The sequence below is a fragment of the Mesorhizobium sp. P2_F7 genome, from assembly GCF_056403695.1.
In genome coordinates this window covers 55,627-112,233 of record NZ_JBFUFA010000001.1, presented here as the reverse complement: position 1 = coordinate 112,233, position 56,607 = coordinate 55,627, and the positions used below count along the sequence as shown (strand labels likewise).

49 protein-coding genes and 1 tRNA gene (2 of these 50 cut by a window edge) are annotated in these 56,607 nt (G+C 63.9%); 28 read left to right on the top strand and 22 right to left on the bottom strand.

Going from position 1 to position 56,607, the window contains the following annotated elements; translation table 11 throughout:
• Nucleotides 1-1,751 carry the 5' portion of an AsmA family protein gene (locus tag AC1DZ8_RS00525; protein ID WP_477308849.1) on the bottom strand. 106 nt of this gene lie to the left of the window's left edge, so the window shows 1,751 of its 1,857 coding nt (coding positions 1-1,751); its start codon is at nt 1,749-1,751; its stop codon lies beyond the left edge, outside the window.
• A gap of 330 nt (nt 1,752-2,081) precedes the next feature.
• Between AC1DZ8_RS00525 and AC1DZ8_RS00520 the strand changes: the two genes are divergently transcribed.
• Nucleotides 2,082-4,040: an acetoacetate--CoA ligase gene (locus AC1DZ8_RS00520; RefSeq protein ID WP_477308851.1), complete on the top strand. Its 1,959-nt coding sequence runs from the start codon at nt 2,082-2,084 to the stop codon at nt 4,038-4,040.
• Nucleotides 4,041-4,299: 259 nt separating this feature from the next.
• Here the strand turns inward: AC1DZ8_RS00520 and AC1DZ8_RS00515 are convergent, their stop codons facing one another.
• The gene (locus tag AC1DZ8_RS00515) at nt 4,300-8,295 is read right to left on the bottom strand and encodes a PAS domain S-box protein (RefSeq protein WP_477308853.1); all 3,996 of its coding nucleotides are present in this window, start codon (nt 8,293-8,295) and stop codon (nt 4,300-4,302) included.
• 301 nt (nt 8,296-8,596) lie between these two features.
• Between AC1DZ8_RS00515 and AC1DZ8_RS00510 the strand changes: the two genes are divergently transcribed.
• From AC1DZ8_RS00510 to AC1DZ8_RS00500, 3 genes are all read left to right on the top strand, one after another.
• Nucleotides 8,597-9,055 carry a phasin gene (locus AC1DZ8_RS00510; protein WP_112561969.1) on the top strand — a complete coding sequence of 153 codons (459 nt, stop codon included), beginning with the start codon at nt 8,597-8,599 and terminating at the stop codon, nt 9,053-9,055.
• Nucleotides 9,056-9,402: 347 nt separating this feature from the next.
• Nucleotides 9,403-9,479: transfer RNA gene (locus tag AC1DZ8_RS00505), tRNA-His, on the top strand.
• 176 nt (nt 9,480-9,655) lie between these two features.
• A complete protein-coding gene (locus AC1DZ8_RS00500) occupies nt 9,656-9,910 on the top strand; it encodes a hypothetical protein (protein ID WP_477280030.1) in 255 nt (84 codons plus the stop codon).
• Between the two features lie 36 nt (nt 9,911-9,946).
• Here AC1DZ8_RS00500 and AC1DZ8_RS00495 read toward each other — a convergent pair whose 3' ends face one another.
• Together AC1DZ8_RS00495 and xseA are read right to left on the bottom strand one after the other, a co-directional pair.
• A complete protein-coding gene (locus tag AC1DZ8_RS00495; RefSeq protein ID WP_477308855.1) occupies nt 9,947-11,065 on the bottom strand; it encodes a DmpA family aminopeptidase in 1,119 nt (372 codons plus the stop codon).
• A gap of 69 nt (nt 11,066-11,134) precedes the next feature.
• Entirely contained in the window at nt 11,135-12,745 is a 1,611-nt protein-coding gene (gene xseA, locus AC1DZ8_RS00490; protein ID WP_477308857.1) for an exodeoxyribonuclease VII large subunit, read from the bottom strand.
• Nucleotides 12,746-12,866: 121 nt separating this feature from the next.
• Here xseA and AC1DZ8_RS00485 point away from each other — a divergent pair, with 121 nt between their 5' ends.
• Nucleotides 12,867-15,080 (top strand): bifunctional diguanylate cyclase/phosphodiesterase, encoded by a 2,214-nt coding sequence (locus AC1DZ8_RS00485; RefSeq protein WP_477308859.1) that lies wholly within the window; start codon nt 12,867-12,869, stop codon nt 15,078-15,080.
• Between the two features lie 5 nt (nt 15,081-15,085).
• On the opposite strand, the gene AC1DZ8_RS00480 is transcribed toward AC1DZ8_RS00485, so the two are convergent.
• Nucleotides 15,086-16,042, bottom strand: a complete 957-nt coding sequence (locus AC1DZ8_RS00480) for a LysR substrate-binding domain-containing protein (protein ID WP_477308861.1) — start codon at nt 16,040-16,042, stop codon at nt 15,086-15,088.
• Between the two features lie 235 nt (nt 16,043-16,277).
• Here AC1DZ8_RS00480 and AC1DZ8_RS00475 point away from each other — a divergent pair, with 235 nt between their 5' ends.
• Nucleotides 16,278-16,568: a DUF1127 domain-containing protein gene (locus tag AC1DZ8_RS00475; RefSeq protein ID WP_477308863.1), complete on the top strand. Its 291-nt coding sequence runs from the start codon at nt 16,278-16,280 to the stop codon at nt 16,566-16,568.
• 183 nt (nt 16,569-16,751) lie between these two features.
• Here the strand turns inward: AC1DZ8_RS00475 and AC1DZ8_RS00470 are convergent, their stop codons facing one another.
• The 5 genes from AC1DZ8_RS00470 to AC1DZ8_RS00450 all read right to left on the bottom strand — a co-directional run bounded on the left by AC1DZ8_RS00470 (nt 16,752) and on the right by AC1DZ8_RS00450 (nt 21,151).
• Nucleotides 16,752-17,045, bottom strand: a complete 294-nt coding sequence (locus AC1DZ8_RS00470; protein ID WP_477308865.1) for a hypothetical protein — start codon at nt 17,043-17,045, stop codon at nt 16,752-16,754.
• 49 nt (nt 17,046-17,094) lie between these two features.
• A complete protein-coding gene (locus AC1DZ8_RS00465; RefSeq protein ID WP_477308867.1) occupies nt 17,095-18,129 on the bottom strand; it encodes a DUF937 domain-containing protein in 1,035 nt (344 codons plus the stop codon).
• Nucleotides 18,130-18,219: 90 nt separating this feature from the next.
• The gene (locus tag AC1DZ8_RS00460; RefSeq protein WP_477308869.1) at nt 18,220-19,593 is read right to left on the bottom strand and encodes a glutamate--cysteine ligase; all 1,374 of its coding nucleotides are present in this window, start codon (nt 19,591-19,593) and stop codon (nt 18,220-18,222) included.
• Nucleotides 19,594-19,737: 144 nt separating this feature from the next.
• A complete protein-coding gene (locus AC1DZ8_RS00455) occupies nt 19,738-20,472 on the bottom strand; it encodes a 16S rRNA (uracil(1498)-N(3))-methyltransferase (protein WP_477308871.1) in 735 nt (244 codons plus the stop codon).
• Nucleotides 20,473-20,503: 31 nt separating this feature from the next.
• Nucleotides 20,504-21,151 (bottom strand): hypothetical protein, encoded by a 648-nt coding sequence (locus tag AC1DZ8_RS00450; protein WP_477308873.1) that lies wholly within the window; start codon nt 21,149-21,151, stop codon nt 20,504-20,506.
• A gap of 87 nt (nt 21,152-21,238) precedes the next feature.
• Here AC1DZ8_RS00450 and AC1DZ8_RS00445 point away from each other — a divergent pair, with 87 nt between their 5' ends.
• Both AC1DZ8_RS00445 and AC1DZ8_RS00440 read left to right on the top strand, forming a co-directional pair.
• Nucleotides 21,239-21,937 carry a type 1 glutamine amidotransferase gene (locus AC1DZ8_RS00445; protein WP_477308875.1) on the top strand — a complete coding sequence of 233 codons (699 nt, stop codon included), beginning with the start codon at nt 21,239-21,241 and terminating at the stop codon, nt 21,935-21,937.
• 275 nt (nt 21,938-22,212) lie between these two features.
• Complete coding sequence (locus tag AC1DZ8_RS00440) at nt 22,213-22,353, top strand: hypothetical protein (RefSeq protein WP_006206855.1); 141 nt, start codon at nt 22,213-22,215, stop codon at nt 22,351-22,353.
• Here the strand turns inward: AC1DZ8_RS00440 and AC1DZ8_RS00435 are convergent.
• The 3 genes from AC1DZ8_RS00435 to AC1DZ8_RS00425 are packed head-to-tail and all read right to left on the bottom strand — an operon-like array spanning nt 22,350 to nt 25,116.
• Nucleotides 22,350-23,117: a metallophosphoesterase gene (locus tag AC1DZ8_RS00435; protein WP_477308877.1), complete on the bottom strand. Its 768-nt coding sequence runs from the start codon at nt 23,115-23,117 to the stop codon at nt 22,350-22,352. The genes AC1DZ8_RS00440 and AC1DZ8_RS00435 overlap by 4 nt on opposite strands.
• 56 nt (nt 23,118-23,173) lie before the next feature.
• On the bottom strand, nt 23,174-24,310 hold the full coding sequence (locus AC1DZ8_RS00430; RefSeq protein WP_477308879.1) for an alpha-hydroxy acid oxidase: 1,137 nt from the start codon (nt 24,308-24,310) through the stop codon (nt 23,174-23,176).
• An 8-nt stretch (nt 24,311-24,318) separates the two neighbouring features.
• A complete protein-coding gene (locus AC1DZ8_RS00425; RefSeq protein WP_477308881.1) occupies nt 24,319-25,116 on the bottom strand; it encodes an FCD domain-containing protein in 798 nt (265 codons plus the stop codon).
• A 208-nt stretch (nt 25,117-25,324) separates the two neighbouring features.
• On the opposite strand from AC1DZ8_RS00425, the gene AC1DZ8_RS00420 reads away from it, so the two are divergent.
• From AC1DZ8_RS00420 to AC1DZ8_RS00390, 7 genes are all read left to right on the top strand, one after another.
• Nucleotides 25,325-26,647 (top strand): DUF3422 family protein, encoded by a 1,323-nt coding sequence (locus AC1DZ8_RS00420; RefSeq protein ID WP_477308883.1) that lies wholly within the window; start codon nt 25,325-25,327, stop codon nt 26,645-26,647.
• 282 nt (nt 26,648-26,929) lie between these two features.
• Nucleotides 26,930-28,426, top strand: a complete 1,497-nt coding sequence (locus AC1DZ8_RS00415; RefSeq protein ID WP_477308885.1) for an FAD-linked oxidase C-terminal domain-containing protein — start codon at nt 26,930-26,932, stop codon at nt 28,424-28,426.
• A gap of 50 nt (nt 28,427-28,476) precedes the next feature.
• Nucleotides 28,477-28,938: an endonuclease domain-containing protein gene (locus AC1DZ8_RS00410; protein ID WP_477400256.1), complete on the top strand. Its 462-nt coding sequence runs from the start codon at nt 28,477-28,479 to the stop codon at nt 28,936-28,938.
• A gap of 62 nt (nt 28,939-29,000) precedes the next feature.
• The gene (locus AC1DZ8_RS00405) at nt 29,001-29,585 is read left to right on the top strand and encodes an ASCH domain-containing protein (protein WP_477309855.1); all 585 of its coding nucleotides are present in this window, start codon (nt 29,001-29,003) and stop codon (nt 29,583-29,585) included.
• Complete coding sequence (locus AC1DZ8_RS00400; protein WP_477309856.1) at nt 29,582-30,790, top strand: FAD-binding protein; 1,209 nt, start codon at nt 29,582-29,584, stop codon at nt 30,788-30,790. Before AC1DZ8_RS00405 ends, AC1DZ8_RS00400 begins: the two co-directional genes overlap by 4 nt.
• 12 nt (nt 30,791-30,802) lie before the next feature.
• Complete coding sequence (gene glcF / locus AC1DZ8_RS00395; protein ID WP_477309857.1) at nt 30,803-32,101, top strand: glycolate oxidase subunit GlcF; 1,299 nt, start codon at nt 30,803-30,805, stop codon at nt 32,099-32,101.
• Nucleotides 32,102-32,132: 31 nt separating this feature from the next.
• Nucleotides 32,133-33,140: a hypothetical protein gene (locus AC1DZ8_RS00390; protein WP_477309858.1), complete on the top strand. Its 1,008-nt coding sequence runs from the start codon at nt 32,133-32,135 to the stop codon at nt 33,138-33,140.
• Between the two features lie 9 nt (nt 33,141-33,149).
• Here the strand turns inward: AC1DZ8_RS00390 and AC1DZ8_RS00385 are convergent, their stop codons facing one another.
• Nucleotides 33,150-34,070, bottom strand: coding sequence for a bifunctional 5,10-methylenetetrahydrofolate dehydrogenase/5,10-methenyltetrahydrofolate cyclohydrolase (locus AC1DZ8_RS00385; RefSeq protein ID WP_477309859.1), 921 nt, complete (start codon nt 34,068-34,070; stop codon nt 33,150-33,152).
• A 267-nt stretch (nt 34,071-34,337) separates the two neighbouring features.
• Nucleotides 34,338-35,081, bottom strand: coding sequence for a L,D-transpeptidase (locus tag AC1DZ8_RS00380; protein ID WP_477309860.1), 744 nt, complete (start codon nt 35,079-35,081; stop codon nt 34,338-34,340).
• 209 nt (nt 35,082-35,290) lie between these two features.
• On the opposite strand from AC1DZ8_RS00380, the gene AC1DZ8_RS00375 reads away from it, so the two are divergent.
• Nucleotides 35,291-35,929, top strand: coding sequence for a DNA-3-methyladenine glycosylase I (locus AC1DZ8_RS00375; protein ID WP_477309861.1), 639 nt, complete (start codon nt 35,291-35,293; stop codon nt 35,927-35,929).
• A 126-nt stretch (nt 35,930-36,055) separates the two neighbouring features.
• On the opposite strand, the gene AC1DZ8_RS00370 is transcribed toward AC1DZ8_RS00375, so the two are convergent.
• Nucleotides 36,056-36,298 carry a hypothetical protein gene (locus tag AC1DZ8_RS00370; protein ID WP_477309862.1) on the bottom strand — a complete coding sequence of 81 codons (243 nt, stop codon included), beginning with the start codon at nt 36,296-36,298 and terminating at the stop codon, nt 36,056-36,058.
• Between the two features lie 359 nt (nt 36,299-36,657).
• On the opposite strand from AC1DZ8_RS00370, the gene hisS reads away from it, so the two are divergent.
• The 4 genes from hisS (at nt 36,658) to AC1DZ8_RS00350 (ending at nt 42,058) form a co-directional block, all read left to right on the top strand.
• Nucleotides 36,658-38,160, top strand: a complete 1,503-nt coding sequence (hisS, locus tag AC1DZ8_RS00365) for a histidine--tRNA ligase (protein WP_477309863.1) — start codon at nt 36,658-36,660, stop codon at nt 38,158-38,160.
• A 172-nt stretch (nt 38,161-38,332) separates the two neighbouring features.
• A complete protein-coding gene (locus AC1DZ8_RS00360; RefSeq protein ID WP_477309864.1) occupies nt 38,333-39,451 on the top strand; it encodes an ATP phosphoribosyltransferase regulatory subunit in 1,119 nt (372 codons plus the stop codon).
• Entirely contained in the window at nt 39,448-40,146 is a 699-nt protein-coding gene (gene hisG, locus AC1DZ8_RS00355; RefSeq protein ID WP_477309865.1) for an ATP phosphoribosyltransferase, read from the top strand. The genes AC1DZ8_RS00360 and hisG overlap by 4 nt, the downstream gene beginning before the upstream one ends.
• Nucleotides 40,147-40,291: 145 nt before the next feature.
• On the top strand, nt 40,292-42,058 hold the full coding sequence (locus tag AC1DZ8_RS00350; protein ID WP_477309866.1) for an AMP-binding protein: 1,767 nt from the start codon (nt 40,292-40,294) through the stop codon (nt 42,056-42,058).
• An 86-nt stretch (nt 42,059-42,144) separates the two neighbouring features.
• On the opposite strand, the gene AC1DZ8_RS00345 is transcribed toward AC1DZ8_RS00350, so the two are convergent.
• The 3 genes from AC1DZ8_RS00345 to AC1DZ8_RS00335 form a co-directional block, all read right to left on the bottom strand.
• Entirely contained in the window at nt 42,145-42,627 is a 483-nt protein-coding gene (locus AC1DZ8_RS00345; RefSeq protein ID WP_477309867.1) for a DUF992 domain-containing protein, read from the bottom strand.
• Between the two features lie 87 nt (nt 42,628-42,714).
• Nucleotides 42,715-45,864 carry an efflux RND transporter permease subunit gene (locus tag AC1DZ8_RS00340; protein WP_477400255.1) on the bottom strand — a complete coding sequence of 1,050 codons (3,150 nt, stop codon included), beginning with the start codon at nt 45,862-45,864 and terminating at the stop codon, nt 42,715-42,717.
• Nucleotides 45,861-47,030, bottom strand: coding sequence for an efflux RND transporter periplasmic adaptor subunit (locus AC1DZ8_RS00335; RefSeq protein ID WP_477309869.1), 1,170 nt, complete (start codon nt 47,028-47,030; stop codon nt 45,861-45,863). The genes AC1DZ8_RS00340 and AC1DZ8_RS00335 overlap by 4 nt, the downstream gene beginning before the upstream one ends.
• A gap of 81 nt (nt 47,031-47,111) precedes the next feature.
• On the opposite strand from AC1DZ8_RS00335, the gene AC1DZ8_RS00330 reads away from it, so the two are divergent.
• The 3 genes from AC1DZ8_RS00330 to AC1DZ8_RS00320 all read left to right on the top strand — a co-directional run bounded on the left by AC1DZ8_RS00330 (nt 47,112) and on the right by AC1DZ8_RS00320 (nt 49,026).
• The gene (locus AC1DZ8_RS00330) at nt 47,112-47,333 is read left to right on the top strand and encodes a cysteine rich repeat-containing protein (RefSeq protein WP_477309870.1); all 222 of its coding nucleotides are present in this window, start codon (nt 47,112-47,114) and stop codon (nt 47,331-47,333) included.
• A 149-nt stretch (nt 47,334-47,482) separates the two neighbouring features.
• Nucleotides 47,483-48,640: a calcium:cation antiporter gene (locus tag AC1DZ8_RS00325; protein WP_477309871.1), complete on the top strand. Its 1,158-nt coding sequence runs from the start codon at nt 47,483-47,485 to the stop codon at nt 48,638-48,640.
• A gap of 122 nt (nt 48,641-48,762) precedes the next feature.
• A complete protein-coding gene (locus AC1DZ8_RS00320) occupies nt 48,763-49,026 on the top strand; it encodes a hypothetical protein (RefSeq protein ID WP_477309872.1) in 264 nt (87 codons plus the stop codon).
• A gap of 208 nt (nt 49,027-49,234) precedes the next feature.
• On the opposite strand, the gene AC1DZ8_RS00315 is transcribed toward AC1DZ8_RS00320, so the two are convergent.
• Nucleotides 49,235-49,390, bottom strand: a complete 156-nt coding sequence (locus tag AC1DZ8_RS00315; protein ID WP_477309873.1) for a hypothetical protein — start codon at nt 49,388-49,390, stop codon at nt 49,235-49,237.
• Between the two features lie 96 nt (nt 49,391-49,486).
• Complete coding sequence (locus tag AC1DZ8_RS00310; protein ID WP_477309874.1) at nt 49,487-50,395, bottom strand: hydrogen peroxide-inducible genes activator; 909 nt, start codon at nt 50,393-50,395, stop codon at nt 49,487-49,489.
• 140 nt (nt 50,396-50,535) lie between these two features.
• Here AC1DZ8_RS00310 and katG point away from each other — a divergent pair, with 140 nt between their 5' ends.
• Nucleotides 50,536-52,731 (top strand): catalase/peroxidase HPI, encoded by a 2,196-nt coding sequence (gene katG / locus AC1DZ8_RS00305; RefSeq protein WP_477309875.1) that lies wholly within the window; start codon nt 50,536-50,538, stop codon nt 52,729-52,731.
• 68 nt (nt 52,732-52,799) lie between these two features.
• Here the strand turns inward: katG and AC1DZ8_RS00300 are convergent, their stop codons facing one another.
• The gene (locus AC1DZ8_RS00300; protein ID WP_112562434.1) at nt 52,800-53,477 is read right to left on the bottom strand and encodes an MIP family channel protein; all 678 of its coding nucleotides are present in this window, start codon (nt 53,475-53,477) and stop codon (nt 52,800-52,802) included.
• A gap of 322 nt (nt 53,478-53,799) precedes the next feature.
• Between AC1DZ8_RS00300 and AC1DZ8_RS00295 the strand changes: the two genes are divergently transcribed.
• The 4 genes from AC1DZ8_RS00295 to AC1DZ8_RS00280 form a co-directional block, all read left to right on the top strand.
• Entirely contained in the window at nt 53,800-55,089 is a 1,290-nt protein-coding gene (locus AC1DZ8_RS00295; RefSeq protein ID WP_477309877.1) for an RsmB/NOP family class I SAM-dependent RNA methyltransferase, read from the top strand.
• A 73-nt stretch (nt 55,090-55,162) separates the two neighbouring features.
• Nucleotides 55,163-55,615 (top strand): TspO/MBR family protein, encoded by a 453-nt coding sequence (locus AC1DZ8_RS00290; protein WP_477309878.1) that lies wholly within the window; start codon nt 55,163-55,165, stop codon nt 55,613-55,615.
• Nucleotides 55,616-55,703: 88 nt separating this feature from the next.
• On the top strand, nt 55,704-56,162 hold the full coding sequence (locus tag AC1DZ8_RS00285; RefSeq protein ID WP_023686843.1) for a PaaI family thioesterase: 459 nt from the start codon (nt 55,704-55,706) through the stop codon (nt 56,160-56,162).
• Nucleotides 56,163-56,166: 4 nt separating this feature from the next.
• Nucleotides 56,167-56,607 carry the 5' portion of a 5'-methylthioadenosine/S-adenosylhomocysteine nucleosidase gene (locus AC1DZ8_RS00280; RefSeq protein WP_477400254.1) on the top strand. It continues 195 nt past the right edge of the window, so 441 of the gene's 636 nt are visible here — the first part of the coding sequence; it begins with the start codon at nt 56,167-56,169; its stop codon lies beyond the right edge, outside the window.

The following is a 56,607-nucleotide window of genomic DNA, read 5'->3' as shown; positions in this document are numbered from 1 at the left end:
GGCGCTACCGCCGGATCGGCCTGGGTAACACCGCCCGACAGCGCCAGCCCGCGTCCGCCATAGGACGCGATGCCGGACAGCCAGATCTTGTATTTCGCCGAATTGGCCTCGGCCTTGTCCAACCGCGCCACGCCCTTCGAGATGGTGGCCTTGAGCTCGGCGCCGTCGATCGGCAGCGTCCCGTCCGAGACATCGTCAAGCGCGAAGAAGCCGCCCTGTTCGGTGTGCTTCAGAAACGCCGGCAAATTGAGCCCGCTCAACGCGCCCGGCCCAAACGTCGCCGAGACCGAGCCGTCGGCGTTCTCGAAGATCGAGTCCCAGGACTTGCCGGGACCTTTGAGAATGACCGAGACCGTACCGGTGCTGGCCGGCACCAGTCGCGTCATGCCGGCAGCCGTGCCGAAAGCGGCGCCGTCAATGTCGGAGGCGAGCAGCCGGATCTCGACCTGCGAACCCTCCGGCTTGCGGTCGAAGCGCAGGCTGCTCTGGACGTTGCCGCCGAAGGCCGACGCATCGGAGATATCGAAGACAGCAAGCCCGTTCTTGACCTGCGCGGTGGCGGCGACGTCGGCAAGCTGGACCGCGCCCGCCGAGGCATGCGCCGCCGACAGTCTGAGATCGAGATTGATGCGGTCGGCAAAGCTGGTGTCGATTTCCCCGGGCCCCGTTTCACCGGTGGGCGCCAGCGGCGTGAAGGCGGAGAACAGCGACCTGAGGTCGAGCGTATCGAAGGCAAGCGTGCCGGAAATCACCGGCAAGGCGTCGCCGAACGAGAAGTCCAGCGCCCCCATGCCCGGGTTGTTGTCGAGCGCGACTGCGGTGTTTTCGAATTTGACGCGGCCGGCCGTCGCCGTGATCTTGCTCGAAATCGACACCGAGCCGATTGCGGCGCCCGGTGCAATGCCGGCCTGCGCCCATTCAAGCACGCGCCGCAGCGACGGTGCGGCGAATTTCGCCTGGCCGTCGAAATAGGCGTTTTGCGACATGCCGGCCGTGCCTTCGAACGAGAAGCTGGCAGGGGCCGCCTTGAACGAAAAGGTGATCGGCGCAGCACCGCCTGCAAACAGCACCAGCGGCTTGGCCGAAGACGCCTCGACGGTGACGCTTTCGCCGCGCCAGATACCGGTCGCCGACAAGGTCGCATTGCTGTTCATCGCCGCCCAGTTCGCCTGGCCGCTGAGGCTGGTCAGCAATTCGACGTCCTTGCCGCCGATGGAGGCAACCATGCGACCGTCCCTGAACTCCACCGTACCGAAAGGATCGGTCGGCAGCTTGCTCAGATCAGGTTTGGACGGATCCGCACTGACCACGCCGCGCGCGGTGTCGATCGAGCGCGTGATGCGGCCTCCCGTGGGTACGGCGGGCAGGAACATGCCGTTTGCACTGCGCTGAACCCGGATCGTCGGCCGCACCAGCCGCGCCGTCGAAAACACCACATCGCCCTGCAGCGCCGCCATGGCCGAAAGGTCGACCTCGACCCGTTCGGCTTCGATCACCGGCGGTGCGTCGGTCTCGGTCCATTGCGACAGCGTGACGTCGCTCAGTATGGCGCGGAACGTCGGCCACACCTCGATGCGCGGCGAACCCTCTATGGTGACCCTGAAACCGCTCCACGCGCTCATCTCCCAGGCGATGCGGTCGCGCACGATCCGGGTCGATGCAATCAGCGGCAGAGCGGCGACGACCAGCGCGATGACGAGCACGGCAACGCCGATCGCCCATATTCCGCGCCGGATCAAAGGTGATGGCATATAGCCCCGTATGCTTTCATTCCGATAAAAAATCGCCCGACGGGTGTAACCCAGCGCTGACGCATTTCAAGTCTTTATGGCCCGGCGATGGCAATTGCGCACACTTGGCCGAGTTTAGCTGAACAAAATCTTGCTCTGCTGCATGGCGATAGGCATAAGCGATGCAGCTTCAGCTTGCTACGAGGCGCGGCGTTTTTGGGACAGCGGCGCCTGCAAAGCAGGGGCTAATGCATGTCGCGCGGAAGTGTGCAGCGGTTCCGCGACAACGACATGCATAGAAACAAAAGCATATCAGTCTTGCGACGCGACGGGCTTCAAGGAGGATCGATCATGGCTGCCGAAGCACCGCTGTGGACCCCGACGCAAGACCGGATCGATGCGGCGCCGCTGACCGCCTTCATGAAGGCCGCGGCGGCAAAAGCCGGCACATCGTTCGCCTCCTATGCCGAGTTGCACCGCTGGTCGGTCGAGGATCGCGAAGGCTTCTGGAGCCTGCTGTGGGATTTTTGCGGCATCGTCGGCGACAAGGGTGAGACCGTGCTGGTCGATGGCGACAAGATGCCCGGCGCCGCTTTCTTCCCCGATGCGACACTGAATTTCGCCGAGAACCTGCTGAAAAAGACCGGTTCTGCTGACGCAATCGTCTTTCGCGGCGAGGACAAGATCGAGCGGCGGCTGTCGTGGAAGGAACTGCACCAGCTGACCTCGCGCTTCCAGCAGCTTTTCCTGTCGCTCAAGGTGAAGAAGGGCGACCGCATCGCCGCGATGATGCCCAACATGCCGGAGACCGTGGCTGCCATGCTGGCGGCGGCCTCGATCGGTGGGGTCTGGTCGTCCTGCTCTCCTGATTTCGGCGAACAGGGCGTGCTCGATCGGTTCGGCCAGATCGAGCCGGTCGTCTTCATCGCCCCGGACGGCTATTGGTACAATGGCAAGGCGATCGAAGTCGCCGACAAGATTGCTGCCGTGGCCACGAAGCTCGAAACCGTCCGCAAGGTTCTGGTCGTCGATTATCTCGGCTCCTCAAGGGATGTCGCAGCGGTCATCGACAAGGCGGAGGCGCTGGAAGAAGCGCTGTCGCCTTTCGCCACCAAACCTGTGACGTTCGAGCGGCTGCCGTTTGCGCATCCGCTCTACATCCTGTTTTCGTCGGGAACGACCGGCATTCCCAAATGCATCGTCCATTCGGCCGGTGGCACGCTGATCCAGCATGTCAAGGAACACCGGCTGCATGCCGGCCTCGTCGAAGGCGACCGCTTCTTCTACTTCACCACCTGCGGCTGGATGATGTGGAACTGGCTGGTGTCGGGCCTGGCGTCAGGCGCGACACTGCTGCTCTATGACGGCTCGCCCTTCTACCCCGACGGCAATGTCCTGTTCAGCTTCGCCGATGCCGAGAAGATGACCTTCTTCGGCACCTCGGCCAAATTCATCGATTCCGTGCGCAAGGCCGGCCTCAAGCCGATCCGCAGCCATGATCTGTCGACCGTGCGGGCGATCTCCTCCACCGGCTCGCCGCTGTCGCCGGAGGACTTTCGCTTTGTCTATGACGGGATCAAGGAAGACGTGCACCTTGCCTCGGTCTCCGGCGGCACCGACATCGTCTCCTGTTTCGTTCTCGGCGTCCCGACGCAAGCTGTCTGGACCGGCGAGATCCAGGGACCCGGCCTCGGCCTTGCCGTCGATGTCTGGGATGATGACGGCCAGCCGATTCGCGAGGAGAAAGGCGAACTGGTCTGCACAAAAGCGTTTCCGTCGATGCCGATCGGATTCTGGAACGACCCTGACGGCAAGAAATACCAGGCCGCCTATTTCGAGCGCTTCGACAACGTCTGGTGCCATGGCGACTTCGCCGAATGGACGGCGCATGGCGGCATGATCATCCATGGCCGCTCCGACGCGACGCTCAATCCGGGCGGCGTACGCATCGGCACGGCGGAGATCTACAACCAGGTCGAGCAGATGCCGGAAATCCTCGAAGCGCTGTGCATCGGCCAGGATTTCGACAATGACGTGCGCGTCGTGCTGTTCGTGCGGCTGGCCGCCGGCGTGACGCTGGACGAGGATTTGGAAAAGCGCATCCGGGCGAAGATCCGCACGGGCGCCAGCCCGCGCCACGTGCCGGCAAAGATCGTTGCCGTCTCAGACATTCCGCGCACCAAATCTGGCAAGATCACCGAGCTTGCGGTGCGCGACGTGGTCCACGGCCGCGCCATCAAGAACAAGGAGGCGCTGGCCAATCCGGAAGCGCTGGAGCTGTTCAGGAACGTGCCGCAGCTGGCGGAGTGACCGCCGCCGGCATGGTTAACGAGATATGTCGGTCGAATTTACCTAGATTTCACGAGTGGTACACATTCGTAAATTTTTTGGGCGGCCGGTAAGGAGTTGTTAAGGCCCGGCGTCGATAGTCGCACGTAACTTGAGGGAGAAATCCCGTTCCTCGTCCCCTGAGGATCAGATTCGCTCAAGCCCCCGTTGTGACAGCAAAATCCCTTTAAGGCGTCCTGTTGGACGCCTTTTCTTTGTGCCGGTTCTGGATGGAGCGGCTCTATTCCGCCAGAACACGCGTCGACGGGAAGGCGACCTCGACCAGCGTGCCTTCGCCCGGCGTCGAGGTGATGGTGAAGCGGGCGCGGTTCGCCTCCACCATCGCCTTGGTCAGCGGCAGGCCGAGGCCAGTGCCGTCACCGCGTCCGCGCTTCAGTGCGTTGATCTGCTTGAACGGCTTCAGCGCCTGCTCGATCTCGGCATGGCTCATGCCGATGCCGGTGTCGCGCACCCGCATGACGACATCGCCGGAGGTTTCATAGGCGGTCGACACGATCACCTGGCCGCCGGCCTGCGTATAGCGGATGGCGTTGGACAGGATGTTGAGCGCGATCTGGCGCACGCTTCTGAGGTCGGCGACCACTTCCGGCAGCCGCGAAGCAAAGCTGGAGCGAATGATGACGCGCTCGCGATTGGCCTGCGGCTGCATCATCGCCACCGTCTCGCCCAGCGTATCGTTGAGCGACACCGCCTCGTAGTCCATCTCCTGCTGGCCGGCCTCGATCTTCGAGATGTCGAGCAGGTCGTTGACGAGGTCGAGCACATGATTGCCCGAGCGGTTGATGTCGCGCAGATAGTCGCGGTAGCGATCATTGGCGACCGGGCCGAACTTCTCATCCACCATCAGCTCGGAGAAGCCGATAATGGCGTTGAGCGGCGTGCGGATTTCGTGGCTGATGCGCGCGAGAAAATCGGTCTTCTGCGAGGAGGCGCGCTCGGCCACCGCGCGCGCCTGGGTCAGGTCCTCTTCGGCGCGCTTCCACTGCGTGATGTCGCGCACCACGGCGCAGAAGCCGCTGTCGTTGGGCAGCCTGCCTATGGTCATGAACAGCGGAATGAAGCGCCCCTGCGCCTCGCGCCCGATCACCTCGCGGCCATCATTCATGACGCTCGCCACGCCGGGCTCGGACAGGCCGTTGAGATAGTCGCGCGCCACACGCTGGCTTTCGATGGCAAACAGCGAAGCGAACGGCTTGCCGGTCACCTCGTCGCTGTCGAAGCCGAACAGCGCCTCGGCCGGCCGGCTGATCGAGCGGATGTCGCCGTCACGGCCGATCAGCACCACGCCATCGGTCGCGGTGTCGATGATGGTGCGCATTTCGGCAATGCGCGATTTGAGCTCGGGCACGTCGGGCTGCGTCTGCTCTTCGGTCGCGACATGCGCAGCCACCGGCGCCTCGTCCTCGCCGGTGCGCCGCACCACCAGCATCAGCGCCTTGCCCGCGCGCCACGGCACCGAACGCAAAATGGCCTCGATCGGAAATTCCTGGCCTTCCCGCGTCTTCAGCCGCAGAGCGTGGTCGCTTTCATCAACCGCCTCGGAGTAGGGGTCGGCAAACAGCGCGCCGAGGCCGCCGGCATCGCTCAAATCCTCGAGCGTGTCATAACCGGTGAGGCCGAGGAATTCGTCGTTGGCGTAGTGAAGCTCGTCGCCGGAATGGATGAGCAGCGGCACCGGCAATTTGCCGAGGATCGACGTATCCGGCGCCTTGTGTTCATCTCCGGCCGAAAATGCCGAAGGCACAAACCCGTCAAGTTTGAGCGGCGGCACTTTCAGGCGCGGCGGTTCTACCGGCGCGGTGTCCGCATCGCCGGCCCTGTCCCCGTCCTGCACGGCCGACCCGGCCTGGCCGGCCGGGGCCCAGTCCTCATTGTCCTCGGCATCGCGGAAGTCGGCGGACGTCATGCTGTCGTCTTCACCGGCATCGGCCGGCGTCTCGGCAACAGCCGGCTGCGGCTCCGCGCTCTCGACGATCTCTTGTGCGCTGGTCTCATCCGGCTCGGAAGCCGGCGCCGGTTCGTTGTTGGAAGACGTCGCTTCGGTGCTTTCTCCGCTGACGGAGCCTGGTTCGGGATCGACATAGTCGAGCAGCGAGCGTGAGACTATCGGCGCCTTCGCCTCGCTTGCTTGGCTGTCCGCAGTAACGTCGCCCGGCGGCGCGCCGTCGAGCCGCGCCAGATCCTTTTCGTCCTCGGCATCGCTTTCCGGCGGCTCGGCCTCAGCGGTTTCGCTGTCGGCCACCGATGGGTTCACCGCAGCAACCGGGACGGCCTCGTCCAGAGTGGAGGCTTCGGCGGGTTGTTGGGCTTGCGCGGCCGTTTCAGCCTGGTCCGCCTCGACATGATCCGGCTTGGGCTGATCTGGCTTGGCCTGGTCCGGCTCGGTCTGGCCAGGCGTTGCCTGATCCTTGATGACCGGTTTGGCCTGCTTGGCAGTCTCCGGCTGCTCCGGCGGAGGATTGTCCTTCTTCAGCCGCTCGCCGATTTCACGGAAAGCGCTGCGTTCCAGCGTCGACAGGCCCTTGTCGTTGGCGGGCTGCCTATGCTCGGCCAGCCGGATGACCTTGTCGGCGAAACGCCGTTCCTGCTTCGGCACGATGGTCAGCGCCGGCACTTCGCCCTCAAACGGATCGGCCGCCTTGGGAACTTCCGCCACGATCTGTTCGGAGACTGGCTCGGCCGCTGCTGGTGGCACGCCATTGGGGATCAGCGCCATGCCGATCGCTTCGTGATCGACCACCGCATCGCTGGCGCGGGCGACACCGAAGCCGCGGAACCCTTCGAAGGCGCGGCTGCGGCCATAGACGGGCAGTGCGGCCAGATCGACCGGTATCTTCAGGTCAGAGCCGGCAACCGGCCACAGCACCGAGCGGCCCGACCAGGTGTCGCGGCGTTCGAGCAGGCCGGCTATCTCGCCCGAGGCATCGAGGCCGAAAATTGTCGCAACGTCCTTGAAGCGGCGGCCGATCACGTCGGCGGCAGGCTTGCCGACGATGTCGGCGAACTCCGGCGAGAGCGCGCTGAATTTGCCCTCGGCATCGGTGCGCCAGACGAAACGCAGCGGCGCCGCCGTGCGGTCGATCTCGCGGGCGGCGGATGGCGCAGCCGGTGGGGTTGCGTTGGAGGGCAGGGTGGGAGAGGTGGCAACAGGATTGTCCGGCTGCGGGTTCACGGCCGGGACAACCGATTCCGGCTCGGCTTGTGCAGGGCTGTCCGGCTCGCTCGCCCGCGGTTCTTCGCCGGCATGGAAGTACCAATGATCATGTTGCGCAGGCGCACTGTCGTTGGCGGCCTGCTCGCGGCCGGTCGTCTGCTCGCGATCGTCTGCTTGTGTAACGGCTGACGCCGAAGCCTCATGCTCAGTCGGAGCGGCCTCGGCGACATCAGCCGCTACCGCGAGCGGAGCGCCCTGATCGCTGCTTGCTGCGGGTTGGTCAGCCACCGCATCCGCCGTTACAGCTGCCGCGTCCTCTGGGGCGGCTTGCGTCGGGCCCGCATCCTGCTGCGCTACGACAGGTTCGGCATCCAGCTCACCGACGGGATTTTCTTCCCCGAGCTGGTCCTCGTCGATGACCACCAGCAGATGCCTGGCATCGGTCAGTCGGGCAAAGCCCGCCGGATAGGACGTCGTGCCGCCGGGGACCAGCCGCTTGACGATGCGGTCGTCCTGGCTCGCCACATCGGCGACAAGGGCAGCCAGCGTCTCGGGCCGGATGGCGAGCGCGGCAAAACCGTCCGAAGCCGCCTCGACAGTGCCGGCGGCGTCGACAAAGGCGATGAAGTGGCCGTCTTCGTTAAAGCCGCTGATGGCGCGGGCCGCAATGTCGGCAGCACTGCGTGAACCGGTCTGCGCTGCCGGAACCGCCAGCATGATAGCGCTTTCGCCGTCAGGCATGGTCACCGCGCTGGCCAGGAAGCCGACGGCGCGGCTGGTCATGCCGGTCGCCAGCCGCACTGTGATGGCGCGGTCGCTGCCGATCCTGGGGAAGCCGGCGGTCGCCATGATCTGCCGCCTGGCGATCAGCGGCAGCTGTGCCGAGGCGCCGATGATGGCTTCGATATCGGGATAGCCGAACACCGCCGCGCCCGGCCCGTTGGCCCAGATCACCTGTTCGAGGTCGGCCGACAGGATGGCGATCGCGTCGCCGGCGGCGAAGCGCTGGCGGACCGCGTCGAGCACGGCGACATCGAGGAAAGAGTAGTTCTCGGAAGGCATGCGCTTGGCGGACCCTTTCGGTGAAACCTCTTGGCGAACCTACAAGGCGGGCAATTTGCAGTTAACGCTTTGTTAATAAAAGCCCGCGCGGCGAAGGTCCACAAGCCATGGCGGAAAGCGGATGGAATCTCTGGCCATTTGGTTAACGGCCCGTCGGGAAACGCCCGGGGTAACGTCGCGGAAGAATTTTATGGTGCACTGCAACAAACATGTTGCATCGCACAAAAAAACCGCTATATTGCCATCATACATGAACGAGACGGCTTTTTGTCAAAGCCGCTACCCCCGAAAGGATGGAAAAATGACCAAGGCCAAGACCGCTGAGACCATCGAAAACGTTGAATTCCCGAGCTTCGACGCCTCCAAGGCGACCGACCAGATCCGCGCTTTCGCCGAAAAGGGCGTTGAGCAGTCGAAGGAAGCTTACTCCAAGCTGAAGACCGGCGCCGAAGAGACCCAGAAAGTTCTGGAATCGACATTCGAGACCGCCAAGACCGTTTCCAGCGACCTGTCGCTCAAGACCATCGCGGCCCTGCGCGCCAATGCCGAAGCCGGCTTCTCGCATCTCGAAGCCCTGATCGGCGCCAAGTCGCTGTCGGAAGTCGTCGAGCTGCAGACCGCGTTCCTGCGCAAGCGCGTCGAGTCGACCGTCGAGCAGGCCAAGGAATTCCAGGCCGTTGCCTCGAAGGCTGCCGAAGACGTCTCCAAGCCGGTCAAGACCGCTTTCGAGAAGGCCCTGAAGGACATCAAGGCCGCCTAATAATTACGCACAACTCTACGATGCATCAAAACGTCGCATTTCGTCAGACAAATAGATGTGCGATAGAGTTGCCAGTGAATACCCGGCGAGTGGAACCTCCTCCCTCTGCTCCCCGGGGTGACCAGCCAGCACCTCCTCCCGCTGGCTCGTAACAGGAAAAGGCCGGCACCTCCTCCCGCCGGCCTTTTCTTTTGCCTGCTGAAAAGCGGTGCCCATTAGAGGAACCGGGCTTTGCCTAATCAAAGGCCTTGAATTAGACTCTGATAGACCGTATTGGACGCATCGCCGAACGACAGAGCGGATCTCGGAGAATGAATTTTTCACCACGATCTGGCTCAGGCGAACGTGCCGTTGTAGCTCAGATGGTTAGAGCGCCGGATTGTGGATCCGGAGGTCGCTGGTTCGATCCCAGCCAACGGTACCACTCAATCAAACAATCAGAACGTGCTCCTTGAACCCTTCCCTTCCTTCGGCTCCTCGGACCTCGGACAAGTTCAACTTGCCCGGCGAAGCCGACTCGGTTCGAATGGCAGCATGCATCCTTTACCGGGTGCGGACGTTTACGATTACCAACCGGCATAGCCGCCAGGGAAAAGCAGTATGAGTGAACATGCGATCGAGTTTTTGCGCGGGTGGATCGGTGAAAAGGTCCACTGCCAGCACTCGCCGGTAAAGATCGAGAAGCAGGCCGAGACCCTCGCCAAGGAATGCGCCGCCAAGGCGGCCGAGGTCGGCATCCCGCTGGAGGATATCCAGGAAGAAGTCGGCGACATCCAGGAACTGATCGCCTCGCGGCTCGAAGAAGCGGCCGAGGCCGACCAGGGCAACGCGAATCCGGGCAAGCCTGCCGAATAAATGTCAGGCCAGGCCGCCAGAGCCGGGCGCTCCCATCTATCCAAACCGATCCTTCAGCCACGCTTTCGGCAGCGCCGGCACGAAATTGCCGTCGCGCCCGCTCATATCCTCATTGGCGACCATCGCATTGAGGATCGCTTCCTCCACACCCTGCACCACCGCATCGAAGAACGGGTCGATATCGACGTCCGGGATGAAATCGGCGTTTGCCTTTTGTCCTGATGGCGCAAGTGCGGCATGCGGATTGGCGGTCGAGAAGGCGAGAAAAATGTCGCCCGAACTGTGGTAGCCGAAGCCGCCGGTCATGGCGATGCCGAGCGGCACGCGCCTTGCCAGCCGCTTCATCTGGTGCGGCAGGAAGGGCGCATCGGTAGCGACGATGGCAATGATCGAGCCCTTCTCGGCGCGCTGCGTGCCTTCGCGGATCGCCGGCTCGACGAGATCAGGCCCAACGCGCGCGCCGCGCAACGTGAAATTGCGCCGTTTGCCGAAATTCGCCTGCACGAACACGCCGACCGTATGCCTGACGCCTTGCCATTCGACGAGGCGCGAGGCCGTGCCGGAGCCGGCCTTGAAGCCGAAGGCGATCATGCCGGTGCCGCCGCCGACGCTGCCTTCTTCGATCGCGCCGCCCGCAGCCCCGTAGCGCGCGGCTTCGACATGCTCGAAGCCGACATGGTGACCGTTGATGTCGTTCAGGAAGCCGTCAAAGGTTTCCGCCGCCACCGGCAGCCCCCAGCCGCTGTCGAGTGCCGCCGGCAGCACGCGTTGCATCCAGCGCAGAGTGCCGTCGCGGGTGACGCCGCAGGAATGGGTGTTGGTGATGGTGACCGGCAGGTTGAAGGCGCCGACCTCCTCGATGATATGCGAGCCTGTCAGCTCGCCATTGCCGTTCTGGCTGAACACGCCGGCGAACACCGGGGTGGCGAGCTCAGCCAGCGGCCGCGGCAGGATGGCGGTGACGCCGGTGCGCACCGGTCCTGTGCCGACATCGAGCGGTCCATCGCCGGAGATCAGCGTCGCATAGCCGACGCTCACGCCGGCCACGTCGGTGATGGCATTGAAGCGGCCCGGCGTGCCGTCGAAGGCAATGCCGAACGCGCGGGCGCGCGGCTTGCCGGCCGGCGTTTGAAGATGCGGGTCGTGTCCGCTCATGCCGTCCTCCAGAGCAATTCCAGGAAAAGTGTTAGACGGTTTTCCGTTTCCTCGAAACGATGAACCGCTCTAGAAAAGCGAGCCCTGATTGCCCGGTTCTTTGGGTTTGCTGGGGGCAGGCTTGGCAGGCCCGGGCTTGCTGGCAGGCGGCACCGCCGCTGGTTTGGCAACTGCCTCCTGCTGCCCTGTCCCGCCGGTCGCAACGGCGTCCGTGGCACCGTCGGCGAACTCGATTTGCAAGGATGCGCCCGGCGCAACATCCGCCGCCAGCTTGATCACCGCACCTTCGGCGTCCTTGACCAGCGCGAAGCCACGCGCCAGCACCGCCTTGTGAGATAGCGTTGCGAGCAAGCGGTCGGCCTGGGTCAATTGTCCGCGCAGCCGATCCAGCCGTCGCGACACTGCCTGATCCTGACGGCGCGTCAGTGCCGCCAACGCATCCGCCTGCAATTTCTGCCGCCTGGCGATCGGCGCCGGCGACAGTCTAGTCGCGGTGCGGGCAAAGCGCGCTCTGCGCTCGCGCACGATGCCGAAAAATGCCGCTTGCGCCCGCGCCAGATCGCGGCCGGTCAGCGTGCGGGCCTCATTGATGCGTCGTGACAGCGTGGCCGGCGTCAGCCGCTGCCCCTGAAGCTTGGTCCGCTTGCGCTCGATGCTGACCGACAGTGCCCGGCCGAGCCGGCTGGTCGCCTCGTCCAGGCGACGGCGCGGCAGCGCCAGCAACTGGTCGGGCGAGGGGAGCGCGCGGGCGGCTGCACGCGAGGCCTGCCGCTTGCGTTCGAAATTGCGCAACACCGCCGCTTTGAGCCGCGCACCGAGACTGGCAAGCGTCGCTTCGAGATCGGCTTTCACCGGCACCGCGATCTCCGCTGCACCGGTCGGCGTCGGCGCCCGCATGTCGGCGACGAGATCGATCAAGGTCCAGTCGGTCTCGTGGCCGACGGCCGAAATCACCGGGATGCGCGAGGCGGCGACGGCGCGCGCCAGGCCTTCATCGTTGAACCCCCAGAGATCCTCGAGGCTGCCGCCGCCGCGCGCCACGATCAGCAGGTCGGGCTGGGCGATGGCGCCATCCCAGGCCAGCGCGTTGAAGCCGTTGACGGCGGCGGTCACTTCGGCTCCCGCTGTCTCGCCCTGAACGCGCACCGGCCAGACCAGCACATGCAACGGAAAGCGATCCTTGATGCGGTGGATGATGTCGCGGATCACCGAACCGGTCGGCGAGGTGACGACGCCGATGGTGCGCGGCATGAACGGCAGCCGCCGTTTGCGGCCGGCGTCGAACAGCCCTTCGGCCTGCAGCCGACGCTTGCGCTCTTCCAAAAGCGCCATCAGCGCGCCGGCGCCGGCCGGCTCAAGATTGTCGATGACGATCTGGTAGTTGGATTTGCCGGGATAGGTGGTGAGCTTGCCGGTGGCGATCACCTCCATCCCCTCTTCGGGGCGGAATTTCAGCCGGCTCATCGTGCCTTTCCAGACCACGGCATCGAGCCGCGCGCGGTCGTCCTTCAGCGTGAAATAGGCATGGCCGGAAGAGTGCGGCCCGCGATAGCCGGAGATTTCGCCGCGCACCCGCACATGGCCGAAGACATCCTCGACCGTGCGCTTCAGCGCGCCGGAAATCTCGCTCACCGTGTATTCGGTGGCGTTGGTGCGTGATTCGGATGCTGCGTCGCTCATGGTTCGATTGGGGAGCGCTTATCGGCCTGCGTCAAGGCGGCGCTCCATCGTCGCTAATATAATAACGCGATCTTAAGCCCGATTTGTTTTGAGTGTAGGTCACTCAAATGGCCAAGGACGCATGAGCGCACGCCCGAACAGCAGCCCGTTGACGCACCAGGTCACGCTGACCGTGCTGATGCTCGCCGCCTTTGCTTTGGCGATGGTCGTCGGCTTTGGCATATACGCGACCGCGCAAGCCGATCATGTCTCGCTCGAACGGCAGAAGATCTTCCTCGCCAATGGGCTGAAGGATCAGATCGCGGCGGTCGCGCGCGAGCAGGAAAGCGTTACCGTCTGGGACGATTCCGTGATCAATACCAAGGCCGGCAATCAGACCTGGATAGAGGAAAATCTCAGCGTCTGGATGTACTCCTACTACGGTCACAACCGGGTCTACATACTCGACGCCGCGAACCATCCGGTCCACGCCATGCGGGAGGGCAAGGTGCTCGACCCGTCCGTCTATGGCGAGGACGAGCCCGCGATGCAGCCCACCATCGAAAAACTGCGCGGCATGATCAGCCGGCCACCGAAGGCTGATGCTTCCGGGGCGCCGGCGAAGATGGTCGCCGAGGATCTGGTGTCGCTCGGTGGCAAGCCTGCAATCCTCAGCATCATGCCCCTAGTGCCCAGTTCGGATCGCGTCAGCCAGGCGCCCGGAAGCGAGTATCTGCATGTATCGGCCGAGTTCCTCAACGATGCGGTTATCGCCAAGATTGCTGAAAAATACCTGCTGGATGGCGCCCATCTGCTGACGCTGTCGCAGCCGACCGGCTCTGCCGCCATTCCGCTGCTCGATTCGCGCGGCGTCATCCTCGGCTATATCGGCTGGGACCAGGAGCGCCCAGGCCTGACGCTGGTACGCAAGGCGGCCCCGGCCTTGATCATCGGCCTGCTGCTCGCGGCAAGCGTGCTCGCCTTCCTGCTCCGGCGTCTGCGCCGTGCATCATGGGCGCTGCAAACCAGCCAGGACCAAGCGCAGTATCTCGCCTTCCACGACATGCTCACCGGCCTGCCCAACCGGGCATTGTTCGAGGACCGGCTGCGGCGCGCCTTGCTCAGCTCCGGCACCGATGCCGGCAAGGTGGCGCTGCTTTACCTCGACCTCGATCGTTTCAAGCATGTCAACGACACGCTTGGCCATCCGGCCGGCGACGAGCTCGTTCGCCAGACCGCCGCCAGGCTGCAGCATACGGTTCGCGACGTCGACACGGTGGCAAGGCTGGGCGGCGACGAATTTGCGGTGATCCTGCTCGATGTCCGCGACATCAGGAGCGCCGAGGACATTTCGGACCGGGTGCTGCAAAAATTGCAGGAGCCGTTCAAACTGATCGACGATCAGGTCTTTGTCGGCGCCAGCATCGGTATTGCCTTGTCGACGGGGCCAGATGCCGATGCCGACGACCTGCTGCGCAAGGCCGACATCGCACTTTACGAAGCCAAGAGGAATGGCCGCGGCCGTTACCAGGTCTTCGCCGGCGACATGGACGACCTTCTGCTGCGCAAGCGCAAGGTCGAGAGCGAGCTGCGCAACGCGCTGAACGGCGGCACCGGCATCAAGCTCGCCTACCAGCCGGTCTTTGCCAGCAACGGCAGGACCATTGTCGGCGCGGAGGCGCTGATCCGCTGGGCACACGATGTCCATGGCGCATTGCCGGCGGCGCAGTTTATCGCCATCGCCGAAGAACGCGGCATGATCGGCCAGCTCGGCAAATGGGTGTTGCTGGAAGCCTGCCGCTTCGCCGTCCGCACCGAATTGCCCTGGCTGGCCGTCAACGTGTCGCCGCTGCAATTGCGCGACGCCGGCTTTGCCGAAGAGGTTGCCTCGATCCTCGCCGAGACCGGGCTGGCGCCGGGGCGCCTGCAGCTCGAGATCACCGAAAACGTGCTTTTGGAAAACAGCGACGCGACCAGAACGGCGCTCGCCAATCTGCGCCAATCGGGCGTCGGCATCGTGCTCGATGATTTCGGCACCGGCTATTCGTCGCTGAGCTATCTACGCCGCCATGCCATCGACAAGCTCAAGATCGACCGCTCCTTCGTGCGGCTTCTCGATGGCGACGGCAATTCGGGCGCCATCGTCAAGGCGCTGATCGATCTTGCCGGCGCCCTCGAGGTCGAGGTCACCGCCGAAGGTGTCGAGACCGAAGCGCAGAAGGGGCTGCTGGTCGCCATGGGCTGCAAGCAGCTGCAGGGTTATCTCCTGTCGCCGCCGCTGGAACCGGCGCAATTGCTGGCGTTGCCCGGCCTGTCGTCGGCCAACGCAACGACAGAGGAGGCCGCGTCGGCCTGATCGTCCTACCAGCCCGGCAGAATCTGGTTCGGCTTGCTCCGCTTCATCTTGGCGAAGGCAAGTGCCGCGAAATCGAAGCTTCCCGTCTCTTCGCCGAGCGGCACGGAAATGTTGTCGAGGCTTTCGGAGATATGCCGCGCCAGCGCATCGACGATTTCGGGCCGCGAGGTCTGGCCGCGCATGATGCCGATGCGGCAGTCGGGCAGGGCGCCGAAGCCGTCGGCTTCGCCCAGCACGCGCATGCCGGGCCGCAGCGCGCATTCCGGCAGCACCGAGATCGCCAGCCCTGACAGCACCGCAGCGGTAATGACGGTTGCCGAGAAGCTGGTGAACAGGATGCGATAGTCGCGGTTCTGCCGGTCGAGCACATCGACGGCGGCGCGCCGCCAGATGCAGTTCGGCCGGCCGAAGGCCATTGGCAGCACTTCCTGTTCGTGCGTGGCATGGTTGGCCGACGTCACCCACAGAAGCGATTCACGCCGCACCACTTCCGACTGGCCGCGCGTGTCGTTGTGCGTCACCAGCGCCAAATCGAGATTGCCGCGCTTGATATGCTCGACCAGTCCGGGCGTCGGCTCGCAGATGACCGTCAGCTCGACACGCGGGTTGGAGCGCGTGAAGCGCGCCATGATCTCGGGCAGGAAACGGTCGGCATAATCGTCGGGCGTGCCGATGCGGATAGTGCCTTCGAGCCGCCGGTCGTCGAAGGCGGCCAGCGTCTCGCGGTTGAGATAGAGCAGGCGCCGCGCATAGGACAGCAGCTTGTCGCCTTCCTCGGTCAGCCTGTTGGTGCGGCCGTCCTTTTCGAACAGCGGCTTGCCGATCCGCTCTTCCAGCCGGCGCATCTGCATCGACACCGCCGACTGGGTTCGAAGCACTTCCTCAGCGGCGCGAGTGAAGCTGCCGGTATCGGCAATCGAGATGAAGGTCTGCAACTGGTCGAGATCGAGTGGCGCTTTCATCGGGTCCAATCCATCACTAGCGTTGATGCTAAAGATTAGAAACATTCGTTGGATTAATCAATCGCGTCGTGGCAAATTCCCTGACATCCACATGAAGCCACTGCATGTCGCCCAAAAGTAGGCCCCGGTTTTGGGGCAACGACATGCACCACTTTAAGTGAATCGAGACCGGAACGGCGCTCTTCCCAGGCACCGTTTGCCCGGCTTCGTCCGCTCGACTCCGAAGGAGACTGACATGACCACGATCGATTTCGCCACCGAGACCTCGCGCATCACCTCGCGTCCGGCCGTTGCGACGCGCGTGGGCAACGCTCTTCTCAACGCCTTCCAGGCCTGGAAAAATCGCCGCGCCTTCTATCGCCTTGGCGAGATGTCGGACGCCGAACTCGCCGATATCGGCCTGACGCGCGCCGACCTCCATGTCGCTATCGATGTGCCGTTTGGCGCCGATCCGACCGTGAAGCTGCGTGCGATCGCCAGCGATCGAGCCGACACGATCGAAGATCTCGCCCGTAAGGTAGCGTGATATCAGGCGCTTTGTTTCGGTCGCCGTGAACCATTCTGCGGCTCGCGGCGACAAAAAAGAAGTATCGCAGGCGTCCCCACTCCCTGCCGGGTCCCCGCCGGCCAGCCTGCACATTGGCCCGGTCCTCCTCCAGGACCGGGCTTTTCTTTTAGGGTCATCACCTTTGACGAACCTAATTCAAGCCTAGCGGCGAAGATCTGATTGGTGCAGGATGCCGGGATCGCCAATCCGGCAGCACCATCTCACATGTGGAAAGGAGCGGGTGTACTTGTTCCGGATCACGATGCCCTCGGCCACCAAGTTATCTGGCTGACCATTGTCCCCAACATCGTCGGAATAGATGGCGATCGGGAGGCCTTCAACCAAATTCACGTCGGTTCCATGCACATCCTTTTTGACATCAGTTTGCGATAGCAAAACTACGTCAATTTCCATCAGTTCGTTGAAATCGACGTAGAATAGCGGGCGCTCTGCCATCGTCTATTGTCCTTCGACGCAGCCTTCTCCAGCCGCAGCGAGTGTCAGACTACCGCCGGTCCATGTCCCGCTTGAACTGATCGAAGATCGTTTCCACGCCCTTCTGATATTCGTCGCGCTGCTGGGCGCCGGTCTCGAACATCTTGCCGAAAATATCGTCGAACGGGTTGCGTGGCCTGCCGCTCGGATTGGTCTGCGGTTGCGGCGCCTGGCGCTGTTGCGGCGGCTGCCGCGGCTGAGGTGCTTGCGGCTGCTGTGGCGCCGGCTGGCCACCGGGCAAGCCGAAGCCGCCGCCACCACCTTGCCGCAGCATCTCTTCGAAAATCTTGCCCAGCGGGTTGTCGCCGTAAGGGCTCTGCGACTGTTGCGGCTGCGCCCGACCCTTCGGCTGTTGCGCTGCGCCGCCGCCGAACATGTCTTGCAGCACCTTGCCGAGTGGATTGTCGCCATAGGGGTTGGGCGCCTGCTGCGGCTGGTTTTGCGGCTGTTGCGCGCCGCCGCCGAACATGTCCTGCAGCACCTTGCCGAGCGGGTTCTCGCCATAAGGGTTGGGTGTCTGCTGCGGCGCCGGCTGTGCGCCGCCGCCGGCCTGCCGCATCATCTCTCCGATGATGTCGCCGAGCGGATTGTTGCTGCCGCCGAAGCCACCGGCGGCCTGCATCTGGTTTGTAGTTTGCTTGAACAGTCCGCCCATCACCATCGAGGCGATGGCCGGCAGCATCTGCTGCAGGATCTGCTGGCTGACGCCGGTCGCCTGCGCCGCCTGGCTGGCCACGGCGCGCGATAGCTCCTTGGAGCCGAACAGATGCCCCAGAATGTCATTGCCCTCATTGACGCCTTGCGGCGAGAAAGCCCTGGTCGCGTCCTCGAAATATTTGGCGTGCTGGCCACTTGCCATCGCCGTCATGAAGGCGCCGAGCCCGTAGGGGTCGGCCGTGTTGCGCTGCAACCCTTGCGAAAAGGCCGGCAGCAATGCAGCAACCGCAGCCTGCGTCTGCTGCATCGAAAGCCCGTATTGCTGGGCAAGCGCCTGCATGCCGTTGCCGTTCTGGGCCTGCGCCAATATGTCGAACAAGGTAGGCATAGGGTTCTCCTCCGGGAAATCCTCGAGGGAGAGCCTAGTTCGTTTCGATGTTCGATTGAAGCGGCTTTTGCCGCTGCTCAAGCCGCGCCGTTAATACGCATATTCCATGAACACCGGCTCGATCGAACCACCCCAGCGCGTGTGGTAGGCCGACAGCATTTCCTCGGCGCTGGTGGTGCCCCGCGCCACGACTTCGTCGAGCGTATTGAGGAACGAGGTCTCGTCATAGCCGTCGCGGTTTTTCTTGCCGCGGTTCTTCAGGCCCATGCGCGAAATGACCAGCACGTCGCGGGCGATGTCGCGCAGCGTCGTGTTGCGGAAGGGCGCCGAAATGCCTTGTTCCGGCACTGCATTGCGCATCGCCAGCGTCTCTTCATAGGTCCAGCTCGCGGTCAGCGCCTCGGCGGCGTCGAGAGCGGCCTCATCGTAAAGCAGTCCGACCCAGAAGGCCGGCAGCGCGCAGATGCGCCGCCACGGTCCGCCATCGGCGCCGCGCATTTCAAGGAAGCGCTTCAGCCGCACATCCGGAAACAGCGTCGACAGATGGTTCGCCCAGTCGCCCATCGTCGGCAGCCCGTCCGGCACCTCATTGCGGGCAGCACCGGCCATGAACTGGCGGAAGGTGATGTGCGTCATGTCGTGATAGTGGCCGTCGCGGATGACGAAATACATCGGCACGTCGAGCGCCCATTCGACATAGTCGGCAAAGCCGAATTCGGGCGAGAAGCAGAATTCGAGCAGGCCCGAACGCTGGTTGTCGGTGTCGCGCCAGATGTCGCCGCGCCAGCTCTGCAGCCCATTCGGCCGGCTGTCGGTGAAGGGCGAGTTGGCAAACAGCGCCGTCGACAGCGGCTGCAGCTTCAGCGACACCTGCATCTTGCGGCGCATGTCGGCTTCGCTTTCGAAGTCGAGGTTCACCTGGATGGTGCAGGTGCGATACATCATGTCGAGACCCTTGGTGCCGACCTTGGGCATGTAGCGGGTCATGATCTCGTAGCGCGATTTCGGCATTTTCGGCGTCTCGGCCAGCGACCATTTCGGGCTGCCGCCGAGGCCGAGGAAGCGGATGCCCATCGGCTCGGCGATCTCGCGCACCTGCGCCAGATGCGCATTGCCCTCGCGGCAGGTCTGGTGGATCGACTCCAGCGGCGCGCCGGAGAGCTCGAACTGGCCGCCCGGTTCCAGCGAGATGGCGCCCTGGCCGGTCGGCTCGACCAGGCCGATGATGCGGCCGTCGTCGATGATCGGATCCCAGCCGAGCTTGTGCTGCATGCCTTCGAGGATGGCGCGGATGCCGCGCTCGCCGCCATAGGGCACCGGCGCGTTGCCATCGACATAGAAGGGGAACTTCTCGTGCTCGGTGCCGATACGCCACTTGTCGCGCGGCTTGTTGCCTTCAGCCAGATGCTCGACGAGTTCGTCGATGCCTTCGATCGGCCGGAAATCGGTAGTGTCGCGCGCCATTTGGGGCCCCCTCTGCGGTTCTCGAAAGACCGCCGGCGCTAGATGGACGAAATGTCAGTAGTCGATCAAGCAAAAAATCCTGAGCCACAGGTCAACAGGAATTGAACGTTACCGCCCCGCCCGTCTCTTGCAATAGCCGACGTCTCACCAGTCTCCGATGGTTGCTTGCATCACGGCAAACGCGGCGACCGCCGCCGTGTCGGCGCGCAGAATGCGCGGCCCGAGCGGAATGGCGGTGACGAAGGGGAGCGCTCGCAGCATCCTGCGCTCCTCATCGGAAAAGCCGCCTTCCGGTCCGACCAGCAGCGCCAGTCTCTTCTCCTTCAACCCCTGCAGCGCCGGCAAAGGATTGTTGGTCGAGGCGTCCTCGTCGCAGAAGATCAGCCGCCGTTCCTTATCCCAGCCGGAGAGCAGGCGCTCGAACTTTTCGGCCTCGCGCACTTCTGGCACAGCCAGGATGCCGCATTGTTCGGCTGCTTCGACGACATTGGCGCGCAGCCGGTCGATGGACGGCTTTGCCACTTGCGTGTGCTGGGTGATCACTGGCTGCAGTATGCCGGCGCCCATCTCGACCGCCTTCTGCACGAGATAGTCGAGGCGCCCCTGCTTTAGCGGCGCGAAGCAGTAGACGAGGTCGGGCAGCGGCGGCTGCCGCCGTTGCAAGGCCAGCACTTTCAGCCGCACCGCCTTCTTCGACTTGGCGGCGATCGCCGCCGACCACTCGCCGTCGCGGCCGTTGAAGACAAGGATTTCAGCGCCTTCGCCGAGCCGCAGCACATGCATGAGATAATGGCTCTGCTGCTGGCCGGCATCGAATTCGATGTCGGCTCCGAGATCGTCCGGCACGAAAAGCCGTTGCATCTTGTAATTGGCGCGCATCGCCGAGGAATGGGCGAGGCGGCTCCCGACGTCAAGCCTCGGCCGAAGGGTGCCACACCGGTTCAAAGCCCTGCCGCAGCACCGAAATGGTTGTGGCCGGCGTGAGCAGGCGCAGTGATCGGTCGGCAAGGCTCTCCAATGCCGCCGCATTGCCATAACCGGCGAACGACCAGGGCAGTGCCTTGCCGCCGCGCAGCGCATAGGCGGTGCCGCCATCGGTGATCATTGCCCCGTCGGGCAATCCGGCAAGCTCCCCTACGGCAATAGGCAGCGGTTGCCCGCCTGAAGCCAGCCGCTCCTTGTGCAGGCGCTTGTCGACCATCGGCGCGCGCGGCTCGGTTACGCCGAAGGCTTTGCCGAAACGGCCGACAAAATCCGTGGCGCGCTCACGCCGGCAGTAGAAACAGGGACGGTGCCCGGCCGCCAGCGCCGTCACCTCGTCGAGGAAAAACAGCTCCGTCCAGCCGGCCTTGCCTCCCGGCCTGTTTCGCCCCATCGGCTCGCGGCGCACACTGCGGAACTTGCAGACGCAGATGATCCAGGCCGGCAAAGCCCAGCGCTTCTTAAGGAGCGTCTTGGTCCGCGGGTCGTGGATAATGCCGCGATTGCCGGTAAACAGGCCGCGCTCTGATACCGCATGGATGGCGCCGAACGGATCGACCCGGTTTTGCAGTGGCATAGCTCTCTCCTGGAACGCGTATCTTGGCTGCGATGCTGACGACATGATATCGCTCGTCGCGTCATTTCATGTCAGCAGGGTTTTTCGATGCGGGTGCTGGTAGTCCAGAACTACGACAATACCGGTCTCGGCCAGGTCGGCGCGGCACTAGCCGAAGCCGGCGCCGACCTCGACCTGCGCCGGCCCTACAAGGGCGATCCCCTGCCTGACGACGCGACCGGACACGATGCCATGGTGGTGCTCGGCGGCGGTCAGAACGCGCTGGCCGACGATGACTATCCCTATTTTCCCGCTTTGCTGGAATTGACCCGCGATTTCGCGCAAAAAGATCGCTCCGTGCTCGGCATCTGCCTCGGCGGCCAACTGGTTGCCCGGACTTTCGGCGGTAAGAACCAGGTCGGCGGTGCCACGGAATTCGGCTGGCACAAAGTGTCGCTGACGCCGGAGGCCAAGGCCGATCCGGTGCTTGGTGCGCTCCCCCAGGATTTCCCCATCTTCGAATGGCACGACGACACCTTCGCGCTGCCTGCAAATGCGGTGCGGCTTGCCGGCAGCGAAATTGCCGAGAACCAGGCGTTTCGCATCGGCCGCGCTGTCTACGGCTTCCAGTTCCACTTCGAAGCCGACCGGCCGATGGTGAAGGACTGGAGCACATCCTTCGCACCGCTCATTGCGGAGCGCCATCCCGACTGGCACGACCGGCTCGATGGCGAAATGGCTCGCAACGGAGCGGACGCCGATGCCGCCGGCCTCACCATTGCCCGCGCCTGGGTGGCGACGATCTGAGCCCAGCGGGCGCGGCCGTTGCATAATTGGCACGCGGCGGGGAATCCGCCGGGGACAACCTCTTTCATCCTTGGTTTGTGGCCGAACGCTATCCTACAAGGCGCGCGCTCTGCATCGGCAATGCAACCGCGATGAACCTTCTGTGTGCTCCGCGCGACACACCGCCGATACAGAATCGACCTACAAGCGCGAAATCGTCGAAACTTTGAGACGAATTCTCCGTTTCAACGCATTGGTAACCGCCTCGTGCCCAGATGCAGGAAGTTCAACTAGAGATGACGTCCGTGAAAGCAGCGCTTCTGTCCTTTGTCATGCTCTCTGCCATCGTGCTGTGCGGTCTCGGCATTTATTCCGCCGATGCAGCCAACAACCATCAGGCCGTCGACGGCTACGGCGTCACCGCCGCGCTTCGCTAAAACGCCTTTCCTTCCACAGTCAGGATACGCTTGTCCGCGCCGTCTACGGCGAGCGCGCTGAGCATGCCCGACTGCCAGGCGAGCGTGTCGACATTGACGCGGTTGGGCATCGCCTCGGCCTCTGGCACGGGGGTGTGGCCGTGCACGATCACCTTCGGGTAAAGCCCCGGATGGTTGTGGAAGACGTCGCGTATCCAGATCAGATCCTGCGGGTTCTGGCTCTCCAGCGGCACATCCGGCCTGATGCCGGCATGGCAGAAGAAGAAATCACCGAAGCTTATTGAAAACGTCAGCGACCGCAGGAAGTCGAGATGGGCCTGCGGCACGGCCTTGACCAGCGCGGCGTGTCCCCGCCGCACCGTTTCTGCCTTGCCGAACCAGCTGATATCTCCAATCAGGTCGACGCCATAGGATCGTGCCGTCTGCACGCCGCCATAGCGCATGAACAGCCCGTCCGGGTCGGGTTCGTCGAGAAAATCGAGGAAGCCGATATCGTGGTTGCCGGCGAGCATCAGATGCCGTGGATCGCGTTTTTGCGCCGCGATCAGGAAATCGAGGACGCCTTTGGACTCGAGGCCGCGGTCGACATAGTCGCCGAGGTGGATGACGCGCCAGTCGGCGGTCGGCTTATATTCGAGCTCACTCTCGATCCGGCGGTGCATGGCGGCGAGCAGGTCGTGCCGGCCATGCACGTCGCCGATCGCATAAAGGCGCATGCCGTCCGGCGCGCGTGCGTCGAGATAATGGATGCCGGTCTCGGTCAAGGCTGGCGCCGTCTCCGTGATCCCAGCGAGGCTAGGGCCAATCGGTGAACAAGGTCCTAGCGCCGCAACTGATCCTTGCCCATGTCGGTTACCAGGCGTTTGCCGCACAGCGCCAGCGTGATGTCCATCTCCTTGCGGATGATCTCCAGTGCCAGGGTGACCCCTTCCTTGCCCATGGCGCCGAGCCCGTAGAGGAACGGCCGGCCGATATAGGTCCCCTTGGCGCCGAGGCACAGCGCCTTCAGCACGTCCTGGCCCGAACGGATGCCGCCATCCATATGCACCTCGATCTCGTCGCCGACGGCATCGGCGATTTCTTCCAGCGCCATGATCGACGACGACGCCCCGTCGAGCTGGCGACCGCCATGGTTGGAAACGACGATGGCGTCAGCGCCGGTCTTGACTGCCATCAGCGCATCCTCCTTGTCGAGAATGCCTTTCAGGATCAGCTTGCCGCCCCAGCGCTCCTTGATCCAGGCGACGTCCTTCCACGACAGCTGCGGGTCGAACTGTTCGTTCGTCCACGAGCCCAGCGAGGAGACGTCTCCGACGCCCTTGGCATGGCCGACAATGTTGCGGAAGGTGCGTCGTTTGGTGCCGGCAATGCCCATCAGCCAGCGCGGCCGCATGGCGATGTTGGCAATGTTGGCGAGCGTCATCTTGGGCGGCGCCGACAGACCGTTGCGGATATCCTTGTGGCGCTGTCCCAGGATCTGCAGGTCGAGCGTCAGCACCAGCGCCGAGCATTTCGCCGCCTTCGCCCGGTCGATCAGGTTGAGCACGAAATCCTTGTCGCGCAGCACATAGAGCTGGAACCAGAACGGCTTTTTGGTCACCGAGGCGACATCCTCGATCGAGCAGATGCTCATCGTCGACAGCGTGAACGGCACGCCGAATTCTTCCGCCGCCTGCGCCGCCAGCATCTCGCCATCGGCATGTTGCATGCCGGTCAGCCCCGTCGGCGCCAGTGCCACCGGCATCGCCACTGTCTGGCCGATCATGGTCGATTCCAGCGAGCGGTTGCTCATGTCGACCAGCACGCGTTGGCGGAATTTTATCTTGTGAAAGTCTTCTTCGTTGGCGCGGTAGGTGCTTTCCGTCCAGGCGCCGGAATCGGCATAGTCGAAGAACATTTTCGGCACCCGCCGGCGCGCCAGATCCTTGAGGTCTGCAATGGTGAGGATGTCGCTCATAGTAGTCCCTAACCTGTTGTCTTCATGCCGTCGCCGGCGTCGGAGCGTTGCTTGAGCCTGAGCCGCGACACGCGCTGCCAGTCGCCGCTGCGCTCGGCCTCGAGCATCGAGCGCTCGACATAGGAGATGTGGTCCATCGCCGCCTGGCGGGCGGCAGCCGGGTCGCCGGCCTTCACCGCTTTGTAGATCGCACGGTGCTGGGCCAGCAGCGCCTCGCGCGCGCCGGGCACGGTGAACACCAGCAGCCGGTTCTGGAAAACGCCTTCCGACAGCAGCCGGTAGCAAGAGCGCAACGTGTGCAACAGAATGATGTTGTGCGCGCATTCGCAGACCGCATGATGGAATTCGACGTCGATCTCCGCCTCGTCGTCGAAATCGCCGGTGCGGTGCGCCTCGTCCATGCGCGCCATGATGCGGTCGAGCAGCGCAATGTCGTCCACTGTCGCACGCCGCGCTGCATATTCGGCCGCGACGCCCTCGATCTCGCGGCGGTATTCCAGATAGTCGGTCACCGCCTTGCGGTGCATGGAGATGAGGTCGGTCACCGGCTTGGTGAAAAGCTGGCCGATGACATCGGCGACATGGGTGCCGCCGCCGGCCTTGGTGGTCAAAAGTCCGCGCCCTTCCAGCGCCTTCAGCGCGTCGCGCAGGATCGGCCGCGACACGTCGAACTGGCGCGCCAGTTCGCGTTCGCCCGGCAGCCGGTCGCCGGTGCGCAGCACGCCTTCGAGGATCAGACTTTCGATCTGCTGCACCACCTCGTCGGCGGTGCGCGAATGCTCGATCCTGGAAAAAATATCGCTCAACGGGGGCGCCTGGGAAATCCTGCTGGTATCGAGCAAACTAAGGCCAGTGTCGCCAACTGGTCAAATTATTTATCCAATTCGCTAGGCCCGGTCGCTTTCCGTGCCGTGCCGGCGAAATCGCTTCGGCTAAACTTTGCTGTTTACGCGCCTCTTCCGATGTCCCAAGACGACGCGACAACACGAAGGGTCGAGAACAGGGGGACCAGCCGTGTCGGACGAGACGTCCAATCTCGAATTCCAGCCGCGCGCCCAAGGCAGCGTGATGGGCTTTCCCGCGCATGAGGGACGGCCCGGCGCGCTTGGCGAGGTCCACGCCCGGCCGCATCCGCTGATCGACAAGCCGCGCATGCTTGTCCAGCTTGCCTTCATGACCGAAGGCGGCTCCGGCGTCGACATGGCCGTGCTCTCCGAACTGTCGCGGCGCCTCGGCATCGCGGCGCCCGACCGCCATGCCCGCCACCACGCCATGAAATGGGGCAAGGGCACGCTGCGTTGGGAGCGGCACACCGAATTTTCGACCTATCTGTGGGAAGGACCGCTTGCCGAAAACAGCAGGGCGCAGGAAGACTCGCCCTTTGGCAACGGCTTTTCGCCGCCGGGAACCGTCATCTCCGGCATCCGGCTCGAAATCCGCAAATGGACGCAGGCGAGCGAGAAGCTGATCGCGGCCTTTGACCCGACGAGCCTGTGCTATTCGCTGGTCGAGCGCGGCAATGCGGCCATCATCACCGATTTTCGCCAGGATGGCGACGGCATGACGCGCATCCTGGTGCTCGACCGCGGCCTGACGCCGGCGAGGACCGGCGCGCTGTCGCAGCGGCTGATCGACATCGAGACCTACCGCACACTTGCCATGCTCGGCCTGCCGCTGGCGCTGACGCTGTCGGGCCGCGCCCGCCGCATTGAGGATCGGCTGGCGCAGACCACACTGGAAATGAAGGTCACTGAAACCCGCGACAGCCAGACGCTGCTCGCCGACCTGACCGAGCTTGCCGCGGAACTGGAAGCCGATGCCGCTTCCAGCCTCTATCGCTTCGGCGCCAGCCGCGCCTATGACGGCATCGTCGTCGAGCGGCTGGAAGCGCTGGAGGAGGAGGCGGTGCCCGGCTACGACACCTGGGGTGGCTTCCTGCAGCGGCGCGTCGCACCCGCCATGCGCACCTGCCGTTCGGTCGAGGAGCGCCAGGCCAACCTGTCGCGCAAACTGACCCGCGCCACCACGCTGCTGCGCACCTGGGTGGATGTCGAAGTCGAAAAGCAGAACCGCGATTTGCTGGCCTCGATGAACAATCGCGCCCGCCTGCAACTGCGCCTGCAGCAGACGGTCGAGGGTCTCTCGGTGGCGGCCGTCTCCTACTATGTCGTCGGCCTGATCTCCTATCTTGCCAAGGGCGCCTCGATCTTCGGCCATGCCTTTGCGCCTGAGGTCGTCACCGCCGCTGCGGTGCCGGTCGCCATCCTGCTGGTCTGGTGGGGCGTGCGGCGGGTGAGGCGCATGCATTCAGAGCCGACGAAACATCCCGGCGAGTAGGCGCGCACTTTACCCTCCCCCTTGTGGGGAGGGTCGGCTCATGATCGCAGCGAAGCGAAGATCGTGAGACGGGGTGGGGGTGCTCGTAGAGCACTTTCGTCGCGCCGACCCCCACCCGCTCACTGCGTTCGCGACCCTCCCCACAAGGGGGAGGGTCAAGAGCGCCAGCGGCAGATTGCCGCTGCGGAAGCCCCTTCTTCGCAGCCCCGACCAAAGCAGTGTTTGCAACAGCTTCGCTCCGCTGGTAAAAGATTTTTACCAGTCAAGCAGAGGACGCTGCCGATGTCCGGCCTTGCCATGCCCAAGCCAGACGACGCCACGATGCGCCGGCGCGGCGAGATTGTTGCCGACATGCGCATCATCGTGCCGGGCGAGGGGGTTGTCGACGCCACCAACGAAATGCGTGCCTTCGAAAGCGACGGCCTCACCGCCTATCGGCAGTTGCCGCTGGTCGTGGTGTTGCCGGAAACGGTGGCGCAGGTGTCGCGCATCCTGAAATATTGCAACGACCGCAACATCCGCGTCGTGCCGCGCGGCTCCGGCACCTCGCTCTCCGGCGGCGCGCTGCCGCTCGAAGATGCCGTGCTGTTGGTCATGAGCCGCTTCAACCGCATCCTCGCCATCGACTATCCCGACCGCGTTGTTGTCGCCCAGCCGGGCGTCACCAATCTCGGCATCACCACCGCCGTCGAGCAGGAGGGCTTCTATTACGCCCCTGATCCGTCCTCCCAGATCGCCTGCTCGATCGGCGGCAATGTCGCGGAAAATTCGGGCGGCGTGCACTGCCTGAAATACGGCCTGACCGCCAACAATGTGCTGGGCATCGAAATGGTGCTGATGAATGGTGAGGTGGTGCGGCTCGGCGGCAATCATCTCGACAGTGAAGGCTACGACCTGCTCGGCGTCATGACCGGGTCGGAAGGCCTGCTTGGCGTCGTCACCGAGGTCACCGTGCGTATCCTGAAGAAGCCGGAGACAGCGCGCGCGCTGCTGATCGGTTTTCCGACCAGCGAGCAGGGCGGCCAGTGCGTCGCCGACATCATCGGCGCCGGCATCATTCCGGGCGGCATGGAGATGATGGACCGCCCGGCGATCCATGCGGCGGAAGATTTCGTCCATGCCGGATACCCCTTGGATGTCGAGGCGCTGCTGATCGTCGAACTCGACGGGCCTGGCGTCGAGGTCGATCATTTGATCGGCCTGGTTGAGGCGATCGCCTACAGGAACGGCTCGACCACCTGCCGCATCTCGCAATCCGAACAGGAGCGGCTGAGTTTCTGGGCCGGCCGCAAGGCGGCCTTCCCCGCGGTCGGCCGCATCTCGCCCGACTATTACTGCATGGACGGCACCATCCCGCGCAAGGAACTGCCGAAGGTGCTCGCCGGCATGCGCGAACTGTCAGAGAAATACGGGCTCGGCGTCGCCAATGTCTTCCATGCCGGCGACGGCAATCTGCACCCGCTGATCCTCTACGACGCGAATGTGCCGGGCGAACTCGACAAGGCGGAAAGCTTTGGCGCCGACATCTTGCGGCTCTGCGTCAAGGTCGGCGGCGTCCTGACCGGCGAGCACGGCGTCGGCGTCGAGAAGCGCGACCTGATGCCGGAAATGTTCAACCAGATCGACCTCGACCAGCAAATGCGCGTCAAATGCGCCTTCGACCCAAACCACCTGCTCAACCCGGGAAAGGTGTTTCCGCAACTGCGCCGCTGCGCCGAGCTAGGGCGCATGCATGTGCACCGTGGGCAGGTGGCCTTTCCGGATATTCCGAGGTTTTGATGGGGGCCTCTCAAAACTTGGGTTCCTCGCCCCCGCAAAGCGGGGGAGAGGTGGCTCGGGCGAAGCCCGAGACGGAGAGGGGGACGCCCGATGCGCCGAGCCGCCGCTCGCCTGAAAAGATCGCCCGTGCACGCGAACTTCGCCAAGGCGATAATCAGGCCGAGGCCGCCCTCTGGAACGAGCTGAAAGCCAAGAGACTGGGTGGATACAAGTTCGTGCGCCAGATGCCCATCGGTCCGTATTTCGCGGATTTTGCTTGTCGAAGCCAAAAGCTGATTGTGGAGTTGGACGGCAGCCAGCACGCTGAAAGCAGTTACGACAGGCGACGCGATGAATTCATGCGAGACCAAGGTTTCTCCGTTCTGCGTTTCTGGAATCATGATGGGCTGAAGAACACGAGGAGTGTTTGCGCAACGATCCTTGCGGTGCTGGAAGGGCGGATTGCTGAAGACATAGTTGCTGCGGACCTCAGGTTCGTTTTTGCCAGGAAGACGGGAGATAGCGCTCTATGATGGCCCCCTCTCCGTCCCCCGCCTTGCGGGGGCGAGGAACCCAAGTTCTGTCGAGGCCTGACGTGTTGTTCAAGCAAGCCTCGCTGGACAAGATCGCGCGCCATAAGGTGACGCTCGCCTTCCGCCGCTGGAAGCGGCCGACGGTCAAGGCCGGCGGGCGGGTGAGGACGGCATTGGGCGTGGTGCGGATCGGTGGCATTACCATCGTGGAGATGACCGAACTGATCGAGAAGGATGCGATCTCCGCGGGCTTCGCCACGCTTGCGGCCCTCCGGCAGATGCTTGGCCCGGATGACGGCACCCCGGTCTACCGCATCGAGCTCAACGGCATCGAAGCCGACGAGCGCGTCGCTCTGCGCGACGAGGTGCTGCTGTCCGATGCGGACTGGCATGCGCTGACCACGCGCTTCGCGCGCTGGGACAAAACGGCGCCCGGCTATTTCCCGTCGATCCTGCAGGCAATCGCCGCGCATCCGGAAGTGCGGGCGGCGACCCTGGCTGCCAATGCCGGCGTCGAGACGCTGAAATTCAAACAGGACGTTCGCAAGCTCAAGGAACTCGGCCTGACCGAGAGTCTTGAGGTCGGCTACCGTCTGTCGCCAAGAGGCGAGGCGGTGCTCGAAAAACTGCGGGAACACAGGCTTTGACCACTTTCACGCCCACCACATCGGCCGAAGTTCTCGCCACCGTGCAATGGGCGGCGGCGGAGGTGACGCCGCTGGAAACCATCGGTCACGGCTCCAAGCGTGGCATTGGCCGGCCGCAGCAGCAGAGCGAGCACACACTCGACCTTTCGAAACTCACCGGCGTGACGCTTTACGAGCCGGCCGAACTGGTGCTGTCGGCAAAGGCCGGCACGCCGCTTGCCGAGATCGAAAAGCTGCTCGCCGAAAGCGGCCAGCAGCTTGCGTTCGAACCGATGGACTACGGCCCGCTGCTCGGCGGTATCCAGGGCAAAGGCACCATCGGCGGCGTGCTTGCCGCGAACCTGTCGGGACCGCGCCGGCTGAAAGCGGGCGCCGCGCGCGACCACATCCTCGGCATCAACGCCGTTGCCGGCCGCGGCGAGGCCTTCAAGTCCGGCGGCCGCGTCGTCAAGAATGTCACTGGCTACGATTTGTCGAAGCTGATGGCCAACAGCTGGGGCACGCTCGCCGTGTTCACCGACGTCACCTTCAAGGTGCTGCCGGCGGCCGAGACCGAGGTCACGCTTGCCGTCCGCGGCCTGCTCGACGATGCAGCGGCTAGCGCCATGGCGCTGGCGCTCGGCTCCAGCGCCGAAGTGTCGAGCGCCGCCCATCTGCCCGAGCGCATCGCTGCGCGCGTTGCCGGCGGCGCGCTCGGTGCCGACGCCGCGACGCTGCTGCGTGTCGAAGGGTTCGGTCCGTCGGTCGCCTATCGCATCGAAGCGCTGAAGACCCTTTTGAAAAATGCCGGCCCGTTGCAGGAGATCGCGGGCGAAGCCTCGCATGCCGTCTGGCGTGACATCAGGGATTGCGCGCCCTTCGTCGATGGCAGCGAAAAGCCGGTCTGGCGTGTCTCCATGGCACCCTCCCAGGCCCATCAGATGGTGCTGACATTGCGCATGCAGATCGGCGTCAGCGCCTTCTACGACTGGCAGGGCGGACTGGTCTGGCTGCGCATGGAGGAGGGCGACCCCGAGGCCGGCCTGCTGCGCGGGCTGATCAGAAAACATGGCGGCGGCCACGCGACACTGGTGCGTGCCGCCCCGTCGCATCGCGCCGCCGTGCCGGTGTTCGAGCCGCAGGCGCCGCATCTGGCGGCCCTGTCGGCCAGGCTCAAGGCCGAGTTCGATCCCGAGGCCATCCTCAATCCCGGCCGCATGGCCTAGGACACGAAAGCGATGCAGACCAACTTTTCCCTTGCCCAGCTAGCTGATCCCCACGTCGCGGAATCGGAAAAGATCCTGCGCAAATGCGTGCATTGCGGCTTCTGCACCGCCACCTGCCCGACCTATGTCACACTCGGCAACGAACTCGATTCACCACGCGGGCGCATTTACCTGATCAAGGACATGCTGGAGAACGGCCGCCCCGCCGACAAGGAGATCGTCACCCATATCGACCGCTGCCTGTCCTGCCTTGCCTGCATGACCACCTGCCCGTCGGGCGTCAACTACATGCATCTGGTCGACCATGCCCGCGCTCACATCGAGGAGACTTACAGGCGGCCGCTGCTCGATCGGCTGACCCGCGCCATGCTGGCCTTCGTGCTGCCCTATCCCGCGCGCTTTCGTGCCGCGCTGAAACTGGCGAGACTGGGCAAGCCGTTCATAGGCCTGTTCGAAAAGCTGCCGGCCCTGAAACCACTCGCTGCGATGCTGAAACTGGCGCCGGCCTCGATTCCCGCCGCGTCGCCAATGGCCTCTCCCGGAATCCATGCCGGACAGGGGATCAGGAAAGGCCGCGTCGCCATCCTCACCGGCTGCGCCCAAACGGTGCTCGATCCCGCCATCAACGAGACGACGATTGCGCTGCTGACGCGGCTTGGCGTCGAGGTCGTGGTGCCTGAGGGCGAGGCCTGCTGCGGTGCGCTGGTGCATCATATGGGGCGCGAGGCAGCCGCCCTTGCCTCGGCACGGCAGAATGTCGATGCCTGGACGCGTGCCATCGACCAGGGCGGGCTCGACGCCATCGTCATCACCGCGTCGGGTTGCGGCACCACCATCAAGGATTACGGCTTCATGCTGCGCCTCGATCCGGCCTATGCTGAGAAGGCCGCGCGCGTCTCGGCACTGGCCAAGGACATCACCGAATATCTCTCGAGCCTCGACCTGCCGGAGCCGGTGCGCAAGCCCGGCACGGTCGTCGCCTATCATTCCGCCTGCTCGATGCAGCACGGCCAGAAGATCACCCGTCAGCCGAAGGAGCTGCTGGCCAAGGCCGGCTTCGTCGTGCGCGAGCCGCGCGAGGGGCATCTGTGCTGCGGCTCGGCCGGCACCTACAACATCCTGCAGCCGGAGATCTCGGCAAAACTACGGGACCGCAAGGTGAAAAACATCGAGGCGACCGGCGCCGAGATCGTCGCCACCGGCAACATCGGCTGCATCACCCAGATCGCGTCGGCCGCAAAGCTGCCGGTGGTGCACACGATCAAGCTGCTTGATTGGGCCTATGGTGGAGAGCCGCCAAGAATGATTTGATTGCCGGGCGCTCGCTCGTAACAATAGTGCGATGACCGATTTAGAAACGCTGGAAATTGAAACCGTCGTTCGGCTCCTGTCGATGACGCCGCGCCTGACTTTGCAGGCACGCTATGAAGATTGCACGGCGATCGTCGCCAAGCATCTGAAGGGCGGGTCCGAGTTCCTTTTGGCGCTGACAAAGGCAGCCGTCAAAGCCGGCGTTCACCAGACCACTCTGATCGACGACGTGGTGTCGTTTCTCGACGATGCAGATCTGGCCCGGTTGGCATTTTTCCTACAAGGGGAAGTCAAACGCGGAAACGACATCGAGGATCTACTGGCTCACGTGGCCCTGCAGGCGCCGGAACTGTTTCCGGACAGCACCTTAAGCGACATTCCCGATTTCACGGATTGGCTGACGCATGCCGATCCGCGCTCGCCGCCGGCCTGTCACCATCTTGTCTTTGAAGGGGGCACGCCAAGCGACCTGTCCTTTCCGACGCACCGCAATCATCCCACCTGGCATCTGGCGACCGCAGGGCGACCATTCACGATTGGCGGTGAGGGGAGGGCAATATGCACGGGTTGCGGCAGCAGACTGGTCCATCTCGTTACCTTGGACGACTCCGGCGTTGACATAATGCCATCGCTTCCTCGGCTCCGCATCGAGACGTGCGAGGGTTCTCTTGAACCAACCTACTATTCCCATGACGCCGCCGGAGTGCCGACACAGATAGCGCCGTTCCATTCCGACATTGATGTGCCAACCGAGCCGGCCACAAAGGAGAGCATCGTCCGTCTTGCGCCCACACCCTCGCGCTGGCTCAGGCAGTCATGGGGGATAAGCAATTCGCGGCAAAATCTCTTCCGGCTTGGCGGCCTGCCGTCCTGGGTTCAGGGGCCTGAGTTTCCGCTTGTTCCCGGAACAAATCGAAAGATGCAATTTCTTCTGCAGTTCGATTCACTGGCCGGCTTCTTCTGGGGCAGCGGTGGCATGCTTTACGTCTTCTGGGACGAAGAAAGCCGGATCACCTGCCACGTGCCGCAATTTACGTGACGACGGCGCTTACTCCGCCGCCAGCCTGTCCACCACGCCGTAGGTCGCTTGGTAGCGCGCGCGCTGGCGGCTGAGCGCGACCATGGTGTTGCGCAGCAGGATCGCCACGGTGATCGGGCCGACGCCGCCCGGCACCGGTGTGATCCAGGACGCGACGTGCCTGACACTCTCTGTATCGACGTCGCCGACGATGCGGCTTTGCCCGTCCGGGCCGATCTCGGAATTGATGCCGATGTCGATGACGGCCGCGCCGGGCTTGACCATATCGGCCTTGATCAGCCGCGGCTTGCCGACAGCAACGAACAGCGCATCGGCGCGGCGCGCATGCGCGGCCACCGAACGCGTCATGTGATGGCACACCGTCACCGTCGCGCCTTCGCTCATCAACAGAAAGGCGATCGGCTTGCCGACGATTTCGGAATGGCCGACGACGACGACTTCGAGCCCCTTGAGATCGAGGCCGGTTTCCTTCAGCAACTCGACCGAGGCCGCCGCCGTACAGGGCGCGAGGTCGAGCTGGTTGTAGACGATGTTGCCGATCGAGGCCGGATGCATGCCTTCGACGTCTTTGAGCGGATGCACCGCCGCCTGCAGCGTCTTGATCGGTATATGCGCCGGCACCGGCCGCTGGATGATGATGCCGGTGACGCGCGGATCGGCGTTGAGCCCGTGGATCGCCGCCTCGAGTTCGCCGGCGGTTATGTCGGCGGGGAACCGTCGCTCCTCGAAGGAGATGCCGGCAAGCGCGGCCTTGGCGCGCTGGTTGCGCACATAGACATCGACTGCATCGGTATCGCCGACGGTGATCGACACCAGCTTTGGCGGAAAACCTTCGGCGGTGGCGATCGCGGCATCCTCGCGCACGGCGGCGATGATGCGCTGGGCGACCGGGCCGCCCCGGAGATAGCGGCTGTCGTCTGGCTGAGACATGGCTGGACCTTTGCAGGGGAGTTTGGTCGCCCCTATAGCAGGGCAAATGTGGCAAGGGCAGCGTGAAAGCGAACCGTCATCCCCCTGCCGCGACGTTCTGGCGCAGCTTGGCTCGCCTGCCATCGGTCTCTCGACAAAGAGAAAGGGCAGCGCGGTTTCCCGTGCTGCCCTTTCCTGACTGGCCGCATCCCCACACGGCCCGTCCCCCGTAAACCCTCGCCGATCCCTGAAGACCTAGCCTTCTGGATCAGATGATTCGGTAGCCGACTATATCACGACCACGGTCGTTCCAACATTGACCCTCTCGTAAAGGTCAACCACGTCCTCGTTGCGCATGCGGATGCAGCCGGAGGACACCGCGCCGCCGATCGTCCATGGTTGGTTGGTGCCGTGAATTCGATATTCCGTGGTGCCGAGATAGAGCGCGCGGGCGCCGAGCGGGTTCTCTTCGCCGCCGGCCAGATAGGTCGGCAGGTAGCGGCCCTTGGCGGCCTCGCGCCTGATCATCTCCGCCGGCGGGCGCCAGTCCGGCCAGACGCGCTTGTTGGTGATCTTGTGCGTGCCCGACCATTCGAAGCCCGGCTTGCCGGTGCCGACGCCATAGCGCCGCGCCTTGCCGTTGTTCTCGACCAGGAACAGGAAATTCTGCGTCGTATCGATGACGATCGTGCCCGGCTTCTGCGGGCCGTCATAGGCGACTTCCTGCGGCAGATAGAGCGGATTGATCTGCGGCCGCATCACCATGCGCTTGGCCGGCGCCTGCACGGAAGCGGTGCGCACCCGGTCGGGTTGCGCCGGCTGCGCATAGCGCAAGCGTGGCTGTTGGACCACCTGACGGCTCTGGCGCACGATGCCGGGCGCCCGGCCAAGCTGCAGCACCCAGGGAGCGGAAAGGTCGGGGCTCACCATCACCGGCGGCCTGTCGGCATAGCGGTCGTTGGCGGCGGACGAGGCAGCGCCGGCGGCCAGAATGGCCACGGCGCCGAGCACGGAACGCAAAAAGATCTTCATCGGAACGCACCTTGATCGTCGAACGGACGGAGGCGGAACGTGCCCCCGGTTGCGCGATCCTTGGCGCGAAGCCGCAACCGAAACATGAATCGGAATGCGTAAAATGCCGCTTTGTCAGTAAACCTTTTGGTGTGGTTACCGCGGCGTTCAGGAATCTGGTAAAGCCGCGGTAAATGCGGCGCGACAGCGCATTAACGAATGGATTGGCCATGGCACAAGACAATACCGGCCTGCTGACCGGCGACGACGGCATCACGCGCTGCTTCTGGCATGGCAATCTGCCGGACTATCTGCACTACCACGACCATGAATGGGGTAGGCCGGTGGCCGACGACCGCAGGCTGTTCGAAAAGATCTGCCTCGAAGGCTTTCAGTCAGGCCTCTCCTGGCTGACCATCTTGCGCAAGCGGGAGAATTTCCGCGAGGCCTTCGCCGGCTTCGATTTCGACAAGGTTGCCGCCTTCACCGATGAGGATGTCGAGCGCCTCGTCGGCAACGCCGGCATCATCCGCCATCGCGGCAAGATCGTCTCGACCATCAACAACGCCAAACGCGCCCGCGAAATGGTCGATGAGTTCGGCTCGCTCGCCGCCTGGTTCTGGAAGTTCGAGCCGGGGCCGGACGAGCGGCCGGCGGTCGTCGACCTCACGCATTTGCGCGCCAATCCGACGACGGCGGTCTCGGTCCGGATTTCGAAGGAACTGAAGAAGCGCGGCTGGAGCTTTGTCGGCCCGACGACGGTCTACGCCTTCATGCAGGCGATGGGCCTGGTCAACGACCACCTCGAAGGCTGTGTGTGCCGGGAGCAGGTGGAGAAGGACAGGAAGGCGTTCAAGCGGCCGAAGTAGCGCCGCCCCTTACCTCCCCCTTGTGTGGAGGTCGCGCCGTAGGCGCGGGTGGGGGGTCCCTTGGTGCCGCACCCCCACCCCGACGCTGCGCGTCGACCCTCCCCACAAGGGGGAGGGTAAAGAAACTCACGTCCCGCTGGCGCCGGTCAGGAACAGCCCTGCGACAATCGCCGCCAGCGCCGCAAAAGCCGGATAGATCACCAGCAGTCCGGTCATCAGCGCCTCGCGCATCGTCGAGCCTTTGCGCTCGTCGGCAGTGATCTCGAACGGACCGAGGCTCGCCGTCACCGGCGCACGGCTCTCGGCCGGCCGCAGTCGAACTTCATGCAAGCCGTCGTCTCTAATATCGAACTTCCGTGCCGCGGTCATGGCCCCAACCCCTTGTTTCGGCGCGCTTATCGGCTCCGATTGTGTCGGCACGATGCCGCACCGATGGCGGAATTGTTTCCTTTTTTGGTGCGTTTTGTTTCGGACCATGGCTGCCTTTACCTTCTCCCCTTGTGGGAGAAGGTGGCCGAGCGAAGCTCGGTCGGATGAGGGGTGCTCCAGCTTGGCATCGACGGCGATCCGTCCAACACCCCTCAAACGTCTCGGCGCTGCGCGCCGATCCACCTTCTCCCACAGGGGGAGAAGGAAGAGCGCTAACCCTTGCCGCTCCCGGCTGCATCGGTTAGGACACGCGCGCCGTGGAAAGCGGTAATTTGCCCACGAAACGCCGAGTACATCCCATGGCCGACAAATCGGAAAAGACGAAAGCGCGGCTGCCGCGCGGCTTTGCCGACCGCAGTGCGGACGATATCCGCGCCGTCGAGAAGATGATGGCGACGATCCGTTCGGTCTATGAGCTCTATGGTTTCGAGCCGGCCGACCAGCCGCTGATCGAATACACCGACGCGCTGGGCAAGTTCCTGCCTGACCAGGACCGGCCGAACGAGGGCGTATTCTCGTTCCAGGATGACGACGAGCAGTGGCTGTCGCTGCGCTATGATCTGACCGCGCCGACGGCGCGTTACGTCGCCGAGAATTTCGAGAAGCTGCCAAAACCCTATCGCAGCTACCGCTCCGGCTGGGTGTTCCGCAACGAAAAGCCCGGCCCCGGCCGCTTCCGCCAGTTCATGCAGTTCGATGCCGACACCATCGGCACGCCGGGCGTCGCCGCCGACGCCGAGATGGCGATGATGATGGCCGATGTGATGGAGGCTCTGGGCATCAAGCGCGGCGACTACGTCATCCGCGTCAACAACCGGAAGGTTCTCGACGGCGTGCTGGAGGCGATCGGCCTTGGCGGCGACGAGAATGCTGGGCGCCGGCTGACCGTGCTGCGCGCCATCGACAAGCTGGACAAGCTCGGGCCGGAAGGCGTGAGACTGCTGCTTGGTCCGGGGCGCTGGGATGGCGGCAAGGAAGGCGAGGGTGACTTTGCCAAGGGCGCCGGACTGAATGAGGTGCAAGCCGAGGCCGTCCTTCTCGCGACAGCGAGGGAACAGGCTCGCCAGGATTCCAATGTCAGTGCGAACGCGATCTATCAGGAAGGCGTTGGCGAGCTATCGACCATTGAAGCCTTGGTCAGGGCGGCAGGGTACGGCGAAGATCGTATTGCCATGGACCGCTCGGTCGTCCGCGGCCTCGAATATTACACCGGCCCGGTCTTCGAGGCCGAGCTTCTGGCCGAGATTCCGAATGAGGATGGCCAGATCGTGCGCTTCGGCTCGGTCGGCGGCGGCGGCCGTTATGACGGGCTGGTGTCGCGCTTCCGCGGCGAGCCGGTGCCGGCGACCGGCTTCTCCATCGGCGTGTCGCGGCTGATGACGGCGCTGAAGAACCTCGGCAAGCTGGACACCACCGATGTCATCGCCCCGGTCGTCGTGCTGGTGATGGACAAGGACACCGAAAGCCTCGGCCGCTACCAGAAAATGGTGGCCGAGCTGCGTGCCGCCGGCATCCGTTCCGAGATGTATCTTGGCGGTGCCGGCATGAAGGCGCAGCTGAAATATGCCGACCGCCGCGGCAGCCCGGTCGCCATCATCCAAGGCGGCGACGAGCGCGCCAAGGGCGAGCTGCAGATCAAGGATCTGATCGAGGGCGCCCGCATGTCGGCCGAAATCACCGACAACGCCGAATGGCGCGCCGCACGGCCCGCGCAGGTGACGGTGGCGGAGAGCGAACTGGTCGCCGAGGTGAAGAAGATCTTGGCGGCGCAGGCGGCTGACCGTGCGAAGGGTGGCGCTTGAACACCCCCCTCTGGCCTGCCGGCCATCTCCCCCTCAAGGGGGGAGATTGGATGTCGTGCATGCTTTCGCCAATCTCCGGCGTTGAAGAAGAGGCGCTGCGCGTCAAGCTGCTGATCTCCCCCCTTGAGGGGGAGATGGCCGGCAGGCCAGAGGGGGGTGCCTCGCGCTGCCCATGACCTCCCGCCCCGCCATCGCATCCGAAATCACCAGCCTCTTCGCCACCCGCAACACCCATGCGGTGGAGGTGGCCGTGCTGCAGCCGGCCGATCCGTTCCTCGACATGGCCGGCGAAGACCTGCGCCGCCGCATTTTCTTGACCGAAAGCGAGACCGGCAAGACGCTGTGCCTGCGGCCGGAATTCACCATCCCCGTCTGCCTCGACCACATCGCCTCGCAGGCCGGCACGCCGCGCCGCTATTCCTATCTCGGCGAAGTGTTCCGCCAGCGCCGCGAGGGCGGCAACGAGTTTTTCCAGGCTGGCATCGAGGATCTCGGCGACCGCGATACGGCTGAGGCTGACGCCCGTTCGCTGGCGGATGCGCATGCGCTGCTGCAGCTCGTGCTGCCGGCCCAGACGCTCGCGATCACGCTTGGCGACCAGACCATTTTCGAGGCGGTGCTGGCAGCGCTCGGCCTGCCGCGCGGCTGGCGCATGCGGCTGGCGCGGGCCTTCGGCTCGGCGCCGATGCTGGCGGCAGCGCTCGCCGATCTCGCCAACCCGCCGCGCAACAGCCAGCTTGACGGCGACGTCGCTGCCCTGGTGCTCGACGGCGATCTCGAAGCGCTGTCCGCTCACATCGCCGGCGGCATGGAAGAGGCTGGCCTTTTGGCGTCAGGCGGACGCGCGCCGGCCGACATTGCCCGCCGGCTGATCGAAAAGGCCGAACTGCGCAGCGTGCGGCTGTCCAACGCAGCCTTCGCCGCTCTGAAGGATTTTCTCGCCATCGACGTACCACTCGACGGCGCGCCCCAGGCGCTCGAAAGCTTCGCTGCTTCTGCCGGGCTTGGGCTGGGCGCGGCGCTGGAAAAATTCGCTGCGCGCGCCAAGGCGATCGAGGCGCACGGCCTGCCGATGCGAACAATTCGCTACGATGCCGCCTTTGGCCGACCGCTCGATTATTACACCGGCATCGTCTTCGAGATCGCAGCACTTGGCGGCGAGCGGCCGCTGGCCGGCGGCGGACGCTACGACCGGCTGCTGACGCTGCTTGGCGCCAAAACGCCGATCCCCGGTGTCGGCTTCTCCGTCTGGCTCGACCGCATCGAAGCGCTGCGGGGGGAGCCACAATGATCACGCTGGCGATTCCCTCAAAGGGCCGGCTCAAGGAGCAGGCGCTGGAGGTTCTGGCCAAGGCCGGGCTTGCCGTCAGCCTGCCCGGCGACGAGCGCCAATACCGCGCCCGCATAGACGGCGCTGAAGGCATCGAGGTGGCGTTCCTGTCGGCGTCCGAAATCGCCGGCGAGATCGGCCAGGGCTCGGTCGACCTCGGCATCACCGGCGAAGACCTGCTGCGCGAAAACCTCGCCGATTGGGAGGCGCGCGCCGAAATCGTTGCGCGTCTCGGTTTCGGCCATGCCGATGTCGTCGTCGCCGTGCCCGGCATCTGGCTCGACGTCGACACCATGGCCGATCTCGACGATGTCGCTGCCGATTTCCGCCAGCGCCACGGCAGGCGGCTTCGCATCGCCACCAAATACTGGCGGCTGACGCAGCAATTCTTTTCGCAAAAGCACGGCATCCAGGTCTACCGCATCGTCGAGAGCCTCGGCGCCACCGAAGGCGCGCCGGCGGCAGGCCTTGCCGACGTCATCGTCGACATCACCACCACCGGCTCAACGCTACGCGCCAACCACCTCAAGGTGCTGGCCGACGGCGTCGTGCTGAACTCGCAAGCTTGCCTGGTGGCTTCGCGGAAGGCTCGTGATGCTGCCGATGAGGCGCTCGTGCGCAGCGTCGCGGCCAAGACAGCTTCCATAGTCGCGTAGCAGCGACGCAGTCCCCCCTCTCCGACCGCTTCGCGGCCAGAGAGGGGGATGACGCTGCCATATGCGATAGTTCCCGCTACCATCGACGGGATTTCCACCGCCGCATCAGGCTGATAGGCTCGCCTCATCCCGGGAGGAGACGGCGATGGCGATCAATCTCGACGAACTGAAGAACGCCACCAATCTGCGCGGGCGCGGCAAAGGCGCGACCTTCATTGCTCCGCTCGACGGCCGGGCACATGTCTCCGGCGAGCGCACCCCGCCTTTGCTCGACAAGACCATCCCCGAGCTGTTTTCCGACACGGTCAGCAAATACGCCACGCAGGATGCTGCCGTCTTCGTCGGCCAGGACAAGCGCTTCACCTGGAGCGAACTGTCGGACACGGTCGATACGCTGGCCGCCGGCTTCCTGGCGCTCGGCCTCGAAAAAGGCGACCGCGTCGGCATCTGGTCGCCCAACCGCTGGGAATGGCTGGTGACGCAATTCGCCACCGCCCGCATCGGCCTGATCCTGGTCAACATCAACCCGGCCTACCGGCTGACCGAGCTCGAATATGCCCTCAACAAAGTCGGCTGCAAGGCGCTGGTCACCGCCGCCAGCTTCAAGACCTCCGACTACCTCGGCATGATCGAGACGCTGGCGCCGGAGCTTAGCAAAGCCATCCCCGGCAAGCTCAAGGCGCAGAAATTGCCGACGCTGAAGATCGTCATCCGCATGGGCGACGACAACTCGCCCGGCATGTTCAATTTCGCCGACGTGCTGTCGATGGCCGGCCGCGACGAGCATGACAGCCTCGACCGTATCTCCGAGGGATTGAAGCCCGGCGAGGCCATCAACATCCAGTTCACCTCAGGCACGACAGGCGCGCCCAAGGGAGCAACGCTGACCCATACCAACATTGTCAACAACGGCAATTTCGTCACCGCGGCGATCAAGCTCACCGTCGACGACCGGCTCTGCATTCCGGTGCCGCTCTATCACTGCTTCGGCATGTCGATGGGCACGATGGGCTGTGTCACCAAGGGCGCGACGATGGTGTTCCCGGGCGAGGGGTTTGACGCCGGCGCGACACTGAACGCGGTGGCGCAGGAAGGCTGCACCGGCCTCTACGGTGTGCCGACCATGTTCGTCGCCATGCTCGACCACGCCGACTTCGCCTCTTTCGATCTCTCCAGCCTGCGCACCGGCATCATGGCGGGTTCACCTTGCCCGATCGAGGTTATGAAGAAGGTGGTCTCGCTGATGCACATGCAAGAGGTGACCATCGCTTATGGCATGACCGAGACCAGCCCGGTCTCGTTCCAGAGCAGCGTCGACGACCCGTTGGAGAAACGCGTCTCCACCGTCGGCCGCATCCACCCGCATGTCGAGGTCAAGGCCATCGATACCGATGGCGCCACCGTCGCCGTCGGCGCGCCGGGCGAACTGTGCACGCGCGGCTATTCCGTGATGAAGGGCTATTGGGACGACGTGGAAAAAACCCGCGAGGCGATCGACGCCGATGGCTGGATGCACACCGGCGACCTCGCCACCATAGACGCCGAGGGCTATTGCAACATCGTCGGCCGGGTCAAGGACATGGTCATCCGCGGCGGCGAAAACGTCTATCCCAGAGAGGTCGAGGAATTCCTCTACCGCCATCCCAAGGTCAAGGAGGTGCAGGTCTTCGGCATTCCCGACGCCAAATATGGCGAGGAGCTGTGCGCCTGGATCGTGCTGAAACCCAACCAGATCGCCACCGAGCAGGAGATCAAGAACTTCTGCGCCGGCCAGATCGCCCACTACAAAATCCCCCGCTACATCCGCTTCCGCACCGAACTGCCGATGACGGTCACCGGCAAGCCGCAGAAGTTCCTGATGCGCGAGGCGATGGTGGAGGAGCTGGGGCTGGTGGTGCAGAAGACGGCGTAAAGCGGTTACTTAGCTGCAGTTCGCACCGGGAGGCATCTTGCCTTACCGTACAGGCTTGGCCGGATAGCCTTGTGTGGACGCGGCCACTAGTTTGCGGCAGTGAGTTCGATCTGCTCGACCCCCGCCGCGATGTTGATGCCAGTTTCACCCTCGACTGCGAGCGGTTGAAGTGCAAAGGCCTTCTCAGTTCCACCAAGCAGGACATCGGCGCCAAGTCCAAGGCCCGCGGCCGCTTCCGCATCGACGCCATCATACTTTCCGGTTAGCAGGCCATTGTCCTTTGCAGCCGAACCGCTCACGACGGCCCATATGAGATGGCCCTCCTTCACGTCGCCGAGTTCAATGCCGAATTCGTTGATGGAGCCGGTGTAATTTTCTTTCGTGCCGTCACTCCTGGTGAATACGCAGGTCATTGTCTGTTTGCGCGTAATGATTTCGCCGATGCCAGTCGAGGTGTCGCATTTCAGGATACCGACCTGGGCGTTCACTGCCCAGGCTGGCGCCGTCGGGACAAGCAGAAATGAAGCGCTCGCAAGAGCGAAGAGACGGATGAGGGAGTGGAAAAGCATGTCAGATTTTCCTTGGCTAAGTTGCGATGCATCCCGATAGCAGGCAAATCTCCTTGGTAGTCGTTGGACGCGGCTCTCTTGCCGTGCCTAGCCGGGAAGCGTGGACGTGACCTCCCGCTTCCCTTTGCGCTCGGCGCGCCATTCCTCAAACCGCTGCAAGATCACGAAGAAGGCAGGCACGAAGAGAACAGCAAGGCAGGTGGAGGCGATCATGCCGGAGAAGACCGTGATGCCGATCGATTTGCGCGCACTGGCTCCAGCACCCGTCGCCAGCACCAGCGGCGCGACGCCGAGAATGAAGGCGAAGGACGTCATCAAGATGGGGCGGAAGCGGGCGCGCGCGGCCTCGATCGCCGCCTCGACGATCGGCTTGCCGGCCGCGCGCAATTCGCGCGCGACCTCGACGATCAAAATGGCGTTCTTGGCCGACAGCGCAATCAGCAGGATCAGGCCGATCTGGACATAGAGGTTGTTATCGATACCGAGCCCGGTGAGGACCAGCACCGGGCCGACCAGCGAAAGCGGCGCGGCGAGCAATATCGAGATCGGCGCCAGCCAGCTCTCATACTGGCCCGCCAGCACCAGATAGACCAACAGCAGTGCCATGCCGAACACCACGTAGATTTGGCTGCCGACGAGCTTTTCCTGGAAGGAGAGCGCAGTCCACTCGTAGTCGGTTCCGGGCGGCAGCGTGTCGGCCGCGGCCGCTTCCATCAGCTTGATCGCATCACCTGATGAGAAACCCTGCGCCTGCACGCCAAGGACCGATGCGGAGGGATAGAGGTTATAGAGGCTGATCAGCGAGGGGCCGACGCTTGGCGTGACCGTCAGCACCGTGCCAAGGGGGATCATATCGCCGTTCTGGTTGCGCACCGTCAAGCGGCCGATGTCCTCGGGCGACAGTCGGAACTGAGAATCGCCCTGCACATAGATCTGGAAGACCCGTCCGAACTTGTTGAACTGGCTGACATAGGTGGAGCCTAGATAGCCGGCGAGCGTCTGAAACACCTGGTCGGTGGTCAGCCCGAGCGCCTGTACCTTCTCCCGGTCGAACTCGACCTGGTATTGCGGGACGTTGGATCGGAACGTTGCCGATACGCGCTGGATGCCGGACTGCGTCGCTGCTGCCCTGGTCAGCGCGCTGGTCGCGCCCTGCAACTTAGCAAGGTCGAAACTGCCGTCACGCAACTCGACCTGCATGGTGAAACCGGCGGCGTTGCCGATGCCCTGGATCGGCGGCGGTGGCAGCACCAGGACATTGCCGTCCGCCATGTCTGACAGGTTCTTGTTCAGCGTCGCATAAAGCGAGGCGAGATCCTCACCCTTGCTCCGCACGCTCCAGTCCTTGAGGATGATGTAGGCAACGCCGGCATTTGCCAATGTCGAGTTGTTGTCGAGGGCCGACAGGCCGGCGATCGTCACCACCTGGTCTACGCCCGGCGTTGCCTTGGCGATCTTCGAAATCTGCTGCAGCGTCACTTGCGTACGGCCGAGGGACGCGCCGTCAGGCAGTTGCACCGAAGCGAGCAGATAGCCTTGGTCCTCGATCGGAATGAAACCGGTGGCCACGCGCGACATGCCGTAGCCAGCCGCGCCAATGATAAGTAACGCGATTATGCCCATCACCGTGCTGTGACGTACCATGGATCTGATCAGGCGGGCGTAGCCGTTTTCCGCGCGCTGATAGACGGCATTGAAGCCGCGGAAGAAGGCGTTTCGCTTGTCCAGCGGCACCGGCTGTCTCAGCCAGGTCGCGCATTGCGTGGGCTTCAGCGTTGCCGCGTTGACGGCGCTGATCAAGGCCGTTGCCGCAATCACCAGGGCGAATTGCGCATACATCTGCCCGGTAAGGCCGGGCAGGAACGCGGCCGGCAGGAACACCGCCATCAGCACCAGCGTGATGCCGATGATCGGCCCGAACAGCGCATTCATGGCCGCGACCGCCGCATCGTGGCCGGACATGCCGCGCTCCATGTTGTGCGCGGCCCCCTCGACCACAACTATGGCGTCATCGACGACGATACCGATGGCAAGCACGATGGCGAACAGGGTCGACAGGTTGACGGTAAAGCCAAGCGCGAGCATCGCCGCGAAGGCCCCGATGATGGTCACCGGCACGGTCGTTGCCGGCACCAGCATCGCCCGCCAGTCCTGCAGGAAAAGCAGGATGACGATCAGCACCAGCACCGCGGCCTCAAGCAGCGTCTTGTAGACTTCGTCGATCGCTTGGCTGACGAAGATCGTGGTGTTGAACGGGATCGAGTAAGCAAGGCCTTGCGGGAACTCGCCAGACAGTTCCTTCATCCTGGCCTCGACTTTGCCGGCCACTTCGAGCGCGTTGGCGCCTGGCGACAGGAAGATGGCCAGGCCAGCCGCCTGCTGGCCGTCGAGATTGAAGAATTGCCCATAGGTCTGGGCGCCGAGCTCGACCCGGCCGACGTCGCGCACGCGGGTCAGGTCGCCGTTGGCGCCGGTCTTGACGATCACCGCGCCGAACTGATCGGGGTCGTCAAGGCGGCTGGACACTTCGATCGTATATTGGAAGGACTGTCCGTCGGGCGCCGGCGGCGCGCCAACCTGGCCCGCGGTGACCTGCTCGCTTTGCTGCTGCAGGGCCTGGACGACGTCCTGGGTGGTAAGGCCGCGCACCTGCATCTTCTGCGGGTCGAGCCAGACGCGCATCGAATACTGCCCGGCGCCGAACACGTTCACGTTGCCGACACCTGGTATCCGGGAGAGCTCGTCCTTCAGCCGAATGGTTGCGTAGTTGGCGAGATAAAGGCTGTCGTATTGTTTGTCCGGCGACGTCAGCGTGACGATCTCGAGGATGGAGGTCGATTTCTTCTGGACGTTGACGCCTTGCACCTGCACTGCCTGCGGCAGCGATGCGAGCGCAGTGGACACCCGGTTCTGGACACGCACCTGCGCCTGGTCGAGGTCCGTGCCGATCTGGAAAGTGACGGTCAGATTGTAGCTGCCATCCGACGCGGAGAAGGACTGCATGTAGAGCATGCCCTCGACGCCGTTGACCTGCTGCTCGATCGGAAGCGCCACCGTGTCGATCACCGAGCGCGCGCTGGCACCAGGATAGCGGGTGGTCACCGAAACGGTCGGCGGCACCACGTCGGGATATTGCGCCACCGGCAGGCCGAAGAGCGAGACCAGGCCGATGACGACCATGAGGATGGCGATTGCATTGGCCAGGACCGGCCGCTCGATGAAGAATTTGGAGATCATTGGGCAGCGCCGTCGGCCGCAGCCGCTTCCAGCGTTTTCACCTGCGGCTCGATCTTCTGGCCGGGCACGGCCGTCAGCAAGCCGGAGACCAGGACGCGGTCTTCCGCGGTGATCCCCTTGTTGATCACGCGCAAGGCACCGACAAGCTGGCCGATCTCGACCGGACGCTCCTCGACGACGTCGTCCTTTCCTGCAACGAGCAGGTAGCGACCCCTCTGGTCGCTTCCGATCGCTCGGTCCGGAACCAGCAGCATGTCCGGTTCTTCGCCCAGCGGCACGCGCACGCGCACGAAGTAACCCGGAAGCAATGCCCGATCGTCGTTGGGCAGCACGGCGCGCACTGCGAGCGTGCCGGTGGTGGCCGTAACGTCAGGGGAGGCGTAGTCCAGCATTCCCTTGTGCGGATAGCCTGTCTCGTTCTGCAGGCCGACTTCGGCGGGTACCTTCTTGAGGTCCTGGCCGGTCAGGCCCCGTTTGGCCATGGCGGCGCGAATGCGCAGCACGTCCTGCTCCGAGATGTTGAAGTTGACATAGATTGGCGCGAGCTGGACGATGGTCGCCAGCGTCGTCGCGCTGCCGGCGCCAACCAGTTGCCCGATCGACACCTGGCGGGCGCCGACGATGCCGGCAAACGGCGCCTTGACCTCGGTGTAGCTCAAATTGAGCTGGGCCTGCTGGACGTCGACGGCGCTCTGCTTCTGCTTGGCGGCGTCGACATCCGCCGCGGCGGCGGACTGATCGAGGGTCGATTGCGAGATGATCTTCTGTGATAGCAACTCCTGCTGCCGCTTGAGGTCGGCTCCGGACTGCTTGGCGGAGGCGTCGGCGGAACCCTGCCCGGCCTGGGCCTGTTCGAGTGCCAATTGGTAGGTATCCTGTTCGATCAGGAACAGCCGGGTACCAGCCTTGACCTCATCTCCGTCCTTATAGTCGATTTCCTGGATGAAGCCGGAGACACGCGCAACCAGCGGCGTCGTGTTCACCGCCGCGGCGCTGCCTGTGGCCTCGAGATAGGGGGTTACAGTCTGCTTGACCGGAAGCGCTACATCTATCTTGGGCGGCGGGGGCGGCGCGTAACTGTTTTCGTTGCTGCAGGCGCTTAATAAAATTGCTGCAAGTGCGAATGAACCAGCCGTCGGCGCGGCTCTCCTCCATGAGAAAACCATTTTGCCCCTCTGAATACTTCGGTATACATATCGTATTGCTGTGAAACTGGGGTGAAGCTAGCTTTTTTTGGGGAGTTTGTCATGCGGATTGCGTTAAGCGTGCTTTTTCTAGCAACTCAGGTGACGGCCAATGTCGCATTTGCGCAGACTGCGGCCGAGCGCGAAGCCTGCAAGTCTGACTACGAGAAATTCTGCAAGGGGGTGGAGCAGGGCGGAGGCCGCATCATCGCGTGCCTGAACGAACATCTGGGTGAGCTGACGCCGCAATGCCAGCAGGTCGTCAAGGCGAATACGCCCCAATAGGGCCACCAAGGCAATTCCAGCAAAAGTGCGCAGTGATTTTGCCTCCGGAATTGGGATAGAGTGCTCTAGGGCTCGGCCTATCCGACGACTGAGCGGGATCAGCGAACGTCGGCCGGCAAGGCCCGCTGATCTCGTGGAATGTTGGCTGGATGCTTGAAGACAGGCCTACGCAAACGCCCAAGGTTGCAACATCCAAGGCCGCATCGGTCGGTTTCGGGCGATCGGTGGTGTCTTGGGCGATGCCTTTGGGTGCCTTGGCCATGGCTCTCGCGGTGAGGGCCAGCGGCCTTTCGGTCGACGAAGGATCGCTGAACCTCAGGATCCTCGTTGGCGCGCTGTCGAGCGCGATCATGTTCACCACCATTTTCGTGGTGCTCGAGCATGCCGAGGCAGTCGCCCGGCGCGTGGGGGAGCCCTATGGAACCTTGGTGCTGACTTTTGCGGTGACGGCGATCGAAGTGTCGATCATCGTTTCAATGATGTTGCACGGAGAAAATAATCCGACGCTGGCGCGCGAGTCCGTTTTCTCGACGGTGATGATCACCTCCACCGGCGTCGTCGGCATCTGTCTCACGCTTGGCGGCTGGCGCCATCGCAAGCAGGCAATCGTCCGGCAGGGAACCAGTGCCTATCTGGCGGTTCTGATCGCGCTGACCGTCATGACGCTTGTTCTGCCGACCTACACCCAGACCACGGGTCCCGGCACGTTTTCGGCAGCTCAACTTGGTTTCGTCAGTGCCCTTTCAGTACTGCTCTATGCAAGCTTCGTGTTCGCGCAGACCGTCCGGCACCGGGAAGACTTTGTCGAGGGACAAGAACACCACATTTCGGTGCGAATGGCCTCTGACGAGAACATCTTTGTCAGCGCTGTGCTGCTGGTGGCCGGGCTGATCGGAATTGTCATGCTTGCCGAGCAGGTCGCCGCAAGCGTTGAAGATACGCTCGTTGCCTACCAGGTGACCCAGGCCGACAGCATTGTCGGGGCAATGATTGCAGGGCTGGTGCTGATGCCGGAGGCCATTTCGGCAATTCGCGCTTCGCTCAACAACGAGCTGCAGCGCGGCTTGAATGTCGCGATGGGTTCGGCCTGCGCCACGATCGGCCTGACAATACCGGGAGTAGCAGCCGCCAGCCTGCTGACGGGGAGGGGGTTGACCCTGGGGCTGCCGGCGGCTGACGCCGTCCTCTTGGTCCTGGCGCTTTTCACATGCGCCGTAAGCTTCAGTACCGAAAGAACGACGTTCCTGACCGGCATGGTCCATATCGTGGTGTTTTTTACGTATGTGTTTCTGATCTTTGTGCCGTGAAATTGTTGCCGGCCATCGACGATCTGGCCGCGCTTCAATGGAACGGAATCAATCGATCTGTTGAGGCTTTCGCTCGCTGATGCTACATTAGAGAGGCTGCAGGTTAAGGAGAGGGGAAACCTATGGTCAGACGTGGTTTGTTTGCGCGTACATTTGCCATTGGAGCTTTGCTCGCGATTTCGTCGATGGCAGGCGCCTCTGGATTCGGTTTCATCGCATCAGCGGAAGCAAAGACGGTCTTCATCCAGAAGACCACCATCTACATTACGACACTTCCAACGGGCTGCGTGAAGACCACCTATAGCGGTGGGATCGTGGTCTGGAAGTGCGGCACGAAATACTACCAGCCCTACAAAAACAGGTACGTGCTCGTCTATATCAAATAGTCGAGACAGTATGGTGTGAGGCATAAAGCCTGTTACGGCCCTACGGCACGATCTTGAGATCTGGCAGGCGCTGGCCGGCTTCGTAGCCTTTTCGGGAATAAGCGCGGACGAGAAGCTAAGCCCCGCCCTACGATGTTGTTGCCGCCGCGCAGAATGACGCGGCCGGCAACATCCCATGGCCGACAGGGGCTGCCGGTCTTCGATTAGATTACCTCTTCCGATAGATGCTGATGTGGCGCCAGCTGCGGGCATCGAAGGGTTCGCGCTTCCAGCCGCCGTATCGCTGGTCGAGCTGCAGGCCGGCGCAACGTGCCATCAGGTCGAATTCGGGAGGATTTGCCAGCCGCAATCTGAGCGGGACCATGCGGACACTGTCATTGCCAATATCGATATGTGACAGATCGAGCACCTGACTGACCGGATCATACCTGCACGCCGCGATGTGCAATAATACAACCCCTCACGCCGCCAGCACCGCCTGATCCAACCCACGAATGATCTTGGCCAGCTCCACGCACTCGTCATGCCGCACCTTGTTGCGGCGCCAGGCCAGGCAGATCGTGCGCTGCGGCATCGGTTCCTGGAACGGGACGATCTTCAAATCCGGGATGGCGCCGGCCGGACCTGCCGCCATTTCCGGAATGAGCGTAACGCCGAGCCCATGCGCCACCATCTGCAGGAGCGTCGTCAGGCTGGTGGCGCCATAGCTTGCCATCGCCACCGGGCGCACGCTGCCGCACAGGGCCAGCGCCTGTTCGCGCAGGCAATGGCCTTCCTCCAAAAGCATCAGCCGCTCCAGCGCCGGGCTCTCCGGCGGCACCGGCGGCGAGGCGAAGGCGGGGTCGCCTGACGGCACGGCGAGGAAGAAGCGGTCGGCGAACAGTTCTTCGGTGACCAGGCCCGGCTGGTCGAGCGGCAAGGCGGCGATGAAGGCGTCGAGCCGGCCCGTCGCCGTGTCCTCGACCAGCGATGCGGTGACTGCTTCGCGCAGTTCAAGCTGCAGGGACGGAAAATGCCGCTTCAGCTCCGGGAGAACATGCGGCAGCAGATAGGGCGCCACCGTCGGGATGATGCCCAGCCGGAAGCGGCCTTCCATCGCCGGGCGGCTACGCCGCGCCGTCGTCTCGACCTCGCTGATATCGCGCAGAATGCGCTCGATGCGCGGCAACAGCGCCTGCGCTTCCTCCGTCATCCGCACCGTCTTGCCGCCGCGTTCGAACAGCCGGCAGCTCAGCCTTTGTTCCATCTCGGCGATCTGTGCGGACAGCGCCGGCTGGCTGACGCCGGCGAGCTTTGCGGCGCGGCCGAAATGCAGCGTTTGCGCCAAAGCCTCGAAATATTGCATCTGCCGGACGGTGAGACCAATCATAAGAAAAACCTATCGCAATAAACAGGAAAGGCAATTTGTTTTTATCGAAGAGACGGCCTAGTCTGGAATTGTTCCAGAGTGGCGCGGCTCCCGGCCGGCCCGGAAAACCAACACAGAAAATCAGCAATTCGGAGGCTAAGATGGACGCGAACACCGACGACAACAGCGCCGGCAAATGCCCGGTCGCGCATGGAACCTCCGGCAGGACCAATCGCGACTGGTGGCCGAACCAGCTCGACATCAGCGTTCTCCACCAGCAGTCGAACCTTTCGGACCCGATGGGCGAAGCGTTCGACTATACCGAGGAGTTCAAGACCCTCGACCTCGATGCGGTGATCAAGGACCTGCACAAGGTGATGACGGATTCGCAGGATTGGTGGCCGGCCGATTTCGGCCATTACGGGCCGCTGTTCATTCGCATGGCCTGGCACAGCGCCGGCACCTATCGCATCGGCGACGGCCGCGGTGGCGCCGGCGCCGGCCAGCAGCGTTTCGCGCCGCTGAACAGCTGGCCGGACAATGCCAATCTCGACAAGGCGCGCCGGCTGCTGTGGCCGATCAAGCAGAAATACGGCCGCAAGATCTCCTGGGCCGATCTGCTGATCCTCACCGGCAACGTCGCGCTGGAATCGATGGGCTTCAAGACTTTTGGCTTTGCCGGCGGCCGCGCCGATGTCTGGGAGCCCGAGCAGGACGTCAACTGGGGTTCCGAAACCAAGTGGCTGGACGACAAGCGCTACTCCGGTGACCGCGAACTGCACGGCCATCTCGGCGCGGTGCAGATGGGCCTGATCTACGTCAACCCGGAAGGGCCGAACGGCAAGCCCGATCCGCTGGCCTCGGCGCGCGATATCCGCGAGACCTTCGGGCGCATGGCGATGAACGACGAAGAGACGGTGGCGCTTATCGCCGGCGGCCACACCTTCGGCAAGACCCACGGCGCCGGTGATGCAGCCCTTGTCGGCGCCGAGCCGGAAGGCGCCGGCATCGAGGCACAAGGCCTCGGCTGGTCGAGCAAGCATGCGTCAGGCATTGCCGGCGATGCGATCACGTCGGGCCTCGAAGTGACCTGGACGACGACGCCGACCAAGTGGAGCAACAACTTCTTCGACAATCTGTTCAACTTCGAGTGGGAACTGACCAAGAGCCCCGCCGGCGCCCATCAGTGGACGCCGAAAGGCGGCTCCGGCGCGGTGACGGTGCCGGACGCCCACAATCCGGGCAAGCGTCATGCGCCGGCCATGCTGACCACCGACCTCGCGCTGCGCGCCGACCCTGCCTATGTGAAGATCTCACGGCGTTTCCATCAGCATCCCGCTGAGTTCGCCGATGCCTTCGCCCGCGCCTGGTTCAAGCTCACTCACCGCGACATGGGCCCGGTCGTCCGTTATCTTGGCCCGTTGGTGCCGAAGGAAGAGCTGATCTGGCAGGATCCGGTGCCGGCCATCGACCATGAATTGGTCAGCGACCAGGATATCGCCGCGCTGAAGGCCAAGATCCTTGCTTCGGGCCTCACCGTTTCGCAGCTGGTTTCGACTGCCTGGGCCTCGGCCTCGACCTTCCGCAACTCCGACAAGCGCGGCGGCGCCAATGGCGCGCGCATTCGTTTGGCGCCGCAGAAGGACTGGGAGGTCAACCAGCCGGCTGAACTCGCCAAGGTGCTGGCGACGCTCGAAGCCATCCAGAAGGAGTTCAGCGTAGGCGGCAAGAAGGTGTCGCTGGCCGATCTCATCGTGCTCGGCGGTGTCGCCGCGGTCGAGAAGGCGGCGACGGATGGCGGCAACGCGGTGAAGGTTCCGTTCACGCCGGGCCGCACCGACGCCTCGCAGGCGCAGACCGACGTTCATTCCTTCGCTGCGCTCGAGCCGAAAGTCGATGGCTTCCGCAACTATGTCGGCGGCAAGCTGCCGATGTCGGTCGAAGCGTTGCTGGTCGACCGCGCGCAATTGCTCAACCTGACGGCGCCGGAGATGACGGTGCTGGTCGCCGGCCTGCGCGTGCTCGGCGCCAATGCCGGCGGCTCGAAGCATGGCGTGTTGACCGACAGGCCGGGCACGCTGACGAACGACTTCTTCGTCAACCTGCTGTCGATGAACACCATCTGGGACCCGGCCTCCGAGCCGGGCTCGCACGAGGTCTACGAGGCGCGCGACCGCAAGACCAAGGCGGTCAAGTGGACCGCCACCCGCGCCGACCTGATCTTCGGTTCGCACGCGCAGTTGCGCGCTCTGGCCGAAGTCTACGGGTCGGCGGACGCCGGGCCGAAATTCGTCGGCGATTTTGTCAAGGCGTGGACCAAGGTGATGAACGCCGACCGCTTCGATATCGTCGGTTGATCGCATCCCTCCCAACAAAAAGGCGCGGGCCACGGCCCGCGCCTTTTTGTTTATGCAGGTTTCGAAAATCAGTCCTTTTCGAAGATGCGGGCCTTTGCGACGACGCCGGCAATCGCGCCGCCGATCAGCGGGGCGACGATGAACAGCCAGAGCTGGCTGAGCGCCGCGCCACCGGTAAACAGCGCCGGGCCGATCGAACGGGCCGGATTGACCGAGGTGCCGGTCACCGGGATCATGGCGAAGTGCAGCCCCGCCAGCGTCAGGCCGATGACCAGGCCGGCGAATGCCGTCGAGTGCTTTTCCGCGGTGACGCCGAGGATGACGGTGACGAAGGTGAAGGTGCCGATCAGCTCCCACAGGAAGGCCGAACTCATCCCCCATTTCGCCACGTCCCAGCCATTGGCGCCGAAGCCGGTTGTGTGTCCGCCGGTCTGGCCGGAGACGATGATCCACAGCGCCAGCGAGGCCAGGATGGCGCCGATGACCTGCGCGATCCAGTAAGGGATGACATCCTTGGCCGGCAGCCGGCCGGCAAGGAAGACGCCGAGCGTGACGGCCGGATTGAGATGCGCACCGGAAATCGGTCCGACCGCATAGGCCGCCGCAATCAGGCCGATGCCGAACGCCAGGCCGATGGCCTCCTGGCCGAGCGGCAGGTCGGCGAGAAAGCCGCCCGTCGCCACCGATGCCGTGCCGATGAACACCAACAGAAATGTCCCTAGAACTTCCGCGAGATACGTTTTCATTGCCCTCTCCTCGTATCGATCCGCGGGTTCGCGTTTTCTGCGCCGCGAATCATGGAGCAGAGAGTATTCCCAACGCAAAAGCTTGGAAAGCAGAGCAGTTGCGCCACAGGCCATGCTTGCGGCAGCCAGTTAACAACATTAGAGACCCTGCATCTATTAGGGATTTATTGTCGCCGGCGGGCGGACATTTGCCGGCCGGGGAAACTCGCCGATCGCGATCGGAATGGCCTCGTCGCCACGAAATTCAAGCGGGGTTCAATCTCGACGTGAAAGGCTCTAAGAGCAGGCCGGAAGATCCTGTGCTCGATTGATGGAATGACGAATGCGACTGGGCGGACGGCTGGCGGCAGCCATCGAAGTGCTGGAAGACATTGGCCGGCGCCACCGTCCGGTGGCCGATGCGCTGAAGGATTGGGGCCTGTCGCATCGCTTCGCCGGCGGCGGCGACCGCGCAGCGATCGGCAACATCGTCTACGACGCGCTGCGCCACAAGCGTTCCGCCGGCTGGCTGCTGGGCGAGGATACGCCGCGCGCCATCGGCTTCGGCGCGCTACTCATCGAATGGGGGCAGACGGCGCAATCGCTCAACCAGGCGCTCGACGGCGACAAGTTCGCGCCGCCATTGCTCAGCGCCGCCGAGTTGCAGGCGCTGGCCGAGCGCCGGCCTGATGACGCGCCGGAGGCCGTGCGGGCGGACGTGCCCGACTGGTGCGCGCCGCTGTTCGAACGAGCCTTCGGTACAGACTGGGTCGCGGAAGGCGCAGCGCTTGCCACCCGCCCGCCGCTCGACATCAGGGTCAACACGCTTCAGGCCGACCGCGCCAAAGTGCTGGCGGAACTCGCCGACACCGGCGCCAAACCGGCCGCAATCGCGCTGCAAGGCATTCGCATTCCGCCGATCGACGGCGATGGCCGGCACCCGAACGTGCAGGCCGAGCCCGCCTTCCAGAAGGGCTGGTTCGAGGTCCAGGACGAGGGCTCGCAGATCGTCGCCGCACTCGCCGGGGCGCAATCTGGCATGCAGGTGCTCGACTTCTGCGCCGGCGCCGGCGGCAAGACGCTGGCGCTGTCGGCGGCGATGGCCAACAAGGGCCAGGTTTTCGCCCACGACGCCGAAAAGGCGCGGCTGGCGCCGATCTTCGACCGCATCCGCCGCTCGGAAAACCGCAACGTGCAGGTGGTCACCAAGCCGGCCGAACTCAGCCCGCTCGCGGGCCATATGGACATTGTGCTGGTCGATGCGCCGTGCACCGGCAGCGGCACCTGGCGGCGCCGTCCCGACGCCAAATGGCGGCTGACACAGAGACAACTCGACGCCCGCAAGGGCGAGCAGTCGGCGATCCTCGATGCCGCCAAAGCCTACGTCAAACCAGGCGGGCTGCTGGTCTACATCACCTGTTCGGTGTTCGACGAGGAGAATGGCGAGCAGATCGCCGCCTTCCGCGAGCGGCACGAAGGCTTTGTTCCGGTCGACCATCGCACACTCTGGGACGTCCATTTTCCCGGCCACGCGGCGGCCGCGCGGATCGGCAAGACAAGCGACATCTCGCTGTCGCCGGCGCTCAGCGGCACCGACGGTTTCTACTTCTGCGCGCTTCGCCGGGCGAATTGACGCTGCCGTTGACTGGCGGCGCCAGCGCCCCAGTTGCAGATGCTCAGTCTCGCTCAAGCCGCCGGGGACAATCGTGCAAAGATATGCGTCGCTTCTGCTCTTTCTTGTTCTGGTGCTCGGCGGCGGCCTGCTGATCGGCTACGCGACGCTCCCAGGCGCCTGGTATGCATCTCTTATCAAGCCGCCCTTCAACCCGCCCAATTGGGTCTTCGCACCGGCCTGGACGCTCCTCTATGTCCTGATCGCGGTGGCCGGCTGGCGGACTTGGTTGCGGGAACCGGCCGGCGCGGCGATGAAGATCTGGGTCGTCCAGCTCGTGTTGAACTTCGGCTGGTCGCCGACCTTCTTTGGCGCCAAACTGATGGGGCCGGCGCTTATGGTGATCCTGGCTCTTCTCGCCAGCATCGTGCTGTTCATCGCCACGGTGTGGAACCGCGATCGGATTTCCGGCTGGCTGTTTGCCCCTTACGCGGCATGGGTCGCCTTCGCCACCTTGCTCAATGCGTCGCTTCTGCTGCTGAACTGAGGCGCTTTTGTTGCAGTGCAGCAAAAGCATTTGCCTGATCTTGCGGCGTCTGCGATAAGCTTTTCGCAGAAAAATCAGGGCGATGGCCATGGCAGCAAAGATCGTACCGGCTCCCGACTATGAGGATCGCGTCAGGGCGTCGTTCGCGCGCCAGCAGGCGATGGCGACGATCGGCGCCGAGCTGACGCTGGTGACGCCGGGCATCATCGAGATCGAAATGCCTTATTCGGCCGCACTCACCCAGCAGCATGGTTTCCTGCATGCCGGGGTGATTTCGACGGCGCTGGACTCGGCCTGTGGCTATGCAGCCTTCTCGCTGATGCCGGAAAATTCCGGCGTGCTGACCATCGAGTTCAAGGTCAATCTGCTGGCGCCGGGCAGAGGCGAGCGTTTTCTGTTCCGCGGCTCGGTGACCAAGCCCGGCCGCACCATCATCGTCGCCGACGGCCAGGCCTATGCCTTCGCCGCCGACGGTGAGGCGAAGCTGATTGCGACGATGACGGGGACGATGATGACGGTGGTCGGGCGGGATGGCATTGCGGGCTGATACGATGGTCAAAGTTACGCGCATTGGCGGCAAGAATGTCCTCTTCGTCATGGCGGCGCAGGCAGAATACGGTCCGCATCTGCAAAAGCTGTTCACGCCGCTGATGACGGGTGTCGGCCCGGTCGAAGCAGGTGTACGGCTCGGCGCCGAACTGTCCCGGCTGAAGTCTGAAAAGACGCTGCCCGATCTCGTCGTCTCGCTCGGCTCCGCCGGCAGCCGCACGCTGGAGCAGACCGAAATCTACCAGGCGGTCTCGGTCAGCTATCGCGACATCGACGCCTCGCCGCTCGGCTTCGAGAAGGGCGCGACGCCGTTTCTCGACCTGCCGGTCACCGTGCCGCTGCCGTTAAAGATTCCGGGTATCAGGCAAGCGTCGCTGTCGACCGGCGGCGCCATCATCACCGGCGCCGCCTACGACGCAATCGCCGCCGACATGGTCGACATG

Bases quoted from the DNA above. Each gene is read 5' to 3' on its own strand.
- AC1DZ8_RS00500 (WP_477280030.1), top strand. From the start codon at position 9,656: ATGAGTGAACATGCGATCGAGTTTTTGCGCGGGTGGATCGGTGAAAAG.
- AC1DZ8_RS00390 (WP_477309858.1), top strand. From the start codon at position 32,133: ATGACCGATTTAGAAACGCTGGAAATTGAAACCGTCGTTCGGCTCCTG.
- hisS (WP_477309863.1), top strand. From the start codon at position 36,658: ATGGCCGACAAATCGGAAAAGACGAAAGCGCGGCTGCCGCGCGGCTTT.
- AC1DZ8_RS00440 (WP_006206855.1), top strand. From the start codon at position 22,213: ATGACGTCCGTGAAAGCAGCGCTTCTGTCCTTTGTCATGCTCTCTGCC.
- AC1DZ8_RS00340 (WP_477400255.1), bottom strand. From the start codon at position 45,864: ATGATCTCCAAATTCTTCATCGAGCGGCCGGTCCTGGCCAATGCAATC.
- AC1DZ8_RS00480 (WP_477308861.1), bottom strand. From the start codon at position 16,042: ATGAAAGCGCCACTCGATCTCGACCAGTTGCAGACCTTCATCTCGATT.
- AC1DZ8_RS00485 (WP_477308859.1), top strand. From the start codon at position 12,867: ATGAGCGCACGCCCGAACAGCAGCCCGTTGACGCACCAGGTCACGCTG.
- AC1DZ8_RS00345 (WP_477309867.1), bottom strand. From the start codon at position 42,627: ATGCTTTTCCACTCCCTCATCCGTCTCTTCGCTCTTGCGAGCGCTTCA.
- AC1DZ8_RS00350 (WP_477309866.1), top strand. From the start codon at position 40,292: ATGGCGATCAATCTCGACGAACTGAAGAACGCCACCAATCTGCGCGGG.
- AC1DZ8_RS00455 (WP_477308871.1), bottom strand. From the start codon at position 20,472: ATGCGCGCCAATTACAAGATGCAACGGCTTTTCGTGCCGGACGATCTC.
- AC1DZ8_RS00450 (WP_477308873.1), bottom strand. From the start codon at position 21,151: ATGCCACTGCAAAACCGGGTCGATCCGTTCGGCGCCATCCATGCGGTA.
- AC1DZ8_RS00465 (WP_477308867.1), bottom strand. From the start codon at position 18,129: ATGCCTACCTTGTTCGACATATTGGCGCAGGCCCAGAACGGCAACGGC.
- AC1DZ8_RS00520 (WP_477308851.1), top strand. From the start codon at position 2,082: ATGGCTGCCGAAGCACCGCTGTGGACCCCGACGCAAGACCGGATCGAT.
- AC1DZ8_RS00300 (WP_112562434.1), bottom strand. From the start codon at position 53,477: ATGAAAACGTATCTCGCGGAAGTTCTAGGGACATTTCTGTTGGTGTTC.
- hisG (WP_477309865.1), top strand. From the start codon at position 39,448: ATGATCACGCTGGCGATTCCCTCAAAGGGCCGGCTCAAGGAGCAGGCG.
- AC1DZ8_RS00375 (WP_477309861.1), top strand. From the start codon at position 35,291: ATGGCACAAGACAATACCGGCCTGCTGACCGGCGACGACGGCATCACG.
- AC1DZ8_RS00515 (WP_477308853.1), bottom strand. From the start codon at position 8,295: ATGCCTTCCGAGAACTACTCTTTCCTCGATGTCGCCGTGCTCGACGCG.
- AC1DZ8_RS00475 (WP_477308863.1), top strand. From the start codon at position 16,278: ATGACCACGATCGATTTCGCCACCGAGACCTCGCGCATCACCTCGCGT.
- AC1DZ8_RS00370 (WP_477309862.1), bottom strand. From the start codon at position 36,298: ATGACCGCGGCACGGAAGTTCGATATTAGAGACGACGGCTTGCATGAA.
- katG (WP_477309875.1), top strand. From the start codon at position 50,536: ATGGACGCGAACACCGACGACAACAGCGCCGGCAAATGCCCGGTCGCG.
- AC1DZ8_RS00310 (WP_477309874.1), bottom strand. From the start codon at position 50,395: ATGATTGGTCTCACCGTCCGGCAGATGCAATATTTCGAGGCTTTGGCG.
- AC1DZ8_RS00295 (WP_477309877.1), top strand. From the start codon at position 53,800: ATGCGACTGGGCGGACGGCTGGCGGCAGCCATCGAAGTGCTGGAAGAC.
- AC1DZ8_RS00315 (WP_477309873.1), bottom strand. From the start codon at position 49,390: ATGGTCCCGCTCAGATTGCGGCTGGCAAATCCTCCCGAATTCGACCTG.
- AC1DZ8_RS00380 (WP_477309860.1), bottom strand. From the start codon at position 35,081: ATGAAGATCTTTTTGCGTTCCGTGCTCGGCGCCGTGGCCATTCTGGCC.
- AC1DZ8_RS00415 (WP_477308885.1), top strand. From the start codon at position 26,930: ATGTCCGGCCTTGCCATGCCCAAGCCAGACGACGCCACGATGCGCCGG.
- AC1DZ8_RS00325 (WP_477309871.1), top strand. From the start codon at position 47,483: ATGCTTGAAGACAGGCCTACGCAAACGCCCAAGGTTGCAACATCCAAG.
- glcF (WP_477309857.1), top strand. From the start codon at position 30,803: ATGCAGACCAACTTTTCCCTTGCCCAGCTAGCTGATCCCCACGTCGCG.
- AC1DZ8_RS00430 (WP_477308879.1), bottom strand. From the start codon at position 24,310: ATGAGCGACATCCTCACCATTGCAGACCTCAAGGATCTGGCGCGCCGG.
- AC1DZ8_RS00445 (WP_477308875.1), top strand. From the start codon at position 21,239: ATGCGGGTGCTGGTAGTCCAGAACTACGACAATACCGGTCTCGGCCAG.
- xseA (WP_477308857.1), bottom strand. From the start codon at position 12,745: ATGAGCGACGCAGCATCCGAATCACGCACCAACGCCACCGAATACACG.
- AC1DZ8_RS00510 (WP_112561969.1), top strand. From the start codon at position 8,597: ATGACCAAGGCCAAGACCGCTGAGACCATCGAAAACGTTGAATTCCCG.
- AC1DZ8_RS00285 (WP_023686843.1), top strand. From the start codon at position 55,704: ATGGCAGCAAAGATCGTACCGGCTCCCGACTATGAGGATCGCGTCAGG.
- AC1DZ8_RS00470 (WP_477308865.1), bottom strand. From the start codon at position 17,045: ATGGCAGAGCGCCCGCTATTCTACGTCGATTTCAACGAACTGATGGAA.
- AC1DZ8_RS00495 (WP_477308855.1), bottom strand. From the start codon at position 11,065: ATGAGCGGACACGACCCGCATCTTCAAACGCCGGCCGGCAAGCCGCGC.
- AC1DZ8_RS00360 (WP_477309864.1), top strand. From the start codon at position 38,333: ATGACCTCCCGCCCCGCCATCGCATCCGAAATCACCAGCCTCTTCGCC.
- AC1DZ8_RS00385 (WP_477309859.1), bottom strand. From the start codon at position 34,070: ATGTCTCAGCCAGACGACAGCCGCTATCTCCGGGGCGGCCCGGTCGCC.
- AC1DZ8_RS00320 (WP_477309872.1), top strand. From the start codon at position 48,763: ATGGTCAGACGTGGTTTGTTTGCGCGTACATTTGCCATTGGAGCTTTG.
- AC1DZ8_RS00330 (WP_477309870.1), top strand. From the start codon at position 47,112: ATGCGGATTGCGTTAAGCGTGCTTTTTCTAGCAACTCAGGTGACGGCC.
- AC1DZ8_RS00335 (WP_477309869.1), bottom strand. From the start codon at position 47,030: ATGGTTTTCTCATGGAGGAGAGCCGCGCCGACGGCTGGTTCATTCGCA.
- AC1DZ8_RS00460 (WP_477308869.1), bottom strand. From the start codon at position 19,593: ATGGCGCGCGACACTACCGATTTCCGGCCGATCGAAGGCATCGACGAA.